Source organism: Asticcacaulis sp. P2_C5, from assembly GCF_056404555.1.
This window is the reverse complement of record NZ_JBFUDU010000010.1, coordinates 173,015-229,707: the sequence shown is the minus strand read 5'-3', so window position 1 is coordinate 229,707 and position 56,693 is coordinate 173,015. Positions and strand designations below refer to the sequence as shown.

At 60.5% G+C, this 56,693-nt stretch carries 54 protein-coding genes (2 of these 54 running past the window's edge); 26 read left to right on the top strand and 28 right to left on the bottom strand.

Annotation, left to right across the window (positions count from 1 at the left end):
• On the top strand, positions 1-905 hold the 3' portion of the coding sequence (locus AC1DXO_RS18525) for a sulfotransferase family protein (RefSeq protein WP_476979663.1). 145 nt of this gene lie to the left of the window's left edge; only the last 905 of its 1,050 coding nucleotides appear in the window; its start codon lies off the left edge, out of view; it ends in the stop codon at positions 903-905.
• A gap of 114 nt (positions 906-1,019) precedes the next feature.
• Here AC1DXO_RS18525 and AC1DXO_RS18520 read toward each other — a convergent pair whose 3' ends face one another.
• The 9 genes from AC1DXO_RS18520 to rfbC all read right to left on the bottom strand — a co-directional run bounded on the left by AC1DXO_RS18520 (position 1,020) and on the right by rfbC (position 14,505).
• Positions 1,020-1,712 carry a TylF/MycF/NovP-related O-methyltransferase gene (locus AC1DXO_RS18520; RefSeq protein WP_476979662.1) on the bottom strand — a complete coding sequence of 231 codons (693 nt, stop codon included), beginning with the start codon at positions 1,710-1,712 and terminating at the stop codon, positions 1,020-1,022.
• A 280-nt stretch (positions 1,713-1,992) separates the two neighbouring features.
• Positions 1,993-6,594 carry a glycosyltransferase gene (locus AC1DXO_RS18515; RefSeq protein ID WP_476979661.1) on the bottom strand — a complete coding sequence of 1,534 codons (4,602 nt, stop codon included), beginning with the start codon at positions 6,592-6,594 and terminating at the stop codon, positions 1,993-1,995.
• A 415-nt stretch (positions 6,595-7,009) separates the two neighbouring features.
• Complete coding sequence (gene rfbA, locus AC1DXO_RS18510; RefSeq protein ID WP_476979660.1) at positions 7,010-7,879, bottom strand: glucose-1-phosphate thymidylyltransferase RfbA; 870 nt, start codon at positions 7,877-7,879, stop codon at positions 7,010-7,012.
• 67 nt (positions 7,880-7,946) lie between these two features.
• Positions 7,947-9,158: a hypothetical protein gene (locus tag AC1DXO_RS18505; RefSeq protein ID WP_476979659.1), complete on the bottom strand. Its 1,212-nt coding sequence runs from the start codon at positions 9,156-9,158 to the stop codon at positions 7,947-7,949.
• 84 nt (positions 9,159-9,242) lie between these two features.
• Positions 9,243-10,556 carry an RraA family protein gene (locus AC1DXO_RS18500; RefSeq protein ID WP_476979658.1) on the bottom strand — a complete coding sequence of 438 codons (1,314 nt, stop codon included), beginning with the start codon at positions 10,554-10,556 and terminating at the stop codon, positions 9,243-9,245.
• Positions 10,557-10,589: 33 nt separating this feature from the next.
• Positions 10,590-11,567 carry an SIS domain-containing protein gene (locus tag AC1DXO_RS18495; protein WP_476979657.1) on the bottom strand — a complete coding sequence of 326 codons (978 nt, stop codon included), beginning with the start codon at positions 11,565-11,567 and terminating at the stop codon, positions 10,590-10,592.
• Between the two features lie 254 nt (positions 11,568-11,821).
• Positions 11,822-12,697 (bottom strand): dTDP-4-dehydrorhamnose reductase, encoded by an 876-nt coding sequence (gene rfbD / locus AC1DXO_RS18490; RefSeq protein ID WP_476979656.1) that lies wholly within the window; start codon positions 12,695-12,697, stop codon positions 11,822-11,824.
• 162 nt (positions 12,698-12,859) lie between these two features.
• Positions 12,860-13,906 carry a dTDP-glucose 4,6-dehydratase gene (rfbB, locus tag AC1DXO_RS18485; RefSeq protein ID WP_476979655.1) on the bottom strand — a complete coding sequence of 349 codons (1,047 nt, stop codon included), beginning with the start codon at positions 13,904-13,906 and terminating at the stop codon, positions 12,860-12,862.
• Positions 13,907-13,959: 53 nt separating this feature from the next.
• Complete coding sequence (rfbC, locus tag AC1DXO_RS18480) at positions 13,960-14,505, bottom strand: dTDP-4-dehydrorhamnose 3,5-epimerase (RefSeq protein ID WP_476979654.1); 546 nt, start codon at positions 14,503-14,505, stop codon at positions 13,960-13,962.
• Between the two features lie 315 nt (positions 14,506-14,820).
• Here rfbC and AC1DXO_RS18475 point away from each other — a divergent pair, with 315 nt between their 5' ends.
• Positions 14,821-18,192, top strand: coding sequence for a glycosyltransferase (locus AC1DXO_RS18475; protein WP_476979653.1), 3,372 nt, complete (start codon positions 14,821-14,823; stop codon positions 18,190-18,192).
• Between the two features lie 85 nt (positions 18,193-18,277).
• Here the strand turns inward: AC1DXO_RS18475 and AC1DXO_RS18470 are convergent, their stop codons facing one another.
• Positions 18,278-19,366: a right-handed parallel beta-helix repeat-containing protein gene (locus AC1DXO_RS18470; protein WP_476979652.1), complete on the bottom strand. Its 1,089-nt coding sequence runs from the start codon at positions 19,364-19,366 to the stop codon at positions 18,278-18,280.
• 71 nt (positions 19,367-19,437) lie between these two features.
• Positions 19,438-20,679 (bottom strand): hypothetical protein, encoded by a 1,242-nt coding sequence (locus AC1DXO_RS18465; protein ID WP_476979651.1) that lies wholly within the window; start codon positions 20,677-20,679, stop codon positions 19,438-19,440.
• Between the two features lie 455 nt (positions 20,680-21,134).
• On the opposite strand from AC1DXO_RS18465, the gene AC1DXO_RS18460 reads away from it, so the two are divergent.
• The gene (locus tag AC1DXO_RS18460) at positions 21,135-21,308 is read left to right on the top strand and encodes a hypothetical protein (protein ID WP_476979650.1); all 174 of its coding nucleotides are present in this window, start codon (positions 21,135-21,137) and stop codon (positions 21,306-21,308) included.
• 42 nt (positions 21,309-21,350) lie between these two features.
• Entirely contained in the window at positions 21,351-21,764 is a 414-nt protein-coding gene (locus AC1DXO_RS18455) for a CBS domain-containing protein (protein WP_476979649.1), read from the top strand.
• A gap of 82 nt (positions 21,765-21,846) precedes the next feature.
• Here the strand turns inward: AC1DXO_RS18455 and AC1DXO_RS18450 are convergent, their stop codons facing one another.
• Positions 21,847-22,218: a hypothetical protein gene (locus tag AC1DXO_RS18450; protein WP_476979648.1), complete on the bottom strand. Its 372-nt coding sequence runs from the start codon at positions 22,216-22,218 to the stop codon at positions 21,847-21,849.
• Between the two features lie 60 nt (positions 22,219-22,278).
• Between AC1DXO_RS18450 and AC1DXO_RS18445 the strand changes: the two genes are divergently transcribed.
• The 6 genes from AC1DXO_RS18445 (at position 22,279) to AC1DXO_RS18420 (ending at position 26,990) form a co-directional block, all read left to right on the top strand.
• On the top strand, positions 22,279-23,400 hold the full coding sequence (locus AC1DXO_RS18445; protein WP_476979647.1) for a heavy metal-binding domain-containing protein: 1,122 nt from the start codon (positions 22,279-22,281) through the stop codon (positions 23,398-23,400).
• Complete coding sequence (locus AC1DXO_RS18440; RefSeq protein WP_476979646.1) at positions 23,400-23,873, top strand: YegJ family protein; 474 nt, start codon at positions 23,400-23,402, stop codon at positions 23,871-23,873. Before AC1DXO_RS18445 ends, AC1DXO_RS18440 begins: the two co-directional genes overlap by 1 nt.
• A gap of 104 nt (positions 23,874-23,977) precedes the next feature.
• Entirely contained in the window at positions 23,978-25,132 is a 1,155-nt protein-coding gene (locus AC1DXO_RS18435) for an epoxide hydrolase family protein (RefSeq protein ID WP_476979645.1), read from the top strand.
• Between the two features lie 116 nt (positions 25,133-25,248).
• Positions 25,249-25,821 (top strand): uracil-DNA glycosylase family protein, encoded by a 573-nt coding sequence (locus AC1DXO_RS18430; RefSeq protein ID WP_476979644.1) that lies wholly within the window; start codon positions 25,249-25,251, stop codon positions 25,819-25,821.
• A complete protein-coding gene (locus AC1DXO_RS18425) occupies positions 25,812-26,366 on the top strand; it encodes a demethoxyubiquinone hydroxylase family protein (RefSeq protein WP_476979643.1) in 555 nt (184 codons plus the stop codon). Before AC1DXO_RS18430 ends, AC1DXO_RS18425 begins: the two co-directional genes overlap by 10 nt.
• A 6-nt stretch (positions 26,367-26,372) precedes the next feature.
• Positions 26,373-26,990 carry an SOS response-associated peptidase gene (locus tag AC1DXO_RS18420; RefSeq protein WP_476979642.1) on the top strand — a complete coding sequence of 206 codons (618 nt, stop codon included), beginning with the start codon at positions 26,373-26,375 and terminating at the stop codon, positions 26,988-26,990.
• A 400-nt stretch (positions 26,991-27,390) separates the two neighbouring features.
• On the opposite strand, the gene AC1DXO_RS18415 is transcribed toward AC1DXO_RS18420, so the two are convergent.
• The 3 genes from AC1DXO_RS18415 to AC1DXO_RS18405 all read right to left on the bottom strand — a co-directional run bounded on the left by AC1DXO_RS18415 (position 27,391) and on the right by AC1DXO_RS18405 (position 31,046).
• Positions 27,391-28,602 (bottom strand): glycoside hydrolase family 172 protein, encoded by a 1,212-nt coding sequence (locus tag AC1DXO_RS18415; RefSeq protein WP_476979641.1) that lies wholly within the window; start codon positions 28,600-28,602, stop codon positions 27,391-27,393.
• 10 nt (positions 28,603-28,612) lie between these two features.
• Entirely contained in the window at positions 28,613-30,391 is a 1,779-nt protein-coding gene (locus AC1DXO_RS18410) for a chloride channel protein (protein ID WP_476979640.1), read from the bottom strand.
• 88 nt (positions 30,392-30,479) lie between these two features.
• On the bottom strand, positions 30,480-31,046 hold the full coding sequence (locus AC1DXO_RS18405; protein ID WP_476979639.1) for a TetR/AcrR family transcriptional regulator: 567 nt from the start codon (positions 31,044-31,046) through the stop codon (positions 30,480-30,482).
• A gap of 160 nt (positions 31,047-31,206) precedes the next feature.
• On the opposite strand from AC1DXO_RS18405, the gene AC1DXO_RS18400 reads away from it, so the two are divergent.
• A complete protein-coding gene (locus AC1DXO_RS18400; protein WP_476979638.1) occupies positions 31,207-31,929 on the top strand; it encodes an SDR family oxidoreductase in 723 nt (240 codons plus the stop codon).
• Positions 31,930-32,232: 303 nt separating this feature from the next.
• On the opposite strand, the gene AC1DXO_RS18395 is transcribed toward AC1DXO_RS18400, so the two are convergent.
• On the bottom strand, positions 32,233-33,150 hold the full coding sequence (locus AC1DXO_RS18395) for an NAD-dependent epimerase/dehydratase family protein (protein WP_476979637.1): 918 nt from the start codon (positions 33,148-33,150) through the stop codon (positions 32,233-32,235).
• Between the two features lie 103 nt (positions 33,151-33,253).
• On the opposite strand from AC1DXO_RS18395, the gene AC1DXO_RS18390 reads away from it, so the two are divergent.
• From AC1DXO_RS18390 to AC1DXO_RS18365, 6 genes are all read left to right on the top strand, one after another.
• Positions 33,254-34,132, top strand: coding sequence for a LysR family transcriptional regulator (locus AC1DXO_RS18390; protein WP_476979636.1), 879 nt, complete (start codon positions 33,254-33,256; stop codon positions 34,130-34,132).
• Positions 34,133-34,373: 241 nt separating this feature from the next.
• Entirely contained in the window at positions 34,374-35,981 is a 1,608-nt protein-coding gene (locus AC1DXO_RS18385) for an MFS transporter (RefSeq protein ID WP_476979635.1), read from the top strand.
• Positions 35,982-36,118: 137 nt separating this feature from the next.
• Entirely contained in the window at positions 36,119-37,429 is a 1,311-nt protein-coding gene (locus AC1DXO_RS18380; RefSeq protein WP_476979634.1) for a sugar porter family MFS transporter, read from the top strand.
• Between the two features lie 57 nt (positions 37,430-37,486).
• Positions 37,487-37,792, top strand: a complete 306-nt coding sequence (locus AC1DXO_RS18375; RefSeq protein ID WP_476979633.1) for a hypothetical protein — start codon at positions 37,487-37,489, stop codon at positions 37,790-37,792.
• Positions 37,793-37,992: 200 nt separating this feature from the next.
• Positions 37,993-38,529 carry a hypothetical protein gene (locus AC1DXO_RS18370; RefSeq protein ID WP_476979632.1) on the top strand — a complete coding sequence of 179 codons (537 nt, stop codon included), beginning with the start codon at positions 37,993-37,995 and terminating at the stop codon, positions 38,527-38,529.
• A 182-nt stretch (positions 38,530-38,711) separates the two neighbouring features.
• Complete coding sequence (locus AC1DXO_RS18365; protein ID WP_476979631.1) at positions 38,712-39,740, top strand: adenosine deaminase; 1,029 nt, start codon at positions 38,712-38,714, stop codon at positions 39,738-39,740.
• Here the strand turns inward: AC1DXO_RS18365 and AC1DXO_RS18360 are convergent.
• From AC1DXO_RS18360 to AC1DXO_RS18335, 6 genes are all read right to left on the bottom strand, one after another.
• A complete protein-coding gene (locus AC1DXO_RS18360; protein ID WP_476979630.1) occupies positions 39,702-40,283 on the bottom strand; it encodes a hypothetical protein in 582 nt (193 codons plus the stop codon). The genes AC1DXO_RS18365 and AC1DXO_RS18360 overlap by 39 nt on opposite strands.
• A complete protein-coding gene (locus AC1DXO_RS18355) occupies positions 40,273-40,857 on the bottom strand; it encodes a DUF1287 domain-containing protein (protein ID WP_476979629.1) in 585 nt (194 codons plus the stop codon). The genes AC1DXO_RS18360 and AC1DXO_RS18355 overlap by 11 nt, the downstream gene beginning before the upstream one ends.
• 65 nt (positions 40,858-40,922) lie before the next feature.
• Entirely contained in the window at positions 40,923-41,522 is a 600-nt protein-coding gene (locus AC1DXO_RS18350) for a DUF1287 domain-containing protein (RefSeq protein ID WP_476979628.1), read from the bottom strand.
• Positions 41,523-41,537: 15 nt separating this feature from the next.
• Complete coding sequence (locus AC1DXO_RS18345; RefSeq protein WP_476979627.1) at positions 41,538-41,663, bottom strand: entericidin; 126 nt, start codon at positions 41,661-41,663, stop codon at positions 41,538-41,540.
• Between the two features lie 176 nt (positions 41,664-41,839).
• Positions 41,840-41,968, bottom strand: a complete 129-nt coding sequence (locus AC1DXO_RS18340; protein ID WP_476979626.1) for an entericidin — start codon at positions 41,966-41,968, stop codon at positions 41,840-41,842.
• 116 nt (positions 41,969-42,084) lie between these two features.
• Complete coding sequence (locus AC1DXO_RS18335) at positions 42,085-42,774, bottom strand: DUF6445 family protein (RefSeq protein ID WP_476979625.1); 690 nt, start codon at positions 42,772-42,774, stop codon at positions 42,085-42,087.
• Positions 42,775-42,853: 79 nt separating this feature from the next.
• Between AC1DXO_RS18335 and AC1DXO_RS18330 the strand changes: the two genes are divergently transcribed.
• The 5 genes from AC1DXO_RS18330 (at position 42,854) to AC1DXO_RS18310 (ending at position 49,212) form a co-directional block, all read left to right on the top strand.
• The gene (locus AC1DXO_RS18330; protein WP_476979624.1) at positions 42,854-44,011 is read left to right on the top strand and encodes a TIGR03862 family flavoprotein; all 1,158 of its coding nucleotides are present in this window, start codon (positions 42,854-42,856) and stop codon (positions 44,009-44,011) included.
• Between the two features lie 144 nt (positions 44,012-44,155).
• Positions 44,156-47,299: a bifunctional proline dehydrogenase/L-glutamate gamma-semialdehyde dehydrogenase PutA gene (gene putA / locus AC1DXO_RS18325; protein WP_476979623.1), complete on the top strand. Its 3,144-nt coding sequence runs from the start codon at positions 44,156-44,158 to the stop codon at positions 47,297-47,299.
• On the top strand, positions 47,296-47,820 hold the full coding sequence (locus AC1DXO_RS18320; protein WP_476979622.1) for a GNAT family N-acetyltransferase: 525 nt from the start codon (positions 47,296-47,298) through the stop codon (positions 47,818-47,820). The genes putA and AC1DXO_RS18320 overlap by 4 nt, the downstream gene beginning before the upstream one ends.
• Positions 47,821-47,822: 2 nt before the next feature.
• On the top strand, positions 47,823-48,146 hold the full coding sequence (locus tag AC1DXO_RS18315) for a low molecular weight protein tyrosine phosphatase family protein (protein WP_476979621.1): 324 nt from the start codon (positions 47,823-47,825) through the stop codon (positions 48,144-48,146).
• 115 nt (positions 48,147-48,261) lie between these two features.
• A complete protein-coding gene (locus AC1DXO_RS18310; protein ID WP_476979620.1) occupies positions 48,262-49,212 on the top strand; it encodes a purple acid phosphatase family protein in 951 nt (316 codons plus the stop codon).
• Here the strand turns inward: AC1DXO_RS18310 and AC1DXO_RS18305 are convergent.
• Entirely contained in the window at positions 49,202-49,924 is a 723-nt protein-coding gene (locus tag AC1DXO_RS18305) for a proteasome-type protease (protein ID WP_476979619.1), read from the bottom strand. The genes AC1DXO_RS18310 and AC1DXO_RS18305 overlap by 11 nt on opposite strands.
• Positions 49,925-50,283: 359 nt before the next feature.
• On the opposite strand from AC1DXO_RS18305, the gene cysT reads away from it, so the two are divergent.
• From cysT to AC1DXO_RS18290, 3 genes are read left to right on the top strand one after another with little or no spacing between them, the layout of a single operon-like run.
• Positions 50,284-51,195: a sulfate ABC transporter permease subunit CysT gene (gene cysT, locus AC1DXO_RS18300; RefSeq protein ID WP_476979618.1), complete on the top strand. Its 912-nt coding sequence runs from the start codon at positions 50,284-50,286 to the stop codon at positions 51,193-51,195.
• Positions 51,192-52,037 (top strand): sulfate ABC transporter permease subunit CysW, encoded by an 846-nt coding sequence (gene cysW, locus AC1DXO_RS18295; protein WP_476979617.1) that lies wholly within the window; start codon positions 51,192-51,194, stop codon positions 52,035-52,037. The genes cysT and cysW overlap by 4 nt, the downstream gene beginning before the upstream one ends.
• A 3-nt stretch (positions 52,038-52,040) precedes the next feature.
• Positions 52,041-53,078, top strand: coding sequence for a sulfate/molybdate ABC transporter ATP-binding protein (locus tag AC1DXO_RS18290; protein ID WP_476979616.1), 1,038 nt, complete (start codon positions 52,041-52,043; stop codon positions 53,076-53,078).
• Here the strand turns inward: AC1DXO_RS18290 and AC1DXO_RS18285 are convergent.
• Both AC1DXO_RS18285 and AC1DXO_RS18280 read right to left on the bottom strand, forming a co-directional pair.
• Positions 53,041-53,481 (bottom strand): hypothetical protein, encoded by a 441-nt coding sequence (locus tag AC1DXO_RS18285; protein WP_476979615.1) that lies wholly within the window; start codon positions 53,479-53,481, stop codon positions 53,041-53,043. The genes AC1DXO_RS18290 and AC1DXO_RS18285 overlap by 38 nt on opposite strands.
• Positions 53,471-53,656, bottom strand: coding sequence for a hypothetical protein (locus AC1DXO_RS18280; protein ID WP_476979614.1), 186 nt, complete (start codon positions 53,654-53,656; stop codon positions 53,471-53,473). The genes AC1DXO_RS18285 and AC1DXO_RS18280 overlap by 11 nt, the downstream gene beginning before the upstream one ends.
• Before the next feature lie 215 nt (positions 53,657-53,871).
• On the opposite strand from AC1DXO_RS18280, the gene AC1DXO_RS18275 reads away from it, so the two are divergent.
• On the top strand, positions 53,872-54,822 hold the full coding sequence (locus tag AC1DXO_RS18275; protein ID WP_476979613.1) for a lysostaphin resistance A-like protein: 951 nt from the start codon (positions 53,872-53,874) through the stop codon (positions 54,820-54,822).
• A 65-nt stretch (positions 54,823-54,887) separates the two neighbouring features.
• On the opposite strand, the gene AC1DXO_RS18270 is transcribed toward AC1DXO_RS18275, so the two are convergent.
• The 3 genes from AC1DXO_RS18270 to AC1DXO_RS18260 all read right to left on the bottom strand — a co-directional run.
• Entirely contained in the window at positions 54,888-55,823 is a 936-nt protein-coding gene (locus AC1DXO_RS18270; RefSeq protein WP_476979612.1) for a hypothetical protein, read from the bottom strand.
• A 110-nt stretch (positions 55,824-55,933) separates the two neighbouring features.
• Entirely contained in the window at positions 55,934-56,332 is a 399-nt protein-coding gene (locus AC1DXO_RS18265) for a response regulator (protein ID WP_476979611.1), read from the bottom strand.
• 147 nt (positions 56,333-56,479) lie between these two features.
• Positions 56,480-56,693, bottom strand: the 3' end of a protein-coding gene (locus AC1DXO_RS18260) for a PA0069 family radical SAM protein (RefSeq protein ID WP_476979610.1). The gene runs 911 nt beyond the window's last position; only the last 214 of its 1,125 coding nucleotides appear in the window; its start codon lies off the right edge, out of view; the stop codon is at positions 56,480-56,482.

Below are 56,693 nucleotides of genomic sequence, written 5' to 3'. Positions count from 1 at the left end.
TGGTCGCGCGTTTCAATGACCGCATCCTTCATCATCTGGGATCGTGCTGGCTCGACTGGCGCAGCCTGGACCTGTCCGTGATCGCCGACGACGTCGTCGACGGCTGGTGCAGCGAAGCGATTTCCCTGATCGCCGAGGAGTTTGACGCCGCAGACCTGATCGTGCTGAAGGATCCGCGAATCTGCCGCCTGGTGCCCCTGTGGCTGCATTTCCTGGAGGCCGCCGGTTACGAGGTGAAAATTATCCTGCCGCTGCGCCAGCCGCTGGACGTGGCGCTTTCCCTAGGCGCGCGCAACAGGTTCAGCCTGGACCAGGGGCTCATTCTATGGCTCAGCCATGTGCTGGATGCCGAGCGCGACACGCGCGCCTTTGTTCGCGTCATACGTTCGGCGCGCGCCCATCTCAAGGATTGGCGAACGACCCGTCATCTCGCGGTCACGCAATTGGGCATAGATCTGGCCCCTGCTGACGCGGTCGCCGACCAGGCGATCGACGACTTCCTGCAGCGGGGATTGCTGAGCAGAAGCGACGAAAACCTGCCCCAGTCCGAAATAGCGGTGCTGTGCTCGCAAACCTATAAGCGGCTGAAGGCCGCCGGCAAGCATGCTGACCGGATCGCCAACCTGGACGATATCCGGGCAAAATTTGAGCTGCTAATCAAGCCTTACACGAATGTTGCCGTCGGTATTTTCCACGAAATGGGCAAGACCGAGAGCCAGAAGGACCGGGCCCGCGAAGCCGCCCTGATCGCACGCGAAGCCATATTGGCGGAACGCCGGAAGATCAGGAATTTGCGTCAGGCCCTGGCCGACAGTCGTGCAACGACTGTCAGCTTTCGCGAGAAATATCAGGCGGCACGCGACGCTCTCAAGGCGCCGGAAGCGCCGTATGCACGCGAAGACTAAAGGCCGCTAGAGCAAAATGACTTTAGGTAGAATCGTCATTTCGCTCTAACTTTTTGTTTTGTCGCGCAATTTAACCGAAAAGTGGCATCCACTTTATCGGATTGCGCTCTAGCCTTATATCGGCTTGCGGATGAACGACGGCACGTAATAGTGCGACATCTTTTCCAGCATCAGACCGCGTTCATGAACGAAGTCGTCGACGGCATCGGTTTCGCCGGCGACCGAATTGTAGTCGTCAAGCACGATGATGCCGCCGGGAACAAGGCGATCATAGAGCGTATTGAGCGCGAACACGGTCGGCTCCTTCACATCCATGTCCAGGTGCAACAGGCACAGGCGCGTGGCCGGGTATTTTTCCAGATACTGCGGAACGGTTTCGAAGACATTGCCTTCGCGCAGGTGCACATTCTGGAAATGCTTTTGCTCAATGATGGCCTCGACCTCGCTGAGGTTCAGCCCGTCCCCGCCCTGCTTTTCAAATTCTTCAATAAAATCAAGATCGAGGGTCGAGGTCAGATTGTCTTTTGGGAACTTGCCGAAGGCATCGAAACCTACGATCTTTCTGGAATAATCATTTTCCAGCACATTGCGGAATGTCGCCAGCCGGATCAGCGAGGCCGCCTTGTAGACACCGAGTTCGAAGACGTCACCCGGCAAATGGATAATGGTCTTGTAGAGCTCATAATGGGCCAGCAGCTTGTTCAGCCGGGCCGGATGACTGTACCAATAGAAGGCATTCTCAAAATCCCAGACATTCGCGCTGTTCAAATTCCTGATATTGAGCTGCGTGCGCTGATCAACCGTCATTCTTGACTCCCGCATATGATTTGCGCGCGCACACTGTCCTTGGAACAATGTCGGGCCGCATTAGAAAATCGTGAAAAGAACGCTTACTGGACCCCAAGCCTGACAACAGGAAGCCCGAGCTTAACAGGGTTGTCAATCAAGATGTGCAACCGCGAGGCCGCAGCGCAAAAGATTATTTGGCTACCCTGCCTTCCCCACGGAACGAAGGAAATCTAACCGCGTCGGGCGCACTGCCGCGCGGCTGTGGCGGATCGCCAAGCTTCCGGAAAGGCGGACGGATTTAAGACTGTGCCGCAGCTTCCAGCACCTTGAAAATATCCTCGACGCGCTTTTCCCACGAGAATTCACGCATCGCATCGCGTCCAACCGAACGGGCCTTGCCGGCCGCCTTATCGGCGATAGCCTGGCGGATACAGGCGATAAAGTCCTCGTCGCTCTCGGCGACATAGATGGTGTCGCGCAGGTCGTCGAGATTGGGTACGGGCGTGCTGACCACCGGTACACCGACCGCTGAATAGACGTAGAGTTTCAGCGGATTCATGCTTTCGGTCAGGGTGCCCAGTTCATGCGGGATCATGGCGACATCGAAACTGGCGATATGGTTCAGCGCCTCTTCGTACGGTACAACGCCCAGCAAATTGATATTGGGGTATTTGCGCAAGGTCAGGGCCGTCTGGTTGCCGTGGGCCGAGCCGATCAGCACGATGTTCCAGTCCGGATTCTGCTCGGCCATGGTGGCGATTAGGTCGAAGCGGACGCGATCGCGCAAATTTCCGACATAGCCTACGACCGGCCCCTTCAAGCGCTTGTAGTAGTCGGGCTTGGGGAAGACATGGCCTTCCGGGAACATTTCGGCGCCGTTCGGCACGATTTGCACCCCGCTGTTGAATTCCAGCATGGCGGCCTGGACCGGTTCGCAGTTCGAAAACACGGCGTCGGACTGGCCCAGTATATATTCGTAATTGGCCCGCAGCCTGGCCTCATAGGCCGGCTTGACCTGCCAGGCGAGATGATTGTCGATGACGTCGGCCATGATGAAGGGGAATTCCAGCTTCTCCATCACATTGCGGAAGTCGAACTGCACCGGACAGACCACAGCCATCAGGTTATCCTTCACCCCGGCCTCCTCCAGAGACGCCGCCACGAAATCCGGAAAACCCGACAGCTTGGGCAGCTTGCGGCCCATGAAGGTGGCGCCGTCACGGTCGTCATAGATGAAGGTACGCCGCATAAGTCCCGGCTCGTCGCGCATCTTGAGGAAGCGCTCCATGGTGTTGCGAACGACGAAATTACCCTGCTGGAACTTGGCTGTATCGTCGGTGACGACATTGCCCATCAGGTTGGAAATGCCGATCGGTGCGTCGAAGTGAACAATGGTGTTCACCCGGCCCGAATTGAGCAGGTACTTGACCAGCATGTCCTGGCGGCGGCCATAGACGCCGGAATCATTCTGTTTCCAGAAATAGGCGACGTTCACCTTCTCGGCGAAATTGATCGCGCCCCACTGCCGACTGGCCGGAATAGCCTTCAGCAAGGTCCTGAAATCGTCGGGCTCGAAGGCTGTTTTCAGCTTCTGCTGCATCAATTTCAGCAGCGTGCGGTAGTCCCTGGATACGGCCTGCTTTTCGGCCACGGCCTGATCGACGGCCAGCTTCAGACGCGGCACATTGACCTGATAGCTGAAGTCGGAGGCGAAGAAGCGACGCCCCATGGCGCCCTGGCGCGCCAGGGCCTGCGGCGAGGCCAGCAGTTCTTTCAGCTTGGACGCCAGTTCGTCGGGTGCGACTCCGATGACGGCGCCCGAGGCGATCAGGTCGCTGAGCGGCGGCACCCGGGTTGTGAGGACCGGTACACCCATCGATATGGCGTCGGTCAGCTTGGCCGGAATCTGGTGCTGCGCAATGGCATGGTCCGGCGCCTGCAGGATGCAGCTCAGGTCGGCCATGGTCGTCAGTTCGGCCAGACGCTGGAAGGGCTGGTCGTCGAAGAAGACGACGCGCGCCTTCTTGTACGCCTCGAAGGCCGCCCTGACGCGCTTGTCGTTGATAGTGCCGATAATGCACAGGACGGCGTCCGGATCGTTGATCTTGTCGAGCGCTTCGGCAACCTCGATAATGCCCTTGTGCAGGCGGGGCGTGCCAATGAACAGGATGACGCGGTCGGAAGGCTTGAAGCCGAATTCCGCCCGCACCTTGTCACGATCATACAGCTTGGGATCGAAGACCGTCTCATCGCGGGCGTGACGAACAATGATGCCGCCAAACAGGCGCATCAGGGTCGGGTTCGATACCGTGACCGAGTCCGCGATATCCATCATGTTGTTGGCGTACTTGGTCCACTTTTCGAGATAGGGCTGTTTCCAGTCCTCCTCGGTCAGAAGCGGGATCAGTTCGGCCAGGGAATAGCCCTTGTCGGTATTGAAGAAGGACAGTTCGTAATCGTCGACATCGACGATGACGGCGCTGTTCCAGATCAGCTTGTATAACAGGGCCAGGAACATCGCCGAGAACCGCGGCTTGCAGGCATGTACGACGTCGTAGGGGTGGCTCTTGACGAAGGCAATGCTCTTGGAGACGAATTCCGCCATGTCCTGACAGCGAAAGGTATGGATCGGCAGCTTGGTCGCGCCCTGCAGCGGCTTCCACAGCTCCGTGCCGTACTGCGGGAAAAGCGGTCCCAGCAGTTCGACATTGTAAGCCTTGCTCAGCAGTTCAGCGACAAGGTAGGAGCGACCCACCGGATTGTGACCCAAATCCCAGCCGATGACGCCCACAGTCGCGACACCCGGTTTATGCGGCGTCGGCTGGCTGGCGGGAATGGTTCTAAACTGTGGCTCGGGCTCTTTTGCGATGTCCGGCGCGACTTCGGAAGCTGCCACCGGCGTTTCCGCGTTGCGCGCGGCAGGCGCGGCCCCAGTGGCCGGGCTCTGGATCAACTGCGGATTTTCAAGGGCGTCAAGCAGGTCGGCCGCATCCTGGTCGGACATCCCCTTCGGCGCACCGCGTTGCAGCAGGTCGAACAGGCGCCCGTAGGCCGGCGGCACGACGTGCTTTGTGGCTATCGCCTCGCGAACGGCCGCCTGGGCCACCGGAGCATTGGCTGCATAGCTGAAACCCTCGCTGAAGACCTGACGGCCAAGTGCCGCTTTCGGCGCCAGGCTGGGCAGGTCAGAGAGAACCTCACGCAGCACGGATTCGATATTGTCCCGGGTGATCTCGACGGCGACGCCCTGCTCGATGAGGTCCTGCATGGGGGCCACCGGCGACGCCAGAATGGGCACGCCCATGGAGATGGCGTCGGTCAGCTTGGCGGGGATCTGATACTTCGAGACCAGCGAGTCCTCGTCCTGCAGGATGCAGACGACGTCGCCGATATTGACCAGTTCGGCCAACCGCTCGAAAGGCTGATTGTCGAAGGTGGCGATGCGGGCGTTTTTGTAGCTCGACAAGGGTGGAGAAATGTCGTTGCGGGCTGCCGTCCCGATGACGCATAGCACAACATCGGGATCGCTGATGGCGTCCAGCGCCGCGGCAACGCGATTGATACCCTTGTGCAGGCGGGGCGTTCCGAGGAACAGGACGATCTTGTCCGTCGGCGCAAAACCCAGTTCGGTGCGCGTCTTTTCACGATCATACAGCGCTGGATTGAAAACGGCTTCGTCGCGGGCGTGCCGCACGATGGTGCCGCCAAAGCGTTCCTGCAGGGTCTTGTTCGACACCGTGACCGTATCGGCGATGTCCAGCATGTCGAGGGCGTAACGCGTCCACTTTTCGCTGTAGGGCCATTCCCAGTCGAGCGGGCGCAGGTGGGTCGTCAGTTCGTCAAACGAATAGCCCGTGTCCTGATTGAAGAAGGACAGCTCTGAATCGTCGATGTCGAGCACCACGGCCGCATTCCAGATCAGCTTGTACAGCATGCCTATATACAGGCTTGGGAAGCGCGGCTTGCAGATATAGACGACGTCGTAGGGGTGCGTCTTGACGAATTCGAGGCTCTTTTCAATGAAGTCGCGGAAGCTGGTAACGGCGAAGGTGTGGATCGGGAACTTGTTCAGGTTTTCCAGCGGCTGCCACAGCCTGGCACCATGGCGCGGGAACAGGGGGCCCGCCAGTTCGACATTGTACCGCCCGCTGAGAAGGTCGGCGATGAGGTATGAGCGGCCGGCAGGATTGTGGCCCATGCTCCAGCCTATGACGCCGACGCGCGGCTCACGGGCTGTCTCCCCCGAAACGGCCGCATCTGTCGTGGCCGACGCTACTGTCTCGGACAGAGTTTCGGCCTGATGACGGGGAGTCTCAGGCGCCGCACCGGCCGCCGAAAAATCCGCCGCATCGCGCGCGGTAGGCGCCAACGGCATGAGCGATGTCTCGCCGTCCTCGACCAGACTGCATTTGGAAATATAGAGGTTGTGTATGCCGGGAGCCACCACAAGGGTCATGAAGGAGACGGGATTGGGCGTGGTGACATCCAACCTCTGCTGATAAACGTGCTCGCTCCATTCGTCGTCCAATGCGACGCCATTACCCAGGCTTTCGACGTCGAAAGCGACAAGCTGCGCCTGCGAATTGACGATGCGGGCATGCAGAAGATTATTGCCCGACTGCAGGCAACGCGCTTCCAGACTGTAGGTGATGTCCTGGCTGCCGTTCAAAATCTCGGCTGGGATTTCACAGTAGAAACTGACGTGACCGCGACAGGTCTCGGTGTTGATCTGCAGGACGGGGGCATGGCTGCCAGCTTCACCGAAGTCACGGAATGTGAATTCGACACGCGCGATATCATTAACATCTTCGGCGGTCAGGTACCAGTGACGCTTGAGCTTACCGTCAGAAACCGGTTCACCCAGTACAGTATTATCAAAAAAAGAAGTTCCAACCAGCATGGTTTTCTCTTTAATCATATTACGATCAGTCCAACCACCAGTTAAAATTTACTGACCAAGTAAAGATCTAAACACGCCGAACGATTATCTGATGGTACCAATACACGTACCGAAAGTGTATCAAACTGGCTCAAAATTCACCCACCGCCTGCCATTTTATAGCCTCAAATAACACTATCTATATTTTTTGGTGCAACGCAACAACGGAATGGTCCTAACGCAGTGCGAAATTGGGTCTGTAGCAAATTAGCCAACCCATTCAGCCTATGCGAGCGCGAGCTGCTTTCCGCACGTGCACACGGTAGTTAAGCACCAGCGCCAAGGCATAATGCACACGGCGCGCCAGGTGCGCAAGAAGGCGCCCAGGTTACAAATCCAGTATGGCATCAATTCCGTCTCGGAAACCCGCGCCGGTTCAGTTGCCGGTCAGGCACTTGCGCAGATAGCGGCCGTAATCGCTCTTGCCCAGACCGTCGGCCAGGTTTTCCATGTCGCGGGCGCTGATATAACCGCGACGCCAGGCGATTTCTTCCGGACAGGCGATCTTGAAGCCCTGGCGCTTTTCCAGAACACGGACGAATTCGGCGGCATCGAGCAGCGAATCCGGCGTGCCGGTGTCAAGCCAGGCATAGCCGCGTCCGATCGGCTGGACGCTCAGTTCGCCGCGCTCCAGATAGATGCGGTTGACGTCGGTGATCTCGTATTCACCCCGGGCCGACGGTTTGAGATCGGCGACGATATCGACGACCTGGCTGTCGTAGAAGTACAGCCCCGTCACCGCCCAGTTGGAACGCGGACGGATCGGCTTTTCCTCGATCGACAGGGCACGGAACTCGGCATCGAACTCGACCACGCCGTAGCGTTCCGGGTCCGAGACCTGGTAGGCAAAGACACTGGCGCCGCTCTGGATCTTTGCGGCTTCTTCCAGCGAACTCGAGAGGGAGGGACCGTAATAGATATTGTCGCCCAGGATCAGGCACGACGGTTGGCGGCCGACAAAATCGGCGCCGATGGCGTAGGCCTGAGCCAGGCCGTCGGGGCTCGGCTGCTCGGCATAGGATAGCTTGATACCCCACTGCTCACCGGTCCCGAGCAGTTTACGGAACAGCGGCAGGTCGTGCGGCGTCGAGATAATCAGGACATCGCGTATGCCGGCCATCATCAGGGTCGACAGCGGATAATAGATCATCGGCTTGTCGTAGACGGGCATCATCTGCTTGGAAACGCCGATGGTCATCGGATGCAAACGCGTCCCCGATCCACCTGCCAGAATTATACCCTTCATGAACCTATCCTTGAACTATGTGCTACTATTATTAAGCGTGGCGGAGACATTGCGATGACAGTTGTTGCTAGAGCGTACGGGCGTCGATGGTGCCTGGGACGTCGGGAACGGCCGTCCCCCTGTTGGCCTTGTCCGCGTCGAACACCGCCATTTCCTCCGGCGTCATCAACTGTGTCCTGACGAACAGCCCATCCAGGTGGGTGGCCCGGCCACCGCCGACGATCGCCAGTTCGTCGAGGAACTTCTTCAGCAACGCCATGCGGCCGACCAGGAACTCAAAGGCGCCGCGGTCGCCCGTGCATTCACGCACGGTCGCTTCTGGCGAGCCGATATAGTGCCGCTTGCCGATGCCCAGCGTAATGAAAGGTACTGAGGCCGTCGAGTCGAAGCTGGAGACGACAAAGTCATTATTGCCCAGCAGTTCCGGCAGGTTGCCCATCAGAGGCTCCATGGCGATGTAGTCCGGCCACACCGTATTCATGTCGAGGAACTTGCGCTCCCCCAAACGGTGCGCCAAGCCCAGCAGGGCGTTGTCCATGAATTCTCCACCGCGCAGGTCGGGCCGGATGATCAGGGCGAACTCGGTGTTCATCTCGGTTTCGATGGCTGCGATGGTCTGCAGCACGATTTCGACGAACTGGTCCTCAGGCTTGTCGAACTGGACCATGCCTTCGGCGAAGGTCGTGCTGCCCCAGGGTCGCAACGCCGCGATCAATATCGGGCGATCGCCGGCAAAGGCCTTGATGTCGGCCGCCGCGGATTCCGCCAGGGCGCGGAAACGCGGGAAGGTGAAGATCGACTCCATCAGGCTGTAGTCCAGCACATCACGCTTGAACGCCTTGAGGAACCCGCCGCCGACCGGTTGGAAGCCCGGACAGAACAGCAGGTGGCGCGGGGTCACGTGCGGCAGCCCGGCCACGAACCCGGCAACTTCCTTGCCGCCCAGCAGGCGGTTGGTATAGCCATCGCCATACAACGTCATGGTCAGTGTATTGGTGACGGTCGGAGGCACCATGATCGCCCATTCGGGCAGGGTCGACGGATGGTGATGGATGACCATGTTGATGTCGCGGTCCTTGTTCTTTTCAAGGAAGGCCGGGACCTCGTCGATGGCGATAAAATCCTTGCCGTATTCCAGGCCGATCCTGGCCAGGGGCTTGAACTGCGGCCGCTTGGCAATGAAAAGGGTCTCTTCGCCCCGCTTGACGTAATAGGCCTTGATCAGCCACATGAACATCAGCCAGTGGTGCCAGCGCAGGGCAATAAGATTAAGGGTCATTATCCAACTCCAGGCGCCACCGCATCTTGGGGCTCGCGGTGTATAGCAATATCGAAGGTTAGGCGACGCAAAGCGCGTCAGAGATTAAAAATAACCAAAATTATCCAACAGTTCGCCGATCGGACGACCAAGGGCGGCATTTAGCCGGACTTTGGATTCGTTGACAATCGTGTCCAGGCTGATTTTCAAAACTTCATCCCAGCGCTCGGTAGGCACGGCAATCAGCGAGTCGGCGTCGCCGAAAATGACGTCGTTGTTCTTGATTTGACATTCGCCCATCGTGATCGGGGCGTTCATGGCGTAGGTCGTGCCTTCGTACTTGATGTCGTTGGCCCAGTTGCCGCGCGCAAAGACCGGCAGGTCGAGCGGGCGGACAGCCTCGACGTCGCGCGTATAGCCGTCGACCACGACGCCGACCGCACCGGCCCGCATGGCCAGGTGGGCGTTCAACTCACCGAAATAGGCGCGGTTGGGCACTTCGGTCGCGACCATGATGACATCGCCCGAACGAATGAAGTCATAGGATTGCAGGGCGTCATAGATGCCCTTCCACGAGCCGTCTTCACGCGTGGCGCCTTGCGGCAAGGCGCCCAGTTGCAGGGTCTTGGCGCGCCCCAGGATACGGTTGCCCGCAACAGCCTTCAGTTCCGCCGGCAGGGTGCATTTCATGCCCAGTTCCTTGGTCAGGTCTGAGAAGACGCAGGAACTGAGGTGCGGACGCAGGGCCCGGAACAGCATGGTTTCCTTCTGGCGGTTGCCGGCGCAGATGGCTTCGGCCAGTTCGAGGTCGGCCGGGTGGTTGATGTCGAGCTGCTCCAGCTCGGTCAGTTCGAACATGATCGGCGACGCACCGAAACGCTTGTCCGGGAAAGCTTCAGACGTCGAGCGCACCATGTACAGGCTCATCGCCTCGATGATGCGTGGCTTCAGGTCGACGCTGTTGGGAATGCGGCCGCGGCCATAGACGGGCTCGCCATCGGCCCACTCATAGAGCTTGGTCTTGTTGACCGCGACCAGGCTGTCAGCAGTGGGATTGTCACGCATGGCCTGAACGGCGCGTTTCAGGGTATCCGGAGCGACGAAGGGCGCCGTGCACAGGCACTGGACGTACAGATCGCCGCCGGGGATGTTGCGACAGGAATTGGCGAACAGTTCATGGCCGTCGGTGGCGTTGTTGGCCAGGGTCGGATCGCGACGCAGGACCTTCACCGGCAGGTCGCCGACCGCCTTGATCATCTCTTCGGATTCGGTGTCGAGCCAGACCTCGTCGAAGACGCCGCTTTCAACCAGTTGGCGCAGCTTGCGGCGGAACAGATACTCGCCATCCAGAACCCGCATATTCTTCGACGGGATACGTTCGCTGGATCCCTTGGCGGGGACGATACCGATAGTGCGCATGGAATTGACCTCGGGGAAGATTATGAAGTGTCTTTAGAGAAGAAGATCCAGGGCCACAAGCACGCCCACCAGCTTGCCGTCGCGTACGACCGGCAGCGAAAGGTGCTTCGCAAACCCCGAACCTGTGTCGAGTATGGTGCCCACCCGGACATCGGGCGAGACGGTCGTCGGATCGACGCGCATCATGTCGCGCGCCGTCAGGACGCGCGGATCGAGGCTGGATGCCAGAACGCGGCGGATATCACCGTCCGAGATGATGCCGACGAGATTGTCGTCGTCGTCAACGATACAGACCAGCCCGACCCGCTTGGCCGAAATCTCGTCGATGACATCGGCGAAGTCGGCGTTTTGCCCGACCTTCGGAATGTCCCTGCGCATGACCTGTTCGATGGTCGCCAACCGGCGCCCCAGCGATCCGGCGGGGTGGTTGACATGGAAAGCCTCGGCGGTGACACCTCGACGCCGCGAGGCCGCCACCGCCAAGGCATCGGCTATGGCCAGTTGGACGGTCGTGCTGGTGGTCGGCGCCAGGTTGTTGCCGTCGGCCTCGACGACCGAACCATAGATCACGGCATTGCGGCCGGAAGCCTTGGCGAGCTTTGAGGATGCGTCGCCGACAATGGCGATGAGATTGACGTTACGTGCCGCCAGGGCCGCCAGGAGGGCAACGATCTCGCCTGAATTTCCGCTGTTGGAAAAGGCGATGACCGTCGAGCCGGGACGGACAAGGCCCAGATCACCATGGGCGGCAGCGGCGGGATCCATATAGGCGGCGGGAATGGCCAGGCTGGACAGGCTTGCGGCCAGCTTGGCGGCGATAAAGCCCGACTTGCCCATACCTGTCGTGATGACGGCATATTCATCGCCGGCAATCAGATCGACGGCGTTTTGCACTGCAGCACGGTCAAGATTCAGATTAAGCAGGGCCCGGGCCTCGGCCTCTATGACCCGGGTCACGATATCCATGACGGGATCGTTCGACATGTCGGCAAGTCCAGAGTCGTTCGTCATACGGCGCCTTATCTTGATAGTGGCAGGCCACGTCAGGATGCAATAACGTAAAAAAAGGTGCAGATTGAAGCCCCTGCAGCCCTTTTCGGTTAGGCTATCAGGAAGCCTGCGTCAAGAACGGAAGGCAGGACTGTGTGCGGTGCGGTATGAGATAGCGGATAGCGAGACCGGGCGGACACAAAAACAGGAGATCGCGCCCGGCCCCTGCGGTAGCATCATAATAAGCCGCGCCTGCCCCCTGATCCTTGGGCACGTTAACCGATCAACTGATCCAGCACAGTCTGCAGGGACATGCGCCACGACGGGAGTTCGATACCATAGGCAGCCTTCAGCTTGGCGCCGTTCAGCCGTGAATTGGCCGGCCGCTTGGCCGGAGTCGGATAGGCGCTGCTCGGGATAGGATGGACCGTCACGGCCTTGCCGCCCCTCGCCTGCTGGCCGGCGAAGATCGCTTGCGCGAATTCGGCCCAGGTCGCCTCATCCGGCGCGGTCAAGTGAAACGTGCCGCGCAGATGGGGTGACGAATCCTTCTTCATCTTCTGGGCAATCTCGATCAGGGCCGCCGCGATATCGAGCGCCGAAGTCGGGCAGCCGTGCTGGTCGGCGACGACATTGAGTTCGTCGCGTGTTTCCGACAGGCGCAGCATGGTCTTGACGAAATTGGCGCCGAACGGGCTGTAAACCCAGGCCGTGCGCAAAATGACGTGGTTGTCCGTGCCATGGCGGATGCCCTGCTCGCCCAGCAACTTGGTGGCACCATAGACGCTGACCGGACCGGTGGCGTCATCTTCACCATAGGGCTCGGCCTTGGAACCGTCGAACACATAGTCCGTCGACAGATGCAGGATTGGCACGTGCAGTTCCCGGGCGATGTGCGACAGCGCCTCCGGCGCCAGGCCGTTGATAGTGCGCGCCAGGTCGGGCTCGCTCTCGGCCTTGTCGACCGCCGTATAGGCGGCCGCCGAGATGATCACGTCGGGCATGGCGGCCTCGATCGCGTCCTGCAGGGTATTGGGCTCAGCGAGATCGGTTTCCGGCCGGCCCAGCGGAATAAGGGTCACGCGTTGCGGCGCCACGGCCTGCAATGCCGTGACCACCTGACCGTGCCTGCCGGTAACCAGTATACGCATCCGGGTGTCCTGATTCTGAAATTCGTTTTTACCGATATAGGCTACTGTACGAATTTCAGAATCAAAAGGACACCAAGTATTTAAAGATTGTAGTGCCGCTTTGATTTCGAAGTTCGCTCCGGTGGGTGATATCGAAATGATACGAACTTCGAAATCGCGACACTACAGCACGCCCAGGCGTTCGCCGGTATAGACCTCGCCGCGCAGGGGCCGCCACCAGGTCTCATTGGCCAGGTACCAGCGCACGGTCTTGTCGATACCGCTGTCGAAATTTTCCTGCGCCTTCCAGCCCAGTTCGGTTTCCAGCTTGGTGGCGTCGATAGCATAGCGGTGATCGTGCCCCGGACGATCGGTGACGAAGGTGATCAGCCGGTCGTGCGGCGCCGCCTGCGGACGCAGTTCGTCCATGATAGCGCAGATGCGGCGCACAACATCGATATTCTTGCGCTCGTTACGGCCGCCGACATTGTAGGTTTCGCCCAGGCGCCCCTTGGAACAGATCAGGTGCAGAGCGCGGGCATGGTCTTCGACATACAGCCAGTCACGGATGTTCGAGCCGTCGCCATACACCGGCAGGGGGCGGCCTTCGAGGGCGTTCAGGATGTTGAGCGGGATCAGCTTTTCCGGGAAATGATAGGGGCCGTAATTGTTCGAGCAGTTGGATACGACGACCGGAAAACCGTAGGTCCGGTGCCACGCCTTGGCCAGATGGTCGGACGCTGCCTTCGACGCGCTGTAGGGCGAAGACGGATCGTAGGGCGTGGTTTCCTCGAACAGGCCGTTTTCGCCGAGCGAGCCGTAGACCTCGTCGGTCGAGACGTGCAGGAAGCGGAAATTGGCCTTGGCCTCGCCGGTCAGGCCGTTCCAGAAGTGACGCGCCGCCTCCAGCATGGTGAAGGTGCCCATGACATTGGTTTCGACGAAGTCCTTGGCGCCAGTAATAGAGCGGTCGACATGGCTTTCGGCAGCCAGGTGCATGATGTGATCAGGACGGAACTGCTCGATCGTCCTCGACACCGCGCCACGGTCACAGATATCGCCCTGGACGAAGTGATAATTGTTGGCGCCTTCGATCGGCGCCAGGGAATCGAGATTGCCGGCATAGGTCAGCTTGTCGAAATTCAGCACATCGGCGCCGACCTCGGCGACCAGATAGCGCACTACGGCAGATCCAATGAACCCTGCCCCCCCCGTAACCAGTATCTTCATAAATTCATCCAGCGTGAAGTGTAATAAAAACCAACCGTGACGGCATAATCCGCCTACCGCGGCAAGGCCGCCAGTTTTGGCTGCACCCTATCCTTATCCGACAATACCGCCGTGGCAATATCGATCGGCCATACAATGCCGATTTCCGGGTCATCGAAGGCCAGGCCGCGATCATGTTCGCGCGAATAGGGATTTGTGACCTTGTAGAAGACTTCCGTATCGGGCAGCAGCGTGCAGAAACCATGGGCGAAACCCGCCGGTACCCAAAGCTGATGCGCGTTCTCGGCCGAAAGCTCGGCGCCGATCCACTGACCGAAGGTCGTTGAGCCCGGACGAATATCGACGGCGACGTCGTAGATCGAGCCCTTGAGGCAACGCACCAGCTTGCCCTGGGCCACCGGCTCTTCCTGATAGTGCAGGCCGCGAATGGTGCCCACCTGGGCCGATAGGGACTGGTTGTCCTGAACGAAGCCGACATCGGCAATGTGCTCGCGGAACCAGGCGTCCTTGAAGGCCTCCATGAAATAACCGCGGGCATCGCCAATCCGGTTGGGTATGATCAAGGCCGGGCCGGACAGGTCATAGGTCTGAAACTGCATTATCAATACTGCCAAAATTAAGTTCAGGGCGAGATTGCGGTCACCCAAACACCATGTAATCTTTCGAATTACACAAACGTACCTTATATCTATATACAGCACGACAAGGCGCTGCAGCTGCTACCTGATACGTCATTTTCGTCCCCTCTGGCAAGATGCTGCAACCGCGAAATAGACCCGAAGTGGGTTATTTTCCCTATGGAATTAATCGCTCGGACACCGGTCATGCGCGGTTGACACGACAGGTGGAAATTTTTATCGATTGATCGATTGTACAGCTACCGAATTTCGGACCGGATTTCAGGACAGGCGCTTTTGACACAAATCATAACAGAAGACGACGCTGAGATATCCGGAGCCTCCACCGCTGACGCACCCGCCCCAATCGAAACCGGCGATGTGCTCCTGCAACCGGCGGGCGCGCTCGGGGTCGAGGCGCTGGTAAAGTTCCTGCTCGGCCGCGATCCACGCGATGGTGATCTTGTCGATCGGTTGTCGAAGGAAATTTACGCCTACGTCCTGCGCCATATCCTGGTCAGCCGCGAATTCAGCCAGCGGCACTTTCAGTCCCTCGCTGTACAGGATCCAGCGCAGTTCGGCCCGTTCATCCCATTGACGGGCAACGAAACCAGGGTGCTCGAAGGCCTTTTCGGGGCAGGGCCATGGATCGACAGCAAGGGTGTCACACGCGTACCGGAAGTCCTGACCGAGGCACACCTGGTCAATATCGTTCGGCGTCGCTGCCTGTCCAAGCAACTGGAGCAACTGGACGAGGTCTTCGCCCGCCTTCGCGACCTGCGCGACCAGATACGCCTGTACGAGGTCCAGGGTGTCATCACCTACCGCCGTACCCATTCGCGCCGCTGGGTTGCCAGCCTTCCCTTCGATCGCCACCCGGTGACAAGCCGCCCGCTCGAAGCGGAACTGGTGGTCATGAAGCCCACGACTTTCCGCAAGACCCTGCCCGTCGTAGCCGCCGAAGGTGGTGGCTACGAAGCGGTGTTCGAAGCCCCCCTGCTGCGCGCCCGCCCGCACCAGGGTTTCGGCGAAATGCGCCTGCGCCAGATGGGAGATGCCAGTCCAGCATCCTACCTGTCCCAGGAAACCTTCGCTTTCACCATCACCGCCGACAATATCAAGGGCACGCTGGACAGTATCAGGGCCGATACCGAAAAGGTCACGGCCCTGGCCGACCAGGGTTATCTCGACGACGCCCTGGTGCGCGTGACACGGCGGATCAGCCAGGTGCCGTTCTGCGCCGTGGCGCTCTGCCGCTATGTCGAGATTTCGGCTCTGATCGGCGATTTCAGCGACGCCGCAGCGTTTGCCGATCAGGTCGGCGGCGACAATTGCGACAACCCTGCCCTGTATCACAATCTGATGGCACGGCTGGCCTTGTCGCACGATGATATGGGCGGCGCGCGGCAACATTTCGAAGCCATCGACACCGCTGCCCATTTATCAGGCGAAAATGGGGCATCAGGCGAAAATCCGGGCGAAGTCCCGACAGGCATCCTGCTGCGCTACGCCGCCGGCATCCGTTCCGACACTGTCATGAATTGGGTCAAGACCCTGCCCGAAGGCGCCCTGCCCGAAGTCGCCGTGTCGACATCGGGCTTCTGCCAGGCCATTCTGGACTTTCTGGCCCAAAAGCCGGAGAGAACTGAAACCGTCGACGCCCAGTTGGCCCACACCGTCATTACCGCCATGGTTCGCGCCTTCCTGCCGGTCGAGACCATCGCTGCCCTCGCCATCAGCGGCGTCCAGACCGGGCTGATCGCCCCGAAGCGCCTGGTCAGCGAGGCTTCGAACAAGGGCCGTCTATATACGGTTCTTGCCCTGCTCGGCTGGTTTTCTCCCGATCAGATCGACGATGCGCAACTGAGCCTGGCCATAACGCGGAGCCTGATGGCCGCCGACGATCGCGCCCATGCCCTGGCATTTGCGCGCCACGCCGCGGCCACCCAGCCATCACCCGAAATCTTGCGGCTGACCGGCGACCTTCTGCTGGCCGGCGACGATATCGACGGCGCCATCGCGGCCTATGAAAGCTCCCTGGCCCTGGCGCCCGATCCGGATCTGACCCGTCAGATGTTGCAACTCGAACTGTCGGCCGTGCGCAAGAATCCGACGCGTTCCCAGGCCAACCTGCAGGAATTACTGGAAACCGAACGCGAGCGGCTGGCAGATCTGGCGCAGGCCCGCCCCGAGGACGCCGCGATCCGCCTTGAACTTGGCCGGACCGATATGGCCGCCGGCCGCTATGCCGAAGCACAGGAGTCCCTGGAAGTCGTCAGCGCAACCCGTACCCCCCTGGCGGACGATGCACGCTTCGAACTGATGCGCCTCTTCGAGTTGCGCAGCGACTGGCCGGCGGTCGTGACCTGGTTCGGCCGCCTGGCCCACCCGCAGCAGCGCGAATACGCTATATTGCTGGCCGTCAAGGCGTTGAGGTTGCAGGGCGATCTCGATGGTTCCCAGGCCCTGATCGCCGCCCATCTGTCCATCGGCAGCGCCCGCCTGCACCGCGAATGGGTGCGTAACCTGTTCATGCAGGGACAACTCGACGACGCCGCGACAACCGTCGAACGCGGGCTCGACCTCTATCCGGCCTTCGCCGACCTGCATCTGCTCGCCGCCGCCATTCGCTGCGAGACGGCGGATGGCGACAAGCTGGCAGACGAGATCGCCTGGCTCGAGGCCTGCGCCGATCGGGCCGACTTCGAAAATGACCTGCCCTTCTACAGCTACGCCCTGGCCCGGATGCGCGGCGAAGGCAATGCCCTGGCGAAGCTCGATGCCCTGTTTGCCCAGCTTGGTGCCCAGGGTATCACGGCGGACCAGCCACCCAGTTTCGACAGCATGGCCGGAACGGGCGCCTATGCGGGCACGCCACCGGTCACCGAAGGACCACTGGTCAGTATCATCATGACCACCTTCAATTCCGAGGCCTTTGTCGCCACGGCCGTGCGCTCGATCCTGCAGCAATCCTACCAGACGTTCGAACTGATCATTGTCGACGATGCCAGCACCGACACGACACCGCGCCTGCTGAAGGCGCTGCGTGACAAGGATCCGCGCATCACGCTCAAGCTGAAAACACACAATGAGGGCACCTACGTCAGCAAGAACAATGGCATGACGCGGGCCAAGGGCGAATTTATCGCCTTCCAGGACTCCGACGACTGGTCGCATCCCGACCGCCTCGCCATCAGCATCGCCACCCTTCAGGCCCAGCCGGACCTTGTGGCGGTCCAGACTCAGTGGGCGCGCATGACCAGCGACGCGCGGCCGGTGATCAAGGACGATGGCTACATCGCCCACCGGTCGTGCATCTCCCTGGTCGTGCGCCGTGACCCGGTCATGGACAAGGTGGGTTTCTTCGACAGCGTGCGCGTCTCGGCTGATCGTGAATATATCCAGCGTATCGAACTGGCCTTCGGTCCGCGCGCGCTGGGCCGTCTGACCTCGACTCTGATGTTCGGCCGGGCCCACGACGCCTCCCTGACCAACGACCCGTTGCTGGGCTTCACGCGCCAGGGGTCGCAGGATCTGCGCCGCACCTACGAGATCAATGCCCAGACCTATCACGCCTCCCTGACCTCGGAAGGTGGCAGCGCCTATATGCCGTTCCCGCTGAAAAAGCGCCTGTTCGAAGCGCCTGCAGAGTTGCTGCCAACGCGTTGATCCGCCAATGCCCTGAAACGAACAGCCCGCCGGCAGAGCAACTACCGGCGGGCTTTTTAATTCTGAAGCGTCGACGCAGCCGGGATCAGCCCAGCGTACCGTGCCACAACGCCTTGGGGCGTTCGACAGCGTCGAAGCGCCGGCCATTGATGTCCCAGGCGCCCAGGGCAACCGACTGACGCGGATCGGTGAAAACCCAGTTGCCGTGGCTGGCGTGGGCGTTCTTGATATCGGCGATTTCATTGCCGGTGATCTCACAATCGACGACAACCGTTTCGCGCCCACCGTTTTTGCCCTGGAAAAGGATACCGTGATGGCCGTTACCGGTCATGCGCGAGTGCGCAACCGCGACCGCACTGGAATTGGACACCATGACACCGACTTCACTGTTGTCGCTGAAATCGCCTTCGATATAGACACTGCGCAGGTCATGAATCGAGGCGCCGCTCAGCGACACGCCGCGGCGGCAACGCTTGGCCGAGCCCTTGACGATGGCGCTGACCAGATGCGCATGGAGCGAGTCGAGCATGACGCCGTTTCCGGTCGTGTCGCTGACATGGGCGTCGATATAGACGCCCAAACCGCCGTCGATATGGATCGCCGAATGCATGACGTCACCGCCGGCGTTCGAGACATGGCAGTCTTCGACCCAGACATTGTTGGAGTTGGTCGTCGACACGCCGCTCCAGCCCAGGCCGTCCGCCTTGAACCCGCGTACGATGACACCTGCCGAATGGGTAAAGTGGGCGGCCGTCTGGCGGATATCGTGAAAGGTGCAGTCTTCGACGAGAATGCTGCGCACCTGGCGCATATAGATGGCGCAGCAGAAGGTCAGGCTGCGCATGCCCTCGGGCTTTTCCTGCTGGGCGCTATTGCCTTCGACAGAAAATCCGCGCAGCACGATGTTGTCGTTGCCCTTGTCGGTCCAGTCGGAATTGGTGAACAGGTGGCAATTGGAATGGGGCATCATTTCCAGCTTCGTCTTGCCCGGTCCCTTACCGGTCAGGGTGAAGTTCGACGGAATCTTAACCGTCCTGGTGATCTGGAAATGCCCTTCGCTCAGCCGCACGTCGACGCCGTTGGGATAGGTCTCGCACAAGGCGTAAAGAGTCTCCACAGTCTCCGGAGTTATCTCGATATGCGCTCGTTCGAGGGGGCGCGGCTTCTTCGTCATATTGGGTCTCATCTAAAGTTAGGCAGGCATGTAAGGGTGATAAAACTGGCAAGGTCAAGACAAAAACCGCCTCAACGGGGCGTTTCGGCGGCCTCTGCCATGGCCGTTATTTCCCTTGCCCGGACGGCCTGACCGTCCTGTTCCAGGGCTTCCGCAAAAGCCCTCAGAAACGTGCTGCGATCGTTATACCGCGCCATCTGCGCCTCACAAAAGCGGACGATCCCGTCATTGTCCTGCAGGCGACGCAGGGCGGTCAGAACGAAATGGACATGAGCGTAATCATCCGGCTGCTCACGCAACAGGACCTCGTTGGCGGCCAGGCTTTCCTCATAGCGCTGCAGCGAATATAACGAGTCGCGGATAACCGTATGGGCTGCGATCGTGTCCCCACCGGCGGCAAGATAGGTCTGCCCCAATTCGAGCGCTTCATCATGGCGCTGGTCGTCGCGGAGATATTTGGCATATTTCCGAAAGGCCGACGACGACGCCCGGTCGAAATCATACCAACGCCGCGCTACGATACCGCTATAGTGGATTTTACCGCGCTGAAGGCAGATCTGATACAGTTTTTCGTAAAAGTTCGTCGTCGCATGTCGTCGTCCGCGCATCGCCGTGAAAACCGCGACCGGGTCGTGCGACGGGCTGGCGAAACTGTTGAGAAAATCGTCCGACAGGCCGGTCTGCAGGGCATAGTCGAGCAGATTGTGACCGCTGAACGGCAGGTCCAGCCTGGTCACGGCATAGTGCCACAGCAGGTCGATATGCTGACGGTCCGGCGCATAGAAGCGATCGTAAACGACGTAGTAGCGGCAAGGCTCAGCCATACCTGAACGCGCATCGGGCTCGATGAAGTCGATCTTGCGGACATCATCGCTCCAGCGTGTCTCGAAGCGGACAATGGAGGGCTTCATCGACACCTGGGGAGCGACAGCAATCGCCTGCTGGCAGCCCAGGCGTTGCGAGCACAGCAGCACGGCGAAAGCCCCCATGCTGGTTCCGTAGGCTATACGGTGTTGCGCGGCTTTGAAGAAATCGAGGCCGCGAATGATGTCCTCGACCTGCGCCAGTTCCGGCGTCTGGTACCAGTGCGCCCACTTGGCTATTATATAGACTCCGGAATATTTGTATTTCTCGACAAACTTCTGGGCAAAGCCAAGTTTTTGAAAACCCTTGTTACGCTCAATGTCGGGTCGGGGAGTAAAGGTAAGGAAGACCGTCTCGGCGCCGTGGTCCTGTACTACCAATCTCAGATCGTTACCGTCGAATAGACAGGTTCCCCGATACTCCTGGGCTTTTACTTCGACGGTCGACATCGCTTCCCTGTGATTATAGACAACCGATTTCGGTCTTGAAGCGCTTATAGAGGGGATTCTACTGCGTGACAAATTTTTGCCGCATATTCCTCGTCCTGCGCCCTGTGCCGTCTTGTTCATAAGGGATCTGCGGCATCTGACGTTAAGCGGCTTATCGAAGTTTTATCGCCCCCCTGCCCCATCGGCATAATAATCTTACCGCCGGACTCGTACTCTCTTCACCGGCCCTACGACCTGGCCGGCAGGGAGATAACAATGGCCACCACCAGACAACCGGCTCAACACAACGATTCCGTCACAACTGAGGACAAACGCGCGGACCAGGGCTCTGTTCTGCGCCACAAGGGTCCTGCCCCGCACAATCCCCATCAAGGCCGCGGCAATGATGAACGCGGAAGCTATGGCCGCTCCCGCCCGCAACCATCCAATAGTGTTTTCAAAAAAGGACTATCCTCATGATCGTCATCGATGCTGTCCGCGCCTTCGTCCACGGCTTTATGCATGGCCCGGTGGGACGCGCGCGCTATCTGCGGGCGGAAAAGAAGCTGCGCAACGATCTGGACGACGACCGGATCGACATCATGATCGGTGACAGTTTTCCCGCCAGCGACCCGCCCAGCACGTATTAAGACTCAAATGCCGCCTCATCACCAACGCCAAAGGAGATTTCCATGCTCGTCAAGGACATCATGACCACCCACTTTCAACTCGCAACGCCGCAGACGACTCTGCGTGAGGCTGCCCGAATGATGCGCGACGGGGATTTCGGCTACCTGCCCGTCGGCGACAACGATCGCCTGAAAGGTGCCGTCACCGACCGCGACATCGTCATACGCGGGATCGCCGACGGGCTAGGCCCCGACGCCCATGTTTCAGAGGTGTTGTCGGAAATTATCGTCTATTGCTTCGAAGATGACGAGATTGCCGAAGCGGCCGACATCATGAAGATGGAACAGATCCGCCGGCTGGCCGTCCTCAACAGCGATAAACGCCTGGCCGGCATTATCACGCTCGGTGACATTGCCCGTATTACCGAGGACAAACGCCTGACCGGCGATATCGAAACCCGCGTAGCCCAGATCTGACAGCTGGCACTTGCCAAAACACACAAAGGGCGTCCGGTGCTACCGGACGCCCTTTGTGTTGTGCGACACTCGTGCCTGCCGCTCAGGCGATCGGGTGCAGAAAACCTGCGAAGAAAAAGGCTGTATAGGTGGCGAATGCCAAAAAGGCCACGCCCAGCAGGATAAGACCCATACGATCTTCATCATGCAACTGGCCATGTACCCGCGGCCGCGCCTCGGTGTTGTGGTCCTTTTCATTATCGCGCAGGGTAAACATCGATACCAGCTCCGAAATCCCCGAATAAAGCCCACCCAGTCTCTGAACCTGAAAACTTACGCGGTACGAAATAGGATTGCACTGCCCCGAGGCGGTTGCTGGCATAAATGCAGCATAAAATTGCGCCCGCGGCAGGCCAGCTCCGGTCCACTGCTGGACCCGACAGCAACCAAGCATCACGATTGACAAAATCGCCAAAGAAGCGACACCTGTGGCCCGAATTCACCTCCAGACTCTAACGCAACGGGAGCGCCATCCATGGCCAAGGTCACAGGTTTGTCAGGCAACGAGATCTATTGCATGGCGCTGAAAGGCTTCAGCGCCGGTGAACTGGTCATCGGCAACAGCGTCAACTCCATGGGATTCCTCGGTTCTCTCGGCGCCGGCCTCAACAATATCCTGGGCGGGGAAATCCCCCAGGTTACCCAGGCGATCCAGGATGGCCGGATGCGCGCCTTCGCCCGCATGGCCAAGGAAGCGCAAAACCATGGCGCGACCGGCGTTGCCGGGGTATCGGGCGATCTGCGCAGCCTGTCGGGCAATACCGAATTCCTGTTTGTCGGCTCGTGTGTCTTCTCGAAGGCCGGCGGGGCCTTTTTCACCACTGCCGGCAATGCCCAGGAACTCTACTGCCATATCGACGCCGGCTACACGCCGATCCAGCACGTCTTCGGCAATATCGCCTATTCGATGGGGGTCGGCGGCGGGCTGATCGGCGCGCTGAAGCAGCTGGCGCGCGGTGAAATCTCTGAGTATTCCGACGTCTTCAACAAGACTCGCCACAAGGCTCTGGACCGCATTACCGCCCAGGCGCGGGCGGATGGCGCCAATGCCGTTCTCGGTATCCGCACCACGATCCTGCCGTGGATGGGGACGCACGAAATGGTCATGACCGGAACGGCGGCGCACCATCCCGGCCTGTCCGGCAATGACGTTGTGAGCAGCGACCTGACCGGCGAGGAACTGTGGGCCATGGCGTCACTGGGCTATGCCCCGGTCAAGCTGCTGATGTCGACCTCGATCTATTCATTGGGCATGATCGGCGGGTTCATGTCGGCGTTGAAGGCCTTCGCCAAGGGTGAGATTTCCGAGCTGACCTCCCTGGTCCACGACGCGCGCGAACACGCGCTGGACCGGCTGAAGCGCGAGGCCGACGAGCTGGGCTGCGAAGAGGTGGTGGGCGTGAAGACCTATATTGTCGAGATCGGCCAGGGCCTGATCGAATTCATGGCCATCGGGACGGCGGTCAAGAAGGTTGCCGGCATGGGGGTTGCCACCCAGATGCTGCCGGCCCAGGCGATTATCCACGACAAGGACACATGGATGGACAGCGATATGGGACTGTCGCTGATGCGTCCGAGCGATTCCGCGGGGGCATGATGAGACGTCTGGTAGTCTGTCTACTTGCGGCCTGTATCACGGTTTCGGCCATACCGGCCCAGGCCCAGACCGATCCGGTCGTAATCGTGTCCGGCGATGACGCCGAAATGAACGCCGCCCGCGATCGGGCCGTCGCCAGCCTGCCGGTTTTCTGGAGCGAACGCGATCATCCGAAGGCGAACGAAAGCGACTTCATGCTCAAGATCCGCATTGATGGCGACGACCAGAGCGAGCACTTCTGGTGCGACCAGATCGAAGGCGATGCGGCCTCGGCCACCTGCACCATCGCCAATGATCCGGAATATGTGAAAACGGTCGCCTTCGGCCAGCGTATCGACGTTCAGCCCGACCATATTTCCGATTGGATGTACATGCGCGACGGCAAGATCGTCGGCGGTGAAACCATCCGTGCCCTGTTGTCGCATATGTCGAAAGAAGAAGCCGACACCTATCGCGCCATGCTGGCAGAGTAGGTCAATCGCCGTTTTTTTCTCTCCCGGTCCCTTGCGAACATCTGCCTGGTGCCCCACTTGCGACGCAACCGGCTTGGGCTTGGGGGGTCTTGTGGAGACCGATCATGACCCCATTTCGCATTGATATCGCCCAGGCCGACCTCGACGACCTGAAGGCTCGCTTGCGCCGCGCCCGGCTGCCCGACCAATTGGAGGGCTCGGGCTGGGACTACGGCACTGACCTGGATTTCCTGCGCCATTTCATCGATTACTGGGCCGACGGCTTCGATTGGCGCCGTGCCGAGACGCGACTGAACGGTTTTCCCCAGTTCATCACCGATATTGACGGCCAGGCGGTGCACTTCGTCCATCTGAAGAGCGACGCGCCGGGCGCCGTACCGATTCTCCTGGCCAATGGCTGGCCCAGCAACTTCGTCGAACTGCTGCCCCTGGCGCTCCGCCTCGCCACCGGCCAGGCGGGCTCGGCCCCGACGGCCTTCGATGTCGTTATTCCATCCCTGCCCGGCTATGGCTTTTCCAGCAAGCCGAAGCGTCCCGGGATCAACCTGACGGCGACCGCCGGTCTGTGGGCGAAGCTGATGACGCGCCTTGGCTATGACCGCTTCCTGACCTCTGCCTCTGATCTCGGCGCGGGCGCCGTCCTGGCCCTGCTGCACAACGACGCCGACCGCATCCTGGGCGCCCACTGGTGCAATGTCTATTCGCAGTATCCACGGCCGGACAATCCCAGTGACGCCGAAAAGGCCTATTTCAAGAATGTCGATCTGTGGATGATGACCGAGGGCGCCTATGCCATGGAACAAGGCACCAAACCTTCGACCCTGGCGGCTGGCCTGAACGATTCACCCGCCGGTCTTGCCGCCTGGATCATCGAGAAATTTCGCACCTGGAGCGACTCTGGGGGCGATGTCGAAACGCATTTCGGTATCGACACCCTGTGCACCATCGTCTCGATCTATTGGTTCACCCAGACGATCGGCTCGTCGATCCGCATGTACAAGGAAGCCTTTGCCGACCGCGAGCGCATTGTGAAGCCCCTGCCGGCCAGCGGCGTGCGACACGCCATCTTCGTGCCGGCGGCGTGCGACCTGCCGGCGCCGCGCGAATGGGCCGACCGCCACATCCCCAATATCGTGCAATGGACCGTTCCGGGCAAGGGCGGTCACTTCCCGGCGCTCGAGGTTCCCGATCTTCTCGCCGATGACATCCGCGCCTTTGCGCACAAGGTGGTAAGGCAACCAGCGTCCCTGACGTCATAGATCTTCGTGCCAATTCCCCAGGTCGCACGTCAGAGGCGACCTGGAGGCCGCTGATGTTATGTCTTTATCGCTTCACAAAATCTGTCGTACTGACGCGGACACATCATCGATAGACCATGTCCCTGTTCGACGACATTTCCGCCTGCACGCTTTGCGCCGCTCATCTGCCACTGGGACCGCGTCCGGTCGTGCGAGCGTCGGATCCGCGCGCCCGTATCCTGATCATCGGCCAGGCGCCTGGCACGAAGGTTCATGCTTCGGGCATTCCGTGGGATGACGCGTCGGGCAAGCGCCTGCGCGACTGGTTGGGTGTGGCGCCGGAACAGTTCTATGACCAGAGCCTGTTCGCCATCGTTCCCATGGGTTTCTGCTATCCGGGCAGGGGCAAGAGCGGCGACAATCCGCCACGGCCCGAATGCGCGCCTTTGTGGCATGATAAGGTCATGCAGACCCTGCCTGACATCCGCCTGACCGTGCTGATCGGCGCCTATGCGCAAGCTCGCTATCTCGGCGATCGGCGCAAGGCAACGCTTGGCGCGACGGTCAGGACGTGGCGCGATTACGTCGACGACGGCTATCTGCCACTGGTCCACCCATCGCCGCGCAATGGCATCTGGCTGCGCAAAAATCCGTGGTTCGAGGCCGAGGTCGTGCCCTATCTCAGGGACCATGTGGCACAATGGATGTAACCGCCCGCACAATCGCCCGCATCCTCAAGGTCAACCATGCCGGCGAATACGGCGCTATACGGATTTATCGCGCTCAGCTATGGGCCTCACAGCGATGGCACAAGGGGCTGGTCCCCTTCCTGAGCGAAACCCTGGGCCACGAAATCGACCACTGCCAAAAGTTTCGCGACGCCATGCCGGCACGCAACGCCCGCCCGTGCGCCGCCATGTCACTTTGGGGGACGGGCGGCTACGCGCTGGGCCTGATCACCGCCTTGATGGGCGTCAATGCCGTTATGGTGTGCACCAAGGCCGTCGAACAGACCGTCCACCGTCATCTCGATGAGCAGATCCATTATCTCGCCGGCAAGGATGAGGACCTGCGTGACCTGATCGTCGCCATACAGATTGAGGAGGCGGCGCATCTCGATTTTGCCCGCGCCCGAGTCACGCCGTCGCTGCTAAACGAGGCTCTCGAAACCGCCATTGCGGTCGCTACCGAGATCGTAATATGGCTCTCGACACAGGGCGCGGTTTCACGCATGGAACGCGCTATCCGAAGGTAATGCGCCATGTGCGGACAATTTGATGGCCTGCTGGCCTACACCCAATTCATGGCTCTGCTGAATTTCGTCGGCGGTGACGAAGTGTTCTCGGGCGAGGCCGTCAAGGTGGCGCCTACCCTGAGCGCGCCGGTGATTGTCGAAGCGCCGGAAGACGGCAGTATCGGTATCATGCCGATGCGGTTCGGCCTGGTGCCGCACTGGTATCGTGGCTCACTGGCGGAATGGAAAGCCTCGACCTTCAATGCCCGACTGGAAGAGGCCGACAGTAAGCCGGCCTTTAAGGGCGCGTGGAAATACCGCCATTGTATTGTTCCGGCGGAAGCCTTCTACGAATGGTCGGGACCGAAAGGCGACCGGACGAAATGGCGCATCACGCGCGGCGATAATCAACCGCTTGCGTTTGCCGGTTTATGGGATGAAGCGCCGACCCAGCAGGGCGAGGTATTCAGCTTTACCATCCTGACCCGCCAGGCCGGCCCCGACATGAATGCAATCCACGAGCGTGAACCGGTGATCCTGGGACCGGACGACTGGGAACCGTGGCTACGTCGCAAGCCGGTCGACCTGCGCCGGCCGACGCCGTTGAAATTGCAGAACCTCACCGGCACGCCGACGCTGTTTTAGCGAAACTATCACATATAGCTTTGGATGGCCGTTGAGCCGCCTGCCCGCAAAGGGCCAGTGGATTCATATTTCTATCAAGTGGTTGATAAGGAAGAATTTTGCCCACAGATTATCACAGATTAGCACAGATTTTTAGTGTCTGGATTGTCTTGGTCGCGTAGCGATCCCTGTCTCCTGGAAAGCCACTGGCTTTGCCAAGTAAACCATTGAAAATCTGTGCTAATCTGTGAAAATCTGTGGGCAGACATACGTAACCTAACCGTGCAATGACTGTCTGGGCGCTTTCTCGGAGACCATTCTCAGTGCATCTCCTTGAGATGTCTGAATGGATAGCGCGGCGAGCCGGATTCAAGTGCCGCAGCGCGGCTGTATCCAGATTGGCCGTTACGTTTAACGACACCTACTTATCGTCCACGGGTTCGCGCAGGTCCTTCGTCCGTTCAGCAACCTGCGCCAGCGACGGCAGGCCGTTCTCAGGCCGGTCGAGATAGAACCAGGCGACCGCCGCCACATCGTCGCTGCGGTAGAAGTTGGTCCAGCCGTCAGGCAGAGTCTTGTCGTTCAGAGCTTTTCCGCTGCCAACCAGATGCATCAGGCCGTAAGGCGGGCCCGAAATGGTCACCGGGATCAAGGGCACGGCGGCCGCCTGCAGCTTGATGACATCGGCCTTCATCGCGCCGCCGATCTGTTGCAGGGTCACGCGCGCACCTTCACCGAACAGCACCGGATCGGGGACATGGAAGCGATAGAAGCTCCACCGCCCCGTAGCCTCATCGGCGACCGGCGCGCCCTGATAACGTCCGGTATAGGCCCCAAGGCCCCAGCCGCTGCCGACATAGTCCTCCGTGCCGGTACCGGATATTGTCGGATGATCACGGTCGCCATCGACAAACAGCTTCACCTCGCCCTCGCCCCACCAGCTATGGCCATAGGCCGGATTGCTCTGCACGACGATCGACGTGCCGAGAAAGCGTCCACGCCCGTTCACCGCCGGCAGGATCTCGAAATCCTGCCCCAGCTTCGTCGCCCGGTCACGATGCCACCAGGCATGGAAATAGAGGGCGTCGTCCGGCACGGCTGTCAGACGGTAATCGACATCGTAGAAGAACAGCGGCACCTCGGCGGACGAGTCATTGGTCACCACCACACGGGCGCTTTTGCGGAACGGCATGGGGAAATAAGAGACGAACGACCGCGCCTCGGGGCTGGCCAATAGCTCCGTATCCAGCCTGACCATCTCGCCGGCATTCTGGCCGAAGAAATCACCCAGCGGCGCCGACACGGCCGGAGTCTTGGCGCCATCCCAGTAGAAATCGATCCGCAAGCTACGCAACAGTTCGGGCGAGCGCTCCTGGATGGTCAGCCACATGCGGTCGATAATACCCGAGCCCTGGATATCGGCCAGGACAAGGGATTGGCCCGCCGCGATCGGCACGAAGGCGCGGCCCTTGGCGCCCTGGTTTTCCATTGCCCCCGCGCCTTTGGCGCCAGTCGGATTCTCCGGGCTGGCCCAGCGCGTCTGTGCGTTTTGTGGAAAGCGATAGAGTTCGTCGGCCGACGCGATGCGTGGCATGACCAACAGCATCAGCAACACAAAGCCCAGCAACCTCATGGCAACCTCCCTATTCGCCGAAAAACTCGCGCTGGGCCTGTTCCAGCTCTTCGGCGTAGCGCCGGTTGACGTAGCGCTCGGTCAGCAAACCCAGCAGCTTGTGTTCCTCATTGACCACGGCCAGGTCGTCGACGCCGAAATGTTCGAACACGCGCAGTATCGCCGATATGTCCATGTCCGGCCGGACATAGACCTCGGTCTGCTTGGCCAGGGTGCTCAAGGGCGCCTCGGGTTCCAGCGTGTCGATATAGGCTTCGGCGGTCGGCAATATACCGCGGTAGTCGCCATTGCCGTCGATCAGCAGGACCCGGCTGGTCGAGCCGAGCGGCACCTGCTCGCGCAACTGCCCCACACTCTCCGTATCCTTCAAGGTGGTATGGTTCTTCCGCATCAGGCTGGTGGCAGTCAGGGCCTTCATCCAGCCAACGTCGCGCGCCGTACGGATCGACTGGCCGCGCAGGTGCAGGCGCCAGGTCGAAAAGGAATAACCGAACTTGTCGCGGATGATGGCGCTGCTGACCAGGGCCGCCGTCACCACAGCCGCCGTCAGGGCGAAGTCATGGGTGACTTCCAACACCATCAGGGACATGGTCATCGGCCCGCCGACGACAGCGACGGCAAGAGCCGCCATGCCGACCAGAGCGGCATTGGTCGTGTCGAGATTGGCTTCCGGATAGATGTAGTTGACGCTGATGGCAAAGGCCGCGCCCAGCAATGAGCCCAGGAACAGAGAGGCAAAGAACAACCCGCCGCGAAAGCCGAAGGCCAGGGATATAACCGAGGCGCAGACCTTGAGCACAAAGACCATCAGAAGAGTTCGCACCAGGGGCTGCTGGTCGAGATACAGATGCATGGCGCCGTGGCCTGACGACAGGACCTGGGGCGCAAACCAGGCCAGCGGCATCAGGCAGATGCCGCCGATCAGCGGCCGCCACACCTCCCCCACCGGCAGGCGCCGCACCTGGGCTTCGGCCACCGCGACCAGGCGGATGATGGCGATGCCAATACCGGCGCAGATTACCCCCAGCACGGCATACAGCAGATAGCCGGACAGGGCGATGTCGCGGCCGATGGTCGAGGCGATGACGAAGGGCTCGTTGTGCATCCATTGCGCGGCGAGAACGGCCATCAGCGACGCTGCGGCGACTGGTGCAAGGGCCGCCGGTGTATAGCCGCCCAGCACGATTTCAAAGGCGTAGAAGGCGCCGGCCAGGGGGGCTCCGAAGGCGGCACCGATCGCCCCGCCGGCCCCGGCGCCGACCAGGGTGCGCAGCGAAGACCGCTTCAGCTCAAGCCACTGGCCGATCTTCGACGCCAGGCCACCACCCATCTGGGCGAAGGCGGCTTCCAGGCCGACTGAACCGCCGAAACCATTGGAAATCAACGTTTGCAACGACACGACCAGGCTGTCACGTGCCGGTATGCGACCGCCATGCAGGGCATTGGCTTCGACGGCGTCGATGGGGGCACGGGTACGGCGCGGAAACAGGAAACGGACCAAGCCCAGAAGCGCACCGCCCGCCGGCAGGGCCAGCAGGTGCCAGGGTTGTATATCCGGCAGGGCGCTGAGTCGCAGGTCGGGCGAGAAACCGTACAGCATGGCCTGGGCGCCATGGGCGATATGGCCGGCGACGGCAGACAGCACGCCGGCCGCCAGACCGACGGCAGCGGCCAGCAGGATAAAGGTCAGGTCGCTGGTTTGCAGGTTGCGGCGGACGCGCGCCACGCCACGCAGTACGGGACGGGTAACTGCCTTGCTGACCCCATCGATATCGTTCTGAAACGCCATGGCTGGCCGGCACCCGTGACTCGATCTCAAGACCTTAGGCCCGGACCCGCCATTTAGCCACCAAAACCGCACAGAAACGTGACAAAAATCAATCCGGAAGCTCGCCCAGAAGTTCGGCAAGCAGCGCCTTGGCGGAGGCGAACGTCACGCCGTCGCGGCGCATCTGCGACGTCAGCACCGCGCCCTGGAAAATGATGTTGATCTTGCGCGCCCGCTCAGCCGGTTCACTCAGCCCGGCCGCGGCACACAGTTCGGCGAAGCGTTCCTCGACATAGAGGGCTGAGGCGCGGCCGCGTGCCGTGATACCGTCATGCTTGCCGATGAATTCCTGCGCTGCCTTCATGGCCAGGCAGCCCTGGTAGTCGCCCTGCTCCATCATCTCGCGGCGGATATCGAATATGGCCGCGATCTGCGCTTTCGGATCGTCGCTGCGCGCCCGTGCCGGCGCGAACAGGGTCGGTTCGACATTGCAGCCATACTGATCCAGCACGGCCTCGATCAACTCTTCCTTCGACGGAAAGTACTTATAGAGGGTGCGCTTGGAGATACCGGTGTCGGCCATGACGGCATCGACGCCCGTGGCATGAAAGCCGCCGTCCTGAAAGACGGCCAGGGCGCGATCGACGATCTCCTGTTTTTTCAAAGCATTAGCCATGAGGGTGGTCCCTTTCAAAAATATTTATAGCACGCGGCGTTGACAAAGTAAACTGATCGGTTTACCTACAATCGTGTAAACAGATCGGTTTACAAAAGAACGTATCACCACCGCGCGCCGCCTCCCCACGACGGCCCACACTTTTTAACAGGAGCCTGTCATGTCCAATCTCTCCAATAAAACCATCCTGGTTTCCGGCGCCAACCGCGGCATCGGCGCTGCCACCGTCCGTGAACTGCTGAAGACCGGCGTCAAGAAGATCTACGCCGCCGCCCGCAAGCCGGATAGCCTGCCCGACTTCGGCGATGCCCGCGTCGTCCCGCTGGCGCTCGACATCACCAATGACACCTCGGTCAAGGCAGCGGCCGCCACGGCAAGCGATATCGATATCCTGCTCAACAACGCCGGCACGGCCGTCTTCGCCAACTTCCTCGACAGCCCGACCGATCTGATCGAAGGCGATATGAACACCAACTACTACGGCACGCTGCGCGTTATTCGCGCCTTCACGCCCCAGTTCGTCGCCCGCGGTGCGGGCACCATCGCCAATGTCGTGAGTGTCGTCGGCCTGACCTCGGCACCGGGCCTGGCGGGCTATTCGGCCTCGAAGGCGGCCTTGCAGTCGCTGACGCAAACCCTGCGCGTCACGCTGAAGGGCAATGGCATCAGCGTGCTCGGCATATATCCCGGTCCGATCGACACCGATATGGCGCGCGATATTCCGATGGAAAAGGCGACGCCGGAATACGCCGCCGCCGAAATCGTCAAGGGCATCGACGCCGGTACCACCTATATCTTCCCCGATCCGGTCGCCGTGCAGATCGGCCAGCTCTGGGAAACAGACGGCCGTACGCTCGACACCGCCCTGGCGGGTGAACACTAAAACTGTGAAAAGGCCGGGTGGCCTGCTACCCGAAGCCTCGGCGGAGGGTAGTGCGCCCGGCCTTTTCTTTGTGGATTTGCTGGAAGGTGCCGTGCTTGCGGCACCTTTCGTTTTTGGGAACACAGATTACGCAGATTTTAAGAGGTGATTTTTCAGCGCCTTATTTGGGTACAAGTGTGGCAGCTCCACGATCGGGCGGCGCGAAGCGCCTTTCAGGTTTCTCAGCAGCGTGACCAGCGTCGCAGATAAACCGCTGAAAAATCTCCTGCTGTCTTAATCTGCGTAATCTGTGGGTCAACTTCCTTACAGCAGACTGCGCAGCGCCTCCGGCAGGGGGGTATGAGGTACTGGTCCAATGACCTGAGCCAGCCGGTCGTCCTTCAGGCCGTGCGGCACGTCCCACAGATACAGCATTTCCAGCGTCGCCTTCATGAATGGATCGAACAGTCCGAGAAGGTGGAACAGCCAGCGCGGAAAGCGGCTGAGCCCAATCTTACGCCCGAGCGTTTCCCATCCGGCCCGGGCCAGTTGGCGAACCGAGGCATTATGGCCTTCGAAATGAAAGACCTCGTAGTCGCCCAAGGTGTGTTCGACCTGCGCCAGCCGCACGACGGTCGCCGCCAGGTCGGGCAGATAGGCCCAGGCGTGCAAGGTGTCGTAACCGCCGGGCACCGCCAGCCGGCCCTTGGCAAAGTCTTTGGCCACCAACTGCTTCATCCAACTATTGCGCGCTTCGTCGCCAAAGATATCGCCAGCCCGGATGACGATGCTTTTCAGCCGCCCGGCCCTTGCCCGCTCGGCGAACATGCCCTCGATCGCCACCCGGATACGGCCTTTCAGTGTGGTGGGCGCAAACGGCGTCTGCGGTGTCAGGTCGACCGGCATGTTCGCCCCGAAATTATAGACGCTGCCCGGATAGATATGGCGCGCGCCCAAACGTTCGGCGATGTCGGCGGCGGCGCTATACAGTGGCAGGGCCTCCTTCGCCCACACCGGATAGGGCACATTCAGGCCGTTGAAGACGATATCGACACGTCCGGTCGCCGCTACGACCGCTGCCGGATCGAACAGGTCGGCGGCGACCGTCGTGATGCCTTCGCCGGCCGACTTGCCTGGCCGGACGAGACCGAGAACGGTCCAGCCCTCGGCCAGAAAGGCCTTCGCGACGGCCTTGCCAATACCGCCATTGGGACCGAGAACCAGAATTGTTGAACCGTGCATGATGAAATCTCCCTTGTGCATGGCCTGGTTTTACAATATCTATTTTTGCATGTTAATTGTCACATTTTGCATTCATGATATGCATAATTGAATGGATGGATCGATGGACTGGACGCTCTGGCAATCCTTTCTGGCCGTGGTCGATACCGGTTCCCTGTCCGCCGCCGCCACACGACAGGGCTCTACGCAACCAACCCTGGGGCGCCATATCAAGGCGCTCGAAGACGATCTGGGCGTACCGCTGTTCGTGCGTACGGTGCGCGGCCTGGAACCGACGGAAGCCGCACTGGCCCTGGTCGATGATGCACGCGCCATGGGTGGAGCTGCCGAGCGCCTGGCGTTGAAAGCCACAGGCAAGACCGAGACCTTGTCGGGCACGGTGCGCATCACGGCATCGGTCGTGGTGGCCAATCTGGTCTTGCCTCCCATGATCGCACAGTTGCGCCAGGCCGAGCCGCTGATCCAGATCGAAATCGTCGCCTCGGACCAGTCGCAGAACCTGCTGCGGCGCGATGCTGACATCGCCCTGCGCATGTTCGATCCGACGCAGAAATCGCTGCTGGCCCGCCGACTGGGAGAGACGGCTTTGGGGCTTTACGGCGCCAGAGCCTATCTCGACCACCGCGGCCGGCCGTCATCCATGGCCGAGCTGATCGGCCATGACGTCATCGGTTTCGACCGCGACGACGCTATGCTGCGCGGCTACGCTGCCAATGGTTTCCATGTGACGCGCGAACAGTTTCCGGTACGCTGCGACGACCAGATGGTCGACTGGCATCTGTTGCTGGCAGGGGCCGGTCTCGGCTTTGCGCAATGCCGCCTGGCCGACGCCCGGCCGGAACTTGAGCGGGTGCCTGTCAGCATACACCTGCCGGCCCTGCCCGTCTGGCTGGTTTTGCATGAGGATGTTCGCGGCAATGCCCGCATCCGACGGGTGGCGGACTTCATCGCCACTGCCATGACGGCGTGGCTGAAGCCGTAAAGGATTGGCGACGGGGATGACACGGCTATTGCCAAATCCGTGTGCGGCGCAGCCGCATCCGTGCCTTATCCGTGGCCAAATCTTCCAATGCCCCGACCGCTCAACGCCTTGAAGGCGAACAATGATACCAACGTAGCAACATTTTATAAGCTGCCCATATTAATCAAGCCAATGAATATAAAGCTTTATTTTTCCGAAAATCGGACTAACCCTGCATAAAACCACGCAGGGGCGCGACACAATGGACGCAAAAGTATTTCTGGGCCGACGCGGAGTCTGGGCCTTCGGGCTCGGCTGCACCATGGTTACCCTCGGCGTCCTGTTGCATATACCGATGTACCTGATGGGCAAGGACATGGGTTTCGCCATGGCTGGCATGCCCATGGACAACGGCATGTTGTTCGGCATGTTCCTCATTGTTGCTGGCGTTGCCATCGCCGCCTACGGTCTGCTGCCGAAAGGCGTTGCCGACCAGGTCACGGCCGCCTCGCGCATCACGGTCGCTGCCCCTGAAGATGCCAAGCTGGGGCCGGCCCACATCCTGCTGATGGTCGTCCTCGTCGTCGCCCTGGTCATAGACGTCATGAAGCCGGCGGCTCTGGGTTTCGTCATGCCGGGCCTGGTGAAAGAATACGGCGTCGCCAAGAAGGTCGCCGCCCTGGTGCCCTTCTTCGCCCTGGTCGGAACGGTCTGCGGCTCTGTTCTGTGGGGCATTATTGCCGACATCTACGGCCGGAAGGCGTCAATCCTGCTGTCCGCCGTGGTCTTCGTCGGCACCTCCATCTGCGGCGCCATGCCCTCGCTGCAATGGAACGTCATTATGTGCTTCATGATGGGCGCCGGCGCCGGCGGCATGTTGCCCGTCACCTACGCCCTTTTGGCCGAGACCATGCCGTCCAAGCACCGCGGCTGGGCCCTTGTCCTGGTCGGCGGTCTCGGCGCGGTCGGTGGCTATTTCGCCGCCTCCGGCTTCTCAGCGCTGCTTGTCCCGACCTTTTCCTGGCGCATCATGTGGCTGCTCAACCTGCCGACCGGCCTCCTCCTCATCTTCATGGGCGGATTGATCCCGGAATCGGCCAAATTCCTGTTGTCGCGCGGCCGCCGCGATGAGGCGCAGAAGATCATGGCGCGTTTCGGCACGGTCAGTCACGAACTGCAGGCCAATGAGGAAGATACTGACGACACCTTCGCCCATCATCATGCCAAGCACGACGGCACCGAGCCGAAACTGTGGACGCCAGGCCTGATCGGCAAGACGGCGGCGCTCAGCATTTCCGCCATTGCGTGGGGCCTGATCAATTTCGGCCTGCTGCTTTGGCTGCCTTCGGACCTGGTCGCCAAGGGCTATTCCATGGGCGTGTCGTCCAAGCTGCTGGCGCAATCCGCCCTTATCGCCTTCCCCACCGTCTTCCTGTGCACCTGGATGTACAGCCAGTGGAGCACCAAATGGGCCTTTACCACCATGATCGGCATCACCTTGCTGGGCCTGTTGTGGGTATTGGCTCTGGAAACCGTTGGTGGCAGTCCGGTTTTCCCGGTCGCCCTGCTGATCGTCGGTTCGAACGGCATCCTGGCGATTCTACTGCCCTATGCCTCGGAAAGCTATCCGCTCAAGGTCCGCGGCCGCGCCACCGGTTGGGTGGCGGCATGTTCGAAGATCGGCGGCGTGCTGGCGCAAACCCTCAGCATTACGGCCCTGGTGCCGGCGCTCGGCGTCGCGGCGGGCATGATCATCGTGCCGATCCTGGTGACGCTGGGCCTGTTCATCAAGTTCGGCACCGAGACGCGCGGGCTGGACCTGCGTCAACTCGAAAATGAACCGGCGAAGGGCAAGAAGGACGCTGCCTGACGCAGGGTTTGACGACTCCCTAATTCATGACATAACGTAATTCAAAATAAGAATTACGTTATCTCAGCTCAGACGCCGCATGGCTCGCGCAAACGTGCGCGGCGGGCGGTCGCCCGCTGTTAACAGGGAAGCGCGTCATGAAGATCAACCTTACCGGCGTCATCATCGCCAGTCTGGCCGGGCTGTTGTTCGGCTTCGATACCGCCGTCATTTCAGGCGTCACCGGCGCCCTGCGTGAGGTATTTGCGCTGGACGAAGCCCAACTGGGCCTTGCTGTCTCGGCCGGCCTGGTCGGGACCTGTGTCGGCGCCCTGTTTATGGGCCGGATCGGTGACGCCATCGGCGGACGCGACGCCCTGCGCGTGATCGGCCTGATGTATGTCGCAGCGACGCTCGGCACGGCCTTTGCCACCGGCCTGCCGTGGTTCGTCGCCTGCCGCTTTGTCCTCGGCGTAGCGGTCGGCGGGTCATCGGTCCTGGCCCCGGTCTATATTTCCGAAATCGTGCCGGCAAACCGGCGCGGCGCCCTGGTCGGTATGTTCCAGTTCAATATCGTCTTCGGTATTCTACTGGCCTACCTCAGCAACTATCTGGTCGGCCGGCTTATTCCCGGCGCCGATGCATGGCGGTGGAAGCTCGGCCTGGCCGTCATCCCTTCGGGCATCTTCTTCGCCCTGCTGTTCACCATCGGGCAAAGCGCACGCTGGCTGGTCGCCAAGGGCCGCATCGAGGACGCCCTGGCCAGCTTGAAAAAGCTCGCCATTCCCGATCCCGCCGCCATGATCGCCGATTTCCAGCGCTCTGATGTGGGGCAGGGCAAATTGTCATGGACCCAGCACAAGAAGCCGATCATCTTCGCCATCCTGCTGGCGCTGTTCAACCAGCTGAGCGGCATCAACGCCATTCTCTACTATCTCAACGACATCTTCGCCGCCGCTGGATTCAGCGCTGTCTCAGCCGATATCCAGAGTATCGCCGTCGGTGGCGCCAATCTGCTGGCCACCCTGGTCGGCATGACCTTTATCGACCGCCTGGGGCGCAAGAAACTGCTGATTGCCGGCGCGGTGGGTGTAACGGCAGCACTCCTTGGCGTCACCGTCATCATGGCCACCGGCACGATGCAGACCCTGTTGTTGCCCTTGCTGATCCTGTTCATCGTCTCCTTCGCCTTCAGCCAGGGCGCGGTCATCTGGGTCTATCTCAGCGAAATCTTCCCGACGCCCGTGCGCGCCACCGGCCAGAGCCTGGGCTCGGCGACCCATTGGGTGGCCAATGCCGCCATCGCCGCCGTCTTTCCTATCGTCGCCGCCCAGACCAAGGCCCTGCCCTTTGCCTTTTTCGCTGCGTGCACCCTCATCCAACTGGTCGTCGTCGCGAAATGGTTCCCCGAAACCAAGGGAATCGAGTTGGAGGATATAGACGTAGGCAGAGAATTCGACCATAAGTAGCGAGAAAAAAAATGAGTTACGAGTCCAACATTTGCTGAATCAGACCGGGATATAAACATGACTGATATGCAACAATCCGATGGAATTGTGGTATTACCGTACACTAAAAAAGAATTTGGTGATTTCATATCCAGCTTACTTGGAAAACCACAAACTATAAATAAAACATATCATATGCCATTTGAACTAACACGCAAAGATATTTTAAATATATTTAAAATTATAAATCAAAGGGTTTCTCAACAAAACGAGGCAATACTTACAGAATTTAATACTCAAATTTCTTACTCCGACAATTCATCCGTAACAATAAAAAGTATAGATGATTTTATATCATATAACGAAGTAAAAAAGTGTATGTAAGATCAATAAATATAACACTTATATTTCTAATAAAATTCTATGACAAAGATCATTTCGAGAAACAGCAAATTGACATTGCGTTTTCATCCCAACAAAATGCCCCCGAATACGACTCTGATTTGCCCATCCCATTGCGACGACGCTTCAGGCCCGGCATAAATTTGCGCATTTCCCACACCGCACGCACTTGGGGCGCGGATATGGAATCTTTAATAAGCGGCGTAATAGAGAAATTACTAATTAATATACCAAAACATAAAGAATTTATATCAAAAAATAAAGGAAAGGCTGCGACGATTCTATTTTTTTCAATACTAACTACAAGTATTGGAGCCATATACTTTACATTTGACAATTTTTACAAAAGCAAACTTGCAGAACTTAATATATCGAAAAATCTAGATCATATTGAAAAGACAACAAAGCACGAAATGGAATACATAGTAAACACGATAGGTATGGGCATTTGGGAAAGAGCTCTATTAACGACCATGGCATTCATGATAATAAGCATCATATTCGCATCCATAATATCAATATTGATAAGTGCTGAATTAATAACAAGCCCAGCAAGCTTCATTTTACTCACAGATGAATCTGAAAAAATGAAAATAGAACATATAAAGCAATCAAACAACATGATTAAGACTATAATTTACACGACCATTGGAGGCATATTAATTGGCGTCTTAGGAAACATAGCTTATGCCTTAACTTTTGAACACCTTATGAAATGAGGACGCAAAATCTAAGTGAAGAATGACACGATCAATGCTCGGTCAGTGGGTCCAAGTTAGTAGCGGAACTACAATGGCATGTGTGCGTCGAACTGGAAGACATGGAAAAGCAGATGTAGTTTTCTCCTTGCCATGTGCGGCATTTTGGTTCGATGATGCGCCGCAACACGGAGCCCTATGCCATGGCCGATACGATCGCTGTCACCGCCCTCGATGCCTTTGTCGCCGACCTGCCCAAGGCCGAATTGCACCTGCATATCGAAGGCTCGCTTGAACCCGAACTGATGTTCGCCCTGGCTCAGCGCAACAAGATATCGCTACCCTTTGCGACCATTGACGCTGTCCGCGCCGCCTATGACTTTTCCAACCTGCAGGATTTTCTCGACATCTATTACCAGGGCGCGAATGTCCTGCAGAGCGAGGAAGACTTCTACGACCTGACCATGGCCTATGTCCGCCGCGCTGCCACCGATCGTGTTCGCCATGCCGAGATCTTCTTCGACCCGCAAACCCACACCGATCGCGGAATCCCCTATGCCGTTGTCATCGAAGGCCTGAGCCGGGCACAGCGCGACGCTGAAGAGCTGGGTGTATCCTTGTCACTGATCCACAGCTTCCTGCGTCATCTCAGCGAAGACGCCGCCTTCGAGAGCCTGGCCATGGCCGAACCCTGGCTCGACCGGCTGGTCGCCGTCGGGCTCGACTCGTCCGAGGTCGGCCATCCCCCGTCGAAGTTCAGGAACGTCTTCGCCCGATCGCGCGAGATGGGACTGAAACTGTGCGCCCACGCCGGCGAAGAAGGCCCGCCCGAATATGTCTACGAGGCGCTCGATATCCTGAAGATTGACCGCATCGACCACGGCAACCGCTCTCTGGAAGACCCGGCCCTGGTACAGCGCATCGTGCGCGAAGGCCTGACCCTGACGGTCTGTCCGCTGTCGAACCACAAGCTGTGCGTGGTGCGTGACATGGACCTGCATCCCATTCCCGACATGCTGCGCCGGGGCTTGCGGGCCACCGTCAATTCCGACGATCCGGCCTATTTTGGTGGTTACGTCAATGACAACTTCCTGGCTTTGACACGACGCGGCCTGATCACCAGGGCGGATTGCATCACCCTGGCGCAGAACAGCATAGCCGGCGCCTTCCTGAGTGACGAACGCAAAGCCGCCTTAGGTGCCGAGATCGAGGCGTATGCGGCCGCCCACTGACTTGGACGGGGATGGATGTTTCGGCGCCGGATCCTTGCCGCCGATCCTGTGATAGAAGCGGTCGCCGCTATAGGCCGCCCAGACGACGACACCGACGCCCAGCACGATGAAGGCCGCCGCCATGCGCAGGGTCTCGGCGTCATAGGCGTGGACAAATTGCCACCAGAAGACGCCAGCCGATACGCCATAGGCGATCAGGCAGTTGCGCACATGATGGCGCGGGCCCAACAGGGCGGCCAGAAGCGACGTAAAGGCATAGAGGCTCGACAGATAGCCGTAGAAAACCACGACATAGATGGCGGCAAACCAGGTCTTCAGGGCATATTTGATCGGCGAGCCCTGCATGAACATGCCGGTGACATAGGTCGCGTCGTCCATGGCGTTGCGATAGGTGTCGTGGACACCGGTCGCAAAGGCCGTCAGGCTGGTATAGTTCTCCGCCGACAAGGGCAGGAAAAACTTGACCAGCAGGACCACAGCGACGGCCAGGTTCAGTTCGAACAGCTTTTCGACCAGCCAGGTGAGGAAGCGTTTAAACGGCATAGCGGTAATGCCCCGTGATGTCGTAGCCGAACAGGCTGGCTTCTTCCTGCGGTCCGGCGCCGATATTGTGAATGACGCGCGACGCCGCCGGCTCGCTGACCACGGCGATATGCGGCTGGCCGTAAGGCAGACGATAGGTCACGAGATCGCCCGGCAGATAGTCGGCTGCGTTGCGCGTTACAGGTCTGGCCGTGCCGAAACGGGCAAAAAAGACCCGCAGATTGGGCACGCGGCGGTGATCGATATTGCTGTCGGGACGGCTCAGCCCCCAGGTCTTCGGATAGAGGGCGAAATGCGCCGCCATATCTTCGTGGACACGCTGCTGCAGGTCTATGCCCAGGGCGCGATAGGCGCGGATGACGACATCGGTGCACACACCCTTGTCCGACGCGACATCGCCCATGGGATAGGGAATGCGGGTGTAGGCGGGATCGTAGATGACGGCGTGACGGGTCTGTTCGCGCGCCGCCGTGACCAGGCCCAGGGCCAGACCTTGTGCCGGCGCAGCCTGGGCAAGCGCAGGACCTGCCAGAAGCAGGGCGGGTAAGCCGGTCAGGAGAGAACGACGATTCATGAGGACGATTCCAGAGCGAATCCGTCAGAGGTATATCGTCCGTGATAGGCGAAAATTGCGACCTCTTAAAGGCCGAAACGGTAATGCCCGGTCATGGGATAAAAGAGCAGTTGATCGTCCTGCTTCGGGCCGGCGCCGCAGTTCTGGATCACCATCAGGCGGTCGGTGATCAGCGACTTGGTGTCGCTGACGACGGCGATGTGCGTGCCGCCAAACGGCGTATTGGTGATGAGGTCGCCCGGGCGGTAATCTGCGGGGTTCTGTGTAACCGGCAAGACTGTCCCAAAACGTGAAAAGAAGACGCGCAGATTGGGCACCCGGCGATGGTCGATATTGCTGTCGGGCGCCGTCAAACCCCATTTTTGCGGATAGAGATCGAAATGGGCCAGCATGTCTTCGTGGACCAACTGCTGAAGATCGATCCCCAGCGCACGATAGGCACGGATAACGACATCCGTGCAGGCGCCGCGATCGGCCGCGACATCACCCATCGGATAGCCGATCCTGGCATAGCCGCCGTCATATTTTGTCTTGACCAGGGTCTGGGCATGCGCCGCCGTCAGGAAGGCAAGGGTCTTGCCCTCGGTGGCAACGACCTTCGGCTTGACGGCACAGGCCGACAGGGCCAGCAGCGGCGCTGCCGCCAATAACGAACGCCGGTTCATGGCGTGATGCCTAATTTACTTGGTTGCGCCTTCCAGGCCCTTGCCGACGGCGGTGATGTCCTCGCCAACGCCCTGGATGGTGTGGCAGGCGCTGACCATAGGGGCCAGCAGCAGCAGGGCTGCGATCACAATACGCTTCATGGACGACTCCTCAGATGTACAGGTGAAACTAGAGACAGCAATTGTGGCATTTTTAGGCGACTTGCCTCTTCATGGCAATGTAGCGTTATGTGATGCGCCATTGCATTGTATCAAACACACAAAAGGCCGCGGCTGACGCCACGGCCTTTCTTAAACTTGCATTTTTGCCCGACCAATTACTTGGTGGCGTCTTCCATGCCCTTGCCGACGGCGGTGACGTCCTGGCCTGCGCCCTGAATGGTGTGACAGGCGGTGGCGGACAGCGGAATCAACACGGCAAAGGCAACGATAATAAGGCGTTTCATGGTCTTAATCCTCTCGCTCGGTATGGCGTGTTCCATGATCGCTCAGAGCAGGTAAGGATACGATGCGCAACAAGGGCCGGAATACGAAAGGGGCAATATAGCCATTCCAACCCGGCTCAGCGCGTCCTGACGAAGATATTGCCGGTCAGGCGGCCCAGGCGTGGATCCGGGCTGAAATCGAAATCGTCGGGAATGAACCCCGAATGCAGTAAGGCGCCCTGATAGATCAGCAGACGGTTGAAGCGGCCTTCGACATGCAGGATTTGTTCATAGCGCTCGTCCGAGGCGCCGATAAAGCCCGGTTTGGGCGGACCAAGCTGCGCCATTTCCACCGCCGCGGCAGCCTGCAAGGCCGGCAAGCGAGCTTCGGTCACGCGTTCTATGCCGGTCGCACGATGGCGATAGAAAGCCGTGCCTGTGCCGGGGATATCATTGAGATAGTGCAGGACGGCCAGCAGGGTCTGGTCGGGCGAATCGAAATGCGGGACGCGCTGCTGGGGCGCCAGTTCGTCTCGGCGGCGGGTAACCAGCGAAAAACTGGCCTCGACCATATCGAAGGCGTCAGCATCGAAGACACCGCCGATGAACGGAGCCGCCTGTTCGACCACCGCCACCATATAGGCATCGGCCGCGGCATCGGCCGGGGTGATAACGCGGCGCAGGCCGGGATAGGCGACGTCCTTTTCCGGCGGAAACGGCGCAAGGGCCGCGGCAGTCGCGACGGCCGAACGGGCATCCTCGAGAAAGTCGTCGATTACCACGACGCGGCTCTTGTCATTGCCGATCTCATGCACCTTGATGTCCACGGCCATAGCTCCTTTTTTTGCGCTCCTCATCTGTGGCGGCGAGCTTTGCACAGAACGCGAAAGACGTTAAGGGATCATCATGAAACGCGTAAGTGTGATAGGCGCCGGGCCGGCCGGATTGATGTGTGCCGAGCAGCTGAATGCCGCCGGCCTCGCGGTTACCGTCTATGACCGCATGCCATCGGCGGCGCGGAAATTCCTGATGGCCGGGCGTGGTGGCCTAAACCTCACCCATTCCGAACCTTTCGAACGATTCGTCGCACGCTATGGCAAGGCTGCGACACGGCTGCGGCCAGCCCTGGAAGGCTTTACGCCGGCCGATCTGCGCACCTGGGCCGACGGCCTGGGTGCCGAGACCTTCACCGGCAGCAGCGGACGGATATTTCCCAAGGCCATGAAGGCTTCCCCCCTGCTGCGCGCCTGGCTGAAGCGGCTGGATGACCGGGGCGTGATCTTTCGAATGCGTCATGACTGGATAGGCTGGGATGGCGATACGGTGATCTTCCGCCATGGCGACGCGGTGGTAAGCCAACAGGCCGACGCCGTGGTGCTGGCACTCGGCGGCGCCAGTTGGCCCAGGCTGGGTGGCGACGGTGGCTGGAAGCCTGTGCTGGAGGCGCAGGGTGTTGCCGTGAAGCCGTTCCAGCCGTCGAACGGCGGCTTTATGTGCCGGTGGAGCGACGGATTTGCCGAGCGCCACGCCGGGACGCCACTGAAGAACATCGCGCTCGACTTCGCCGGCCGGAATGTGCGCGGCGAGCTGATGCTGACGCGAACCGGCATCGAAGGCGGTGCCGTCTATGCCCTGAGCGGCGCCCTCCGTGACGCGGTGTCGCGCAGCGGATCGGCGGAGCTGACGATCGATCTGCGGCCGGACCTGAGCGCCGGCCAGGTGATTTCAAAACTGGGCCGCGCCTCGCCCAAGGACAGCCTCAGCAACCGGTTACGCAAGAGCCTGAACCTGACGCCGGCGGCCATCGCCCTGGTCCACGAAACCGGCGCCACCGACATCAAGGCGGTGCCGCTCCAGCTAACCGGCGCCCAGGGGCTGGACCGCGCCATATCGAGCGCCGGCGGGATCGCCTTCGACGAGGTTTCCGAAGGATTTGAACTGAAGCGTATGCCGGGCGTCTACGCCATCGGGGAAATGCTCGACTGGGAAGCCCCGACCGGTGGCTATCTGCTACAGGCCTGTTTCAGCACGGCCGTGGCGGCGGCGCGAGCAATCGCCGCGTGACAACATCACATTAACGCGACCGAGGGTGACAGGCCCGACGGAATTGCGCAAAAGTGGCGCCGGCCCCAGGATATTTCCCTATCCTTGCGGCAGCAAAAATAGTATCGCGCGTTACAATATAATCCAAAAATGGAGCCAGACCCGATGCCCGATGCCAGCCCCAACCGCGCCCCCGTCCATGTCTTCGACTGGGATAGCCTGGATGACCACAAATATATGGCCGACAGCGCTATCTGTGCGCAACTGTTGCGGGACGCCGCGGTGGCACTGGATGACCAGACCCGCGCCGTGGTGCGCGCCGAAGCCGAAAGCCTGGTCCGCGCCACGCGCAAGGCCGCCCGTCGCCAGGGCGTGGTCGAGGGTTTCCTGAAGGAATTTTCGCTGGGCACCGCCGAGGGGCTGGCCCTGATGTGCCTGGCCGAAGCCTTGTTGCGGACACCGGATGAGGCGACGCGCGACCAGCTGATCGCCGAAAAGATCGCTTCGGCCGACTGGGCGTCGCATCTCGGCCATTCCGACAACTGGTTCGTCAATGCCTCGACCTGGGGACTGATGCTGACTGGGCGGATCATCGATGTCGAGGACAGCGCCAAGAAGGACCTCAAGGGCTATCTTCATGGACTGACCCAGCGGGTCGGCGAGCCGGTCATTCGCGCCGCCGTCGCCCAGGCTATCCGCATCATGGGTGAGCAGTTCGTGCTGGGGCGGACCATCGAGGACGCGCTGAAGCGAGCAAAGAAGGAAGGCTATCTCTGCTCGTTTGACATGCTGGGCGAAGGCGCGCGCACTGAAGACGACGCCGTGCGTTACGCCCAAGCCTATGCCGATGCCATCACCGCCCTGGCCAAGGTCGCGAAGGGTGGTCCCGAAGTCTTTAGTCCTGAGACTGGGCACGGTATCTCGGTCAAGCTGTCGGCCCTGTATTCGCGCTATGAGGCAGCGAAGGAAGCTGACGTCTTCGCCGTGCTGTATCCGCGCGTCAGGGCACTGGCGATCCAGGCGGCAAAAGCCGATATCAATTTCACGCTGGACGCCGAAGAGACCGACCGCCTGGCCCTGTCGCTGAAGATCCTCGACCGGCTGTGCCACGAGGCCGAACTGGGCGAATGGCGCGGGCTGGGCCTGGCCGTGCAGGCCTACCAGAAGCGCTGCCCCGAGGTCATTTCGGCTTTACGGGAACTGGCGCAAAAGAGCGGCCGACGGCTGATGGTCAGGCTGGTCAAGGGCGCCTACTGGGATACCGAGATCAAGCGCGCCCAGGTCTATGGCCGCGAAGACTATCCGGTCCATACCACCAAGGCTGCGACCGATCTCAGCTACCTGGTCTGCGCCAAGGCGCTGATCGACGCCGCCCCCCACATCTACAGCCAGTTTGCCACCCACAACGCCCACAGCCTGGCCTCGGTGCGGCGCATGGCCCAGGCGAAAGGCGTGACGGTCGAATATCAGCGCCTGCATGGCATGGGCGAACAACTGTATGCCCAGGCGGCGGAGCAGTTCGAGGCCTTCCCGCTGCGCGCCTATGCGCCGGTCGGCGGCCATGAAGACCTGCTGCCCTATCTGGTCCGCCGGCTGCTGGAGAACGGCGCCAATTCGAGCTTCGTCAACGCCCTGCTGGACGAGAGCATCCAGCCGGCTGACGTCATTTCCGATCCGGTGGAAAAGGTCACGAAGCATCCCGACCGCCACGCCCGCCTGCCCCTGCCCCGCGACCTGTACGGTGACCGGCTCAACAGCCATGGCGCCGATATTTCGGTCGCGGCCGTGCGCGCGCGGCTGGACGCGGCGGTGACGGCGCTGGACAGCGATCCGAAGGACGGCAATGCGCTGATCGGCGGCAAGCCGCATTCGACCTATGCGGCGCATGTCTTCGCGCCGGCCAACCTGACCCAACTGGTTGGCGAGACGCACGACGCCGATCCGGCCATGATCACCGAAGCCTTCGATCGCGCGGCGGCAGCCCAACCGGCGTGGGATGCGCTGGGCGGCGACGGTCGCGCCAAAGTACTGGAAGCCATGGCCGACGCGCTGGAAAGCCGCCACGACAAGCTGTGCGCCGTGTTGGTGCGCGAGGCAGGCAAGACGTGGGGCGACGCCATTTCCGAAGTTCGCGAAGCGGCGGACTTCTGCCGCTACTATGCCAGGCTGGCGCGCCAACAGTTCGGTGCGCCGACCCCGCTCAACGGGCCGGTCGGCGAGCGCAATTCGCATCAGTTGCACGGGCGCGGCGTCTTTGTCTGTATCTCGCCATGGAACTTCCCGTTGGCCATCTTCACCGGCCAGATCGCCGCGGCCCTGGCTGCCGGCAATGCCGTTCTGGCCAAACCGGCCGAGCAGACGCCATTGATCGCTCATAAGGCGGTCAAGCTGTTCTATGGCGCCGGATTGAAGCCCGACCTGCTGGCCCTGCTGCCCGGCCAGGGCGGTACGATCGGCGCGGCCCTGGTGGCGCACCCGGGGATCGCCGGCGTGGCCTTCACCGGCGGCACGGATACGGCGCGGATGATCAACCTGACCCTGGCGCAAAAGGAAGGCCCGATCGTGCCGTTCATCGCCGAGACCGGTGGACTGAACGGCATGTTCGTCGACACCACGGCGTTAAAGGAACAGGTGGTCGACGACGTCATCCAGTCGGCCTTCGGATCGGCGGGCCAGCGCTGCTCGGCGCTGCGGCTGCTGTTCTTGCCGCATGAGGTGGCCGACAGCTATATCGAGACGCTGAAGGGCGCGATGGACCAGTTGCGCGTCGGAGATCCGGCGCAGTTCGATGTTGATATCGGACCGGTGATCGACGCCGATGCGCAAGAACTGCTGCAACTGCATGTCGAAAAGCTGAAACAACGCGGCCAGATCCTGCATCGTACGGCGGTACCTGCCTATCTCAACGGCCACTTCTTCGCCCCGACCCTGGTCGAGATTTCCGGTCCGCACGAACTGGCGCGCGAAGTGTTCGGTCCGGTCCTGCACATCGTTCGTTACGATTCCCAAAATCCGGAAGAGATGACGAACGCCTTGAAATCAAGCGGTTACGGCCTGACCCTGGGCGTGCATTCGCGGCTGGAGGCCTTTGCCGAGGCGATCATGAAGGCCGTTCCGGCTGGCAATGTCTATGTCAACCGCACAGTCATTGGCGCTGTCGTCGGCGTCCAGCCGTTCGGCGGCGAAGGCCTGTCGGGCACGGGGCCCAAGGCCGGGGGACCACTCAGCCTGACACGGTTTGCCAGCGAACGCGCGGTCAGCGTCAATATCACGGCGCAGGGGGGCGACCCGGCCTTGCTGAACTTGTGAGCCCTTTGATACTGCGCGGCGACACGGTCGATCTGTATTGTGGCGGCGTCGACCATATCGACGCTGAAGGCCGCGACGTGGCGGAACTGTGCGCCATGCTGGGCGTAGCACTTCCCCCCGAATGGCCCCCCCTGCATAACGACGAAAACACGCGCGCCTGGTTGCGCAATGGCATAGTCAGTCATCCCGGCTCTGAGCCGTGGTGGTGCTACTACGTCGTGGCGCGCGAGGACAATGTGCTGTGCGGCCTGGCGGGCTTCACCGGCCCGCCGGCCGACGGTGAAGTCATGGTCGGCTATTCGATCCTGCCGCAGTATCAGCGCCGCGGCTATGCCAGCGAAGCCGTCCGGTTGCTGATGCAGCGCGCCTTTGCCGACGGAGTCAAAACCTTCGTCGCCGAGACCCTGCCCGATCTCGTGGCCTCGCAGGGCGTGATGACGAATAACGGCATGGTCTTCGTCAGCGCCCGCGAGGACGACGACGATGGCACTGTGTGGCGCTTCGAACGCCGGGCGGGCTGAGTTTGCAGCGACTGTTGTTTATCTGTTCGGCAAACCGCCTGCGCAGCCCGACGGCCGAGCAGGTGTTTTCACAATATCCGGATGTTGATGCGACCTCGGCGGGGTTGTCGCACGACGCGATCGATCCCCTGACACCCGAACATTTCGAGGCGATCGATATTATCTTCGTCATGGAAAAGGCGCACCGCACCAAGCTCAGCCGGCATTTCAAGCACTATATCGGCGCAGCGCGGGTGGTGTGCCTGAACATTCCGGACGATTACGACTATATGCAGCCGGAACTGATCACCCTGCTGAAGGCCCGGGTCGAACCGCATCTGAGGTAGTGGGACGCCACCCTCTCAACATATTGCGATCGACGCAAATGGTTCGCACAGACGTCATATTCGAGGCTCAGACCCTTGGCCGGAAATCAGCCAATGTGCAAACCAGGAGACGGTCATGACGCAATCCTTCAGCAGGCGCCACGTGGTGGGCGGCATGGCGGTTACCGCTGGATTGACCCTGACATCCATGGCCCGGGCCGACACCTCCGGCACAGTCGCCTTCCTGGGCGTCGGTGATTGGGGCCGCGACGGCACCGAACATCAGGCCGACGTGGCGGCTCAGATGGACAAGGCAGCAGCAGAGACCGGCGCCGCCTTCGTCATCTCGGTCGGCGACAACTTCTACGACAACGGCGTCCAGTCGACCACCGATCCGCAATGGAAGACCTCGTTCGAGGACGTCTATATCGGCGCCCATCTCCAGATGCCGTGGTATGTCGCGCTCGGCAATCACGACTATCGCGGCGTGCCCCAGGCGCAGATCGACTACAGCGCCGTCAGCCCACGCTGGAGGATGCCAGCGCGCTATTTCAAGGTCGCGGGCGCCAGCTTCGGCCACCCCGACGCCGACCTGTTCGTCATCGACACGTCGCCGCTGGTCCATCAATACGCCGACAAGCCCGGCGCGATCGGCGACAATGTCAAAAGCCAGGACACTGCCGCGCAACTGGCCTGGCTCGACGCCGATCTGGCGGCATCGACGGCCGGCAAGAAGCTGGTCATCGGCCACCACACGCTGTTTTCGGGCGGTAGCGGCCACGGCGATACGCCGGAAATGGTCGAGCGCATCCTGCCGATCCTGAAAAAGAACCAGGTCCTGGCCTATATCAACGGTCACGACCACGATCTGCAGCATATTGTCCGCGACGGTGTGAACGTGATTTGCACCGGCGCCGGGTCGGAAGTGCGCCCTGTCCAAAGCGTCGACGGCACGCGCTTCTGCGCGGCGCAGTCAGGCTTTTCCATCTTCCGCCTGACGTCGCAGGGCCTGTCGCTGGAATTCCGCGACTATGCCGGCACGTCGCTGTATCGCGCCGACATCGGTCGGTCGGTGCTCAGAACCTGATATCCGGCAAGGCGGCGAAGACGTCGACCAGGGCCTTGCCCCAACCGCGCGAGATTTCCTGAAAATACGGATCGTCGCGTTCGAAACGGCGTTGCTCAGTGATTTTCAGCGCGTCCTTCGCCAGCACCTGCAGATCGATGGGCAGGTCGACCCCGGCATTGGCGCGGATGGTCGAATCGAACGACACACACAATAGCTTGACCGCCGCCTCAAAGCTCATATCGAGATTCAGCGCCCGAACCAGGATCGGCCGGCCATACTTGGTCTCACCGATTTGGAAAAACGGATTGTCATCCGTGGCCTCGATAAAATTGCCTTCGGCATAGATCAGGAACAGCCGGGCTGGCCCGCCCCTGATCTGTCCGCCCAAAATCAGGCTCGCATTGAACGGCTGGCCGTTGGAAGAACTGTAGCTGCGAACAATGTCGCGCAGGGTGTTGCCGATAAGGGTCGCCACCTGGAACATCGACGGCGCATCGAGGATGGAGGGATTGCTGCGATCGAGCGCCCGCGTGGCATCATCGAGGCGGCTGACAACCATCTGTGTCGTGGCCAGGTTGCCGGCCGACAGCAGGGTAATGACGCGCTCACCCTGGACTTCCCAGCTATGCATCTTCCGGACCTGGGAGATGTCGTCGACACCGGCGCTGGTTCGGGTGTCGGACATGAAGATCAGTCCGCTGTGAAGTCGCAATCCTACGCAATAGGTCATATCTTTATTCCTGACGGACTCCGCGCCTGCACCAGAATCGCACCGTCGTGAAAGGGATAACGCACCTTTCTTTCGATTGGGATAACCTTTAGTGAAACCCGCCCTTCAAGGCCGGTAACGGCAAATTGGCGTCCAGAGTCAGGCGCACTGATGAAAGCGCGCAGAATTTCTGATATGACTGTGTCACGATCCTGCGCTATAGCCCATACTACACTATGTTGGTGTTCTTTGGGTCAGCGTTCTCAGGCTCAGCCGGAATACGAACAGGGTGCGGCATAGCAATGCCATGATCGCGAGGGCACGAGCCCAGGATCACGACGTTTAAAGTTTTACTTCGACCTCGCTTTTCTCAGGCCGTCATGACCGCATCCGCAGACACGTCTCTTGGCGCACCGCCGACCAACGGAGTGCCCGAAAATTTCAAGCCGCCCCACCCCAGCCTGCACACCAACCGTGTGCTGCCGGGCTTCAAGGCGTCATTGGGCTTCACCGTCATCTATCTGTCCCTGATCGTGCTGATCCCGCTGGCGGCGCTGATCGCGCGGCCGTGGGAACACGGCTGGCAGGGTTTCTGGTCCGTCATCACCGACACGCGCGTCCTGGCTTCGCTGAAGCTGACCTTCAGCACGGCCGCCGCTGCCGCCCTGCTTAATCTGGTGGTAGGCCTGATGATCGCCTGGGTGCTGACGCGCTATAAATTTCCAGGCTCGAAGATTCTCGACGCGTTTGTCGACCTCCCGTTTGCCCTGCCGACCGCCGTGGCCGGGGTTGCGCTATGCGCACTGTATGCCCCCAATGGCTGGATCGGATCATGGTTCGCACCGCTGGGCATAAAGATCGCCTATACACCGGTCGGCATCTTCATCGCTCTCGTCTTTGTCGGACTGCCGTTCGTCGTGCGCAGCGTTCAGCCGGTCCTGGCCGACTTCGACGCCGAGGTCGAGGAAGCCGCCCGCACCCTGGGCGCGTCACCGATCCAGACCGCCATTCGCGTCGTCCTGCCCGCCCTGGCGCCCGCCCTGTTGACCGGTTTTTCGCTGGCCCTGGCGCGTGCCGTCGGTGAGTATGGCTCGGTCATCTTCATCGCCGGCAACATGCCCTATGTGTCCGAAATCACCCCATTGCTGATCGTCATCAAGCTGCAGGAATTCGACTATGCCGGTGCGGCCAGTGTCGCCCTGATCATGCTGTTGCTGTCTTTCGGCGTGCTGGCCGTGATCAACGCGCTGCAGATCTGGTTGTTCGGTCGTGGCCAGGGAGCCGGTAAATGAGGGCGCTTCCCGCACAGACCCCGAAGACCGCCGGCGCCTGGGGCCTGTCACTGGGCGCCGTCTTCTGGATGGGCCTGATCATCGTCCTGCCGCTGGTCACCGTCATGTTCGAAGCGTCGAAAGGCGGCCTGGCGCCGTATCTGGCCGCCATTGCCGAGCCCGACGCCATCGCCGCCATCAAGCTGACCCTGCTGGTCGCCGCCATCGCCGTGCCTCTGAATGCTGTTTTCGGTATTGCCGCCGCCTGGTGCATCACGCGCTTCGAATTCAAAGGCAAGGGCCTGCTGCTCACCCTGGTCGACCTGCCCTTCACCATCTCGCCGGTCATATCGGGCCTGGTGTGGATGCTGCTGTTCGGCGCCCAGGGCTGGTTCGGCATGTGGTTGCGCCTGCATGATATCCAGATCGTCTTCGCCCTGCCGGGCCTCGTCCTTGCCACCACCCTGGTCACCCTGCCCTTCGTCGCGCGCGAACTGATCCCGTTGATGAGCGATCAGGGCACCGACGAAGAAGTGGCCGCCCGCACCCTGGGGGCACGCGGTTGGGATATCTTTTTCCGTGTGACCCTGCCCAATATCAAATGGGCCCTGCTGTATGGCGTGCTGCTGTGTACGGCGCGGGCCATGGGTGAATTCGGCGCCGTCAGCGTGGTGTCCGGCCATATCCGCGGCGAAACCAATACCCTGCCGCTGCAGATCGAAATCCTTTATAACCAATATGAATCAGTCGCGGCCTTCGCCTGCGCCTCGATCCTGGCGGGCCTGGCCATCGTCACCCTGATCCTTAAATCCATCCTGGAATGGCGCTTCTCTGGTGAGCTCGCCGCCAACCGGAGGCACTAAACCATGTCCCTGACCGTATCCAACATCACCAAGACCTTCACCAAGTTTGCGGCCCTGTCCGACGTGACCTTTGAAGCCCAGCCCGGCGAATTCCTTGCGCTGCTCGGACCTTCAGGCTCGGGTAAGACAACCCTGCTGCGCCTGTTGGCCGGACTCGACCAGCCCGATTCCGGTGCCATAGCCTTCGATGGCGAAGACTTCCTGGCGCTCAATGCCCGCGACCGCCGCATTGGCATGGTGTTCCAATCCTACGCCCTGTTCCGCCACATGACGGTCGCCGACAATATCGCCTTTGGCCTGACCGTGCGTCCGGCCAGCGAGCGTCCGGCCAAGACCGACATCAAGGCCAAGGTGGCCAGTCTGCTGGAACTGATCCAGATGCAGGACTACGGCAAACGCTTTCCCGCCCAGTTGTCGGGTGGCCAGCGCCAGCGCGTTGCCCTGGCCCGCGCCCTGGCCATCTCGCCGCGCATGTTGCTGCTCGACGAACCGTTCGGGGCGCTCGACGCCCTGGTGCGCAAGGACCTGCGCCGCTGGCTGCGCCGCATCCATGACGAAACCGGCGTCACAACCGTCTTCGTGACCCACGACCAGGAAGAGGCCCTGGACCTCGCCGACCGTGTGGTTGTGCTGAAGGAAGGCCGCATCGAACAGATCGGCGCGCCGCTGGAACTGTATCGCGAACCGAAATCGGCCTTCGTCTTCGACTTCCTGTCGAGCAACAACAAGGTCGACGGCGTCCTGCGCCAGGGCTCCGTCGATTTCGGCGCCTTCGCCGTGCCGGCCGTCGTTTCGGGTGCGGTCGATGGTCCTGTCACGGCGCGTTTTCGTCCGTTCGACACCCAGATCGCACGTGCGGGGCCGGGTTTTGCCGTTACGGTGCTGTCCGTCCTACCGGCCGGCGCCAATCTGCGCCTGGAACTGAAGGCCGCCGACGGCCAGGTCTTCGAGACCCAGCACGCCCACGATTCAGAAGCCAGCACGTTCAGGGCCGGCGATGCGGTCAGCCTGCTACCGACGAAGGTGTATGTGTTCGGCTAACCACAACACCGCCCGCTGCCGGCAGACGATCCGGTAAAAGAAATGTTGTCCGCGCATCAAGTGAGTGCAGGCGGTCGCGTGAATAGAAGCAGTCCAGCAGGTCCTTGTCGAACAGATCGGCATTGGCCGCTGCAAACCGCGCATAATCGTTGTCGGGAGACCGCCGAATACGCTCAGAGATCAGCGACAGGAACGCCACGGTGATAGTCTCGTTATAGGCTTCCGGTCTGCCGGCGCGCACCGCCAATGCCCGAGCGCTGATGGCAAAGCGTTGCAGCGCCTCGACAAAAGGCGACGTCGTCAAAAGCGTGTAGGCTACCCGCACATGTCCGGCGTGACCGAAGGTCTTCGGATCGATATTGCCGCTTTCGAATCGCTCCAGTTCCGCAGCCTCACCGTCCATTCTTTGCCTCCTTCAATTGATGCGCATCGTCGGCGGTCAGATGGAGATCATAGACCGCCCGCAACCCTTCGATACGGCGCAGGGTATCGGGGCCGAAAGCCAGCTTGCCTTCATAGGCGTGCAATAACACACCCTCGATCAATTCGCCGAGCGGCATGTCCAGAGCTTCGGCCAAGCCCTTAGCGACCTTCAGTATGCGGCGTTCAATGCGGACACCGGTTTGAATTCTGTCTATTGTTACCATGGTACCAAGATAACAATATTCACGTCATATTGCAAGCCGCGCCATGCGGCCTTACCGCGAATTAACTTGTGACCGACCCTTGCATCTGAAACCATCTCGCTATCAGCGCGCCGCAGGATACGGCGCATAACAGGCCGGGAGGGCATATGAACGGAATTGAACTATACGCGCCGCGAACGGCGCGCCATCGCCGCACGTGGACAGCCGTTGTCATCGTGCTGCTTGTCGCCTTCGTCCTGATCGGGCAGTTGACCACCATATTCGGCATTCTGAAGCCGATGGGCTTTCATAAGGCCGACCTCAGTACGCAATGGCTGCCCGTGGTTATCCAGCTCGTGGGCTTCGGCTTCACGGCCCTGCTCGTCTTTCTGTGGGCGGGTTTGTTCGAGCGCCGCAGCCCGGTCACGCTGGGCTTCAACGACAAGGCCTTCATCCGCTATGGCCGCGGCCTGTTGGCTGGCTTTGCCTTCCTGACGACGGTCGTTGGCATTATCTGGGTGATGGGCGGCTACCACATCGAGAACCACGGCGTCTGGACTGCCCCGACCATGGCCCTTTTCATCCCGATTGCCTGCTTGTTCGGCGGCTTCATGATCCAGGGCGCGACCGAGGAGATCCTGCTGCGCGGCTGGCTGATGCAACTGGTCGCGTCACGCCACGGACTGATCCTGGCCATCGTCATAAATGCGATCGTCTTTTCCCTGCTCCACGCCAACAATATCAAGCCGTCGAAGGAACTGGCGCTCGGACTGATCAACATTGTCCTGTTCGCCGTCATGATTAGCCTCTACGCTATCAAGGAAGGCTCGTTGTGGGGTGTCTGCGCCTGGCATTCCGCCTGGAACACCCTGCTTGGCGTCGGTTTCGGCCTGGAAGTCAGCGGCGAAAAGATCGCTGTCGCGCCCCTGGTCGTCGATCTGGCGCCAACCGACGGCGCGCAATGGTGGCTGACCGGCGCCGCTTTCGGTCCGGAGGCCAGCCTGGTCACCACCGCCGTGCTGCTGGTCGGGACGGCCTATTTCCTGGCGACCGGCGCGTTGAAGCGCGGCAAACGCTACGCCATACCGGAACCTGTTATCGCTGAATCCGTGGCGTAATCGCGCCCATCGCGGAAAACATGAAAATCAGGGCATTTCATCGATCAGCGTGATCGTGAAATGCCCTAACTTACCGTAAGCGCAGCCTCGGTAACGGACTGCACGCTGGCCTCAAGCGGCTTCAGGACGCCCAGGCGCAGCATGTCATCTTCGCCGGCCTTGGCCAGGATATCGTAGATGGTGCGCTTCTCGACATCGCTGAAGTGGCTGCCGCCCCGCCCCGACACCCCCTTGTTGAACCGGACTTCGCTCTTGTTTTCCATGGCGCGCGTCAGGGCTGCGTTGACGGCGTCCTCGGCGTAGTGGTGTTTCGGATCGACGTGCCGTGCCATGCGCATCAGGACGGCTGCGGGTTCTTCCTTGAATTCGTCGTAACGCAGCCACAACGGCGCCGGCTTGCTCTCCGCTTGGCATTCACGGTCGTAGCGCAGCCACTGGGCATAGAAGCGGGCATACCACAGGGTAACCGTATGGACGACGCTATGGCGCCGCTCGTCCGACGTCATCTCGGGATAGGGCTTTCCGTTCGATATGATGGTGTCGTCGACATAGTCCTGGCTGGCCTCCATACCGGTAGTCATGTCGATACTGCTCTTCAGGCAGTCGAGGATGTCGCGCGTCGCAATGATGACCGGCATGTCGAAGGCCTCGATCATCTCGGTGACGTGACGGCTGGGGTACATGTGCAGATGCATGACAGTCGCCAGCGGCCGCGCCGGGCGCTGGATATGCGCCTCCAACAGGCTGGGCATATACAGGTCGCGCGACTGGTCGGTATTGGCATAGGAGCCGCGCGTCAGCTGGCTGGTGAAGTTCTCGGCCAGCAGATGGATCAGCGCCGTGCGCATGAAGGTGCCGCCGACCTTGGGCGGATAGGCCAGCAGGACCTGGCGGTTGTCGCTCCGGGCGGCCTTGATGATGTCGCGCACGCCGTCGATCATACGGCCGTCGGCACGGGGCACGGCCATCATGACCTTGCAAAGGGCTTCGTAGGCGGACATGAGATCACTACAATTTGCGAGTTTCCGATGACACAACGGAGGCGCGATTCGCCGTCGAACGCCAGACCGCTGGTCGCGCGCGCACCGGAAAGTGATCTTCCCCCCTTGGCCTAATGCGTCGCCGTCAAGGCCTCAAGACGGTCGTACAGATCTGTCGGCAGGAACGGCTTGACGATCAGTTCGTTCATCCCGGCTTCCAGGCAAAGCCGGCGGATTGTCATCATGGTATGGCCAGTGATCCCTAGCACAGGCACGGCCGCGCTATTGTCCGCCTTTTCACGTCGTCGTATCGCCTGGGTCGCCGCAATACCGTCAACCTCCGGCATTTCGATATCCATGATGATGGCGGCGTATCGGGCGCCCTGAGCTTTTTCGACGGCAACGCGGCCATTGATGGCGCGGTCGACCTCGTAACCCTCCATTTCCAGCGCATCGGTAATAAACTGCGCATTGGGTTCGTAATCTTCGGCCAGAAGTATCCGGCCGCGCGACGGCAAGGTCTCGCTCATGGCTGCCTCCGTGGAACTGCCGACATGGGCAGGCCTGCCGCTATAGAATTACCGGCCCCGTGGCCGGTGCGGCAAATCACACCTTACACCCGGACCGGGATTTTTGAAATCACAGCTCTGTGGGCAGTAAAGCCATGAGCACCACGGTCACAGCAGCGATAACTGCGGATCCCCGCCGCGAAACCGGCTGTAGTCAAGATTGCGGCGGGCTTCGCGGCCATACTGGTTGAAGCCCAGTTTCCGTGTCGCGACCTCGAACCGTCGTTTCAACATGTCGGCATAGATGCCCTCACCGACCATGCGGGATCCGAAGCGGGCGTCGTTCAGCTTGCCGCCGCGCGACTCGCGTATGTGGTTCAGT

Excerpts from the sequence above, each read along its gene's own strand:
- AC1DXO_RS18520 (WP_476979662.1), bottom strand. The coding sequence starts at position 1,712 with ATGACGGTTGATCAGCGCACGCAGCTCAATATCAGGAATTTGAACAGC.
- AC1DXO_RS18515 (WP_476979661.1), bottom strand. The coding sequence starts at position 6,594 with ATGCTGGTTGGAACTTCTTTTTTTGATAATACTGTACTGGGTGAACCG.
- rfbA (WP_476979660.1), bottom strand. The coding sequence starts at position 7,879 with ATGAAGGGTATAATTCTGGCAGGTGGATCGGGGACGCGTTTGCATCCG.
- AC1DXO_RS18505 (WP_476979659.1), bottom strand. The coding sequence starts at position 9,158 with ATGACCCTTAATCTTATTGCCCTGCGCTGGCACCACTGGCTGATGTTC.
- AC1DXO_RS18500 (WP_476979658.1), bottom strand. The coding sequence starts at position 10,556 with ATGCGCACTATCGGTATCGTCCCCGCCAAGGGATCCAGCGAACGTATC.
- AC1DXO_RS18495 (WP_476979657.1), bottom strand. The coding sequence starts at position 11,567 with ATGACGAACGACTCTGGACTTGCCGACATGTCGAACGATCCCGTCATG.
- rfbD (WP_476979656.1), bottom strand. The coding sequence starts at position 12,697 with ATGCGTATACTGGTTACCGGCAGGCACGGTCAGGTGGTCACGGCATTG.
- rfbB (WP_476979655.1), bottom strand. The coding sequence starts at position 13,906 with ATGAAGATACTGGTTACGGGGGGGGCAGGGTTCATTGGATCTGCCGTA.
- rfbC (WP_476979654.1), bottom strand. The coding sequence starts at position 14,505 with ATGCAGTTTCAGACCTATGACCTGTCCGGCCCGGCCTTGATCATACCC.
- AC1DXO_RS18470 (WP_476979652.1), bottom strand. The coding sequence starts at position 19,366 with ATGACGAAGAAGCCGCGCCCCCTCGAACGAGCGCATATCGAGATAACT.
- AC1DXO_RS18465 (WP_476979651.1), bottom strand. The coding sequence starts at position 20,679 with ATGTCGACCGTCGAAGTAAAAGCCCAGGAGTATCGGGGAACCTGTCTA.
- AC1DXO_RS18460 (WP_476979650.1), top strand. The coding sequence starts at position 21,135 with ATGATCGTCATCGATGCTGTCCGCGCCTTCGTCCACGGCTTTATGCAT.
- AC1DXO_RS18455 (WP_476979649.1), top strand. The coding sequence starts at position 21,351 with ATGCTCGTCAAGGACATCATGACCACCCACTTTCAACTCGCAACGCCG.
- AC1DXO_RS18445 (WP_476979647.1), top strand. The coding sequence starts at position 22,279 with ATGGCCAAGGTCACAGGTTTGTCAGGCAACGAGATCTATTGCATGGCG.
- AC1DXO_RS18440 (WP_476979646.1), top strand. The coding sequence starts at position 23,400 with ATGAGACGTCTGGTAGTCTGTCTACTTGCGGCCTGTATCACGGTTTCG.
- AC1DXO_RS18435 (WP_476979645.1), top strand. The coding sequence starts at position 23,978 with ATGACCCCATTTCGCATTGATATCGCCCAGGCCGACCTCGACGACCTG.
- AC1DXO_RS18430 (WP_476979644.1), top strand. The coding sequence starts at position 25,249 with ATGTCCCTGTTCGACGACATTTCCGCCTGCACGCTTTGCGCCGCTCAT.
- AC1DXO_RS18425 (WP_476979643.1), top strand. The coding sequence starts at position 25,812 with ATGGATGTAACCGCCCGCACAATCGCCCGCATCCTCAAGGTCAACCAT.
- AC1DXO_RS18420 (WP_476979642.1), top strand. The coding sequence starts at position 26,373 with ATGTGCGGACAATTTGATGGCCTGCTGGCCTACACCCAATTCATGGCT.
- AC1DXO_RS18415 (WP_476979641.1), bottom strand. The coding sequence starts at position 28,602 with ATGAGGTTGCTGGGCTTTGTGTTGCTGATGCTGTTGGTCATGCCACGC.
- AC1DXO_RS18410 (WP_476979640.1), bottom strand. The coding sequence starts at position 30,391 with ATGGCGTTTCAGAACGATATCGATGGGGTCAGCAAGGCAGTTACCCGT.
- AC1DXO_RS18405 (WP_476979639.1), bottom strand. The coding sequence starts at position 31,046 with ATGGCTAATGCTTTGAAAAAACAGGAGATCGTCGATCGCGCCCTGGCC.
- AC1DXO_RS18400 (WP_476979638.1), top strand. The coding sequence starts at position 31,207 with ATGTCCAATCTCTCCAATAAAACCATCCTGGTTTCCGGCGCCAACCGC.
- AC1DXO_RS18395 (WP_476979637.1), bottom strand. The coding sequence starts at position 33,150 with ATGCACGGTTCAACAATTCTGGTTCTCGGTCCCAATGGCGGTATTGGC.
- AC1DXO_RS18390 (WP_476979636.1), top strand. The coding sequence starts at position 33,254 with ATGGACTGGACGCTCTGGCAATCCTTTCTGGCCGTGGTCGATACCGGT.
- AC1DXO_RS18385 (WP_476979635.1), top strand. The coding sequence starts at position 34,374 with ATGGACGCAAAAGTATTTCTGGGCCGACGCGGAGTCTGGGCCTTCGGG.
- AC1DXO_RS18380 (WP_476979634.1), top strand. The coding sequence starts at position 36,119 with ATGAAGATCAACCTTACCGGCGTCATCATCGCCAGTCTGGCCGGGCTG.
- AC1DXO_RS18375 (WP_476979633.1), top strand. The coding sequence starts at position 37,487 with ATGACTGATATGCAACAATCCGATGGAATTGTGGTATTACCGTACACT.
- AC1DXO_RS18370 (WP_476979632.1), top strand. The coding sequence starts at position 37,993 with ATGGAATCTTTAATAAGCGGCGTAATAGAGAAATTACTAATTAATATA.
- AC1DXO_RS18365 (WP_476979631.1), top strand. The coding sequence starts at position 38,712 with ATGGCCGATACGATCGCTGTCACCGCCCTCGATGCCTTTGTCGCCGAC.
- AC1DXO_RS18360 (WP_476979630.1), bottom strand. The coding sequence starts at position 40,283 with ATGCCGTTTAAACGCTTCCTCACCTGGCTGGTCGAAAAGCTGTTCGAA.
- AC1DXO_RS18355 (WP_476979629.1), bottom strand. The coding sequence starts at position 40,857 with ATGAATCGTCGTTCTCTCCTGACCGGCTTACCCGCCCTGCTTCTGGCA.
- AC1DXO_RS18350 (WP_476979628.1), bottom strand. The coding sequence starts at position 41,522 with ATGAACCGGCGTTCGTTATTGGCGGCAGCGCCGCTGCTGGCCCTGTCG.
- AC1DXO_RS18345 (WP_476979627.1), bottom strand. The coding sequence starts at position 41,663 with ATGAAGCGTATTGTGATCGCAGCCCTGCTGCTGCTGGCCCCTATGGTC.
- AC1DXO_RS18340 (WP_476979626.1), bottom strand. The coding sequence starts at position 41,968 with ATGAAACGCCTTATTATCGTTGCCTTTGCCGTGTTGATTCCGCTGTCC.
- AC1DXO_RS18330 (WP_476979624.1), top strand. The coding sequence starts at position 42,854 with ATGAAACGCGTAAGTGTGATAGGCGCCGGGCCGGCCGGATTGATGTGT.
- putA (WP_476979623.1), top strand. The coding sequence starts at position 44,156 with ATGCCCGATGCCAGCCCCAACCGCGCCCCCGTCCATGTCTTCGACTGG.
- AC1DXO_RS18310 (WP_476979620.1), top strand. The coding sequence starts at position 48,262 with ATGACGCAATCCTTCAGCAGGCGCCACGTGGTGGGCGGCATGGCGGTT.
- AC1DXO_RS18305 (WP_476979619.1), bottom strand. The coding sequence starts at position 49,924 with ATGACCTATTGCGTAGGATTGCGACTTCACAGCGGACTGATCTTCATG.
- cysT (WP_476979618.1), top strand. The coding sequence starts at position 50,284 with ATGACCGCATCCGCAGACACGTCTCTTGGCGCACCGCCGACCAACGGA.
- cysW (WP_476979617.1), top strand. The coding sequence starts at position 51,192 with ATGAGGGCGCTTCCCGCACAGACCCCGAAGACCGCCGGCGCCTGGGGC.
- AC1DXO_RS18290 (WP_476979616.1), top strand. The coding sequence starts at position 52,041 with ATGTCCCTGACCGTATCCAACATCACCAAGACCTTCACCAAGTTTGCG.
- AC1DXO_RS18285 (WP_476979615.1), bottom strand. The coding sequence starts at position 53,481 with ATGGACGGTGAGGCTGCGGAACTGGAGCGATTCGAAAGCGGCAATATC.
- AC1DXO_RS18275 (WP_476979613.1), top strand. The coding sequence starts at position 53,872 with ATGAACGGAATTGAACTATACGCGCCGCGAACGGCGCGCCATCGCCGC.
- AC1DXO_RS18270 (WP_476979612.1), bottom strand. The coding sequence starts at position 55,823 with ATGTCCGCCTACGAAGCCCTTTGCAAGGTCATGATGGCCGTGCCCCGT.
- AC1DXO_RS18265 (WP_476979611.1), bottom strand. The coding sequence starts at position 56,332 with ATGAGCGAGACCTTGCCGTCGCGCGGCCGGATACTTCTGGCCGAAGAT.